Source organism: Geomicrobium sp. JCM 19037, assembly GCF_000698105.1.
Taxonomy (GTDB): Bacteria; Bacillota; Bacilli; order Bacillales; family Marinococcaceae; genus Geomicrobium_A.
On sequence record NZ_BAWZ01000027.1, the window covers coordinates 1 to 57,671 of the forward strand.

47 protein-coding genes and 15 pseudogenes (1 of these 62 running past the window's edge) are annotated in these 57,671 nt (G+C 43.9%); 40 read left to right on the forward strand and 22 right to left on the reverse strand.

Translation table 11 applies throughout. The features are described 5' to 3' along the window. The first annotated feature begins 829 nt into the window (after nt 1-829). The 10 genes and pseudogenes from JCM19037_RS14730 (at nt 830) to JCM19037_RS14775 (ending at nt 11,175) form a co-directional block, all read left to right on the forward strand. On the forward strand, nt 830-1,189 hold the full coding sequence (locus tag JCM19037_RS14730) for an FGGY-family carbohydrate kinase (protein WP_255357918.1): 360 nt from the start codon (nt 830-832) through the stop codon (nt 1,187-1,189). A 17-nt stretch (nt 1,190-1,206) separates the two neighbouring features. Further along, nucleotides 1,207-2,558: pseudogene (locus tag JCM19037_RS14735) on the forward strand (GntP family permease). A gap of 266 nt (nt 2,559-2,824) precedes the next feature. Further along, the gene (locus JCM19037_RS14740; protein ID WP_042402465.1) at nt 2,825-3,478 is read left to right on the forward strand and encodes a GntR family transcriptional regulator; all 654 of its coding nucleotides are present in this window, start codon (nt 2,825-2,827) and stop codon (nt 3,476-3,478) included. A 69-nt stretch (nt 3,479-3,547) separates the two neighbouring features. Then, the gene (locus JCM19037_RS14745; protein WP_042402468.1) at nt 3,548-5,497 is read left to right on the forward strand and encodes a TRAP transporter permease; all 1,950 of its coding nucleotides are present in this window, start codon (nt 3,548-3,550) and stop codon (nt 5,495-5,497) included. A 20-nt stretch (nt 5,498-5,517) separates the two neighbouring features. Then, nucleotides 5,518-6,695, forward strand: a pseudogene (locus JCM19037_RS14750) (CaiB/BaiF CoA transferase family protein). Nucleotides 6,696-6,747: 52 nt separating this feature from the next. Beyond that, nucleotides 6,748-7,785 carry a TAXI family TRAP transporter solute-binding subunit gene (locus tag JCM19037_RS14755; protein WP_042402471.1) on the forward strand — a complete coding sequence of 346 codons (1,038 nt, stop codon included), beginning with the start codon at nt 6,748-6,750 and terminating at the stop codon, nt 7,783-7,785. 57 nt (nt 7,786-7,842) lie between these two features. Next, nucleotides 7,843-9,204 (forward strand): MmgE/PrpD family protein, encoded by a 1,362-nt coding sequence (locus JCM19037_RS14760; protein ID WP_042402474.1) that lies wholly within the window; start codon nt 7,843-7,845, stop codon nt 9,202-9,204. Nucleotides 9,205-9,210: 6 nt separating this feature from the next. Then, a complete protein-coding gene (locus JCM19037_RS14765) occupies nt 9,211-10,053 on the forward strand; it encodes a fumarate hydratase (RefSeq protein ID WP_042402476.1) in 843 nt (280 codons plus the stop codon). Between the two features lie 14 nt (nt 10,054-10,067). Then, nucleotides 10,068-10,619 carry a Fe-S-containing hydro-lyase gene (locus tag JCM19037_RS14770; protein WP_042402478.1) on the forward strand — a complete coding sequence of 184 codons (552 nt, stop codon included), beginning with the start codon at nt 10,068-10,070 and terminating at the stop codon, nt 10,617-10,619. 187 nt (nt 10,620-10,806) lie between these two features. After that, complete coding sequence (locus JCM19037_RS14775; RefSeq protein WP_307189830.1) at nt 10,807-11,175, forward strand: VOC family protein; 369 nt, start codon at nt 10,807-10,809, stop codon at nt 11,173-11,175. A 48-nt stretch (nt 11,176-11,223) separates the two neighbouring features. Here JCM19037_RS14775 and JCM19037_RS14780 read toward each other — a convergent pair. Further along, a pseudogene (locus JCM19037_RS14780) lies at nt 11,224-13,394 on the reverse strand (malate synthase G). Between the two features lie 222 nt (nt 13,395-13,616). On the opposite strand from JCM19037_RS14780, the pseudogene JCM19037_RS14785 reads away from it, so the two are divergent. Both JCM19037_RS14785 and JCM19037_RS28620 read left to right on the forward strand, forming a co-directional pair. Next, nucleotides 13,617-15,283 (forward strand): annotated as a pseudogene (locus tag JCM19037_RS14785) (L-lactate permease). Continuing rightward, nucleotides 15,271-15,405, forward strand: coding sequence for a hypothetical protein (locus JCM19037_RS28620; protein WP_255357919.1), 135 nt, complete (start codon nt 15,271-15,273; stop codon nt 15,403-15,405). Before JCM19037_RS14785 ends, JCM19037_RS28620 begins: the two are co-directional and overlap by 13 nt. Nucleotides 15,406-15,949: 544 nt before the next feature. Here JCM19037_RS28620 and JCM19037_RS30185 read toward each other — a convergent pair. The 6 genes and pseudogenes from JCM19037_RS30185 to JCM19037_RS30195 all read right to left on the reverse strand — a co-directional run. Continuing rightward, nucleotides 15,950-16,887 (reverse strand): annotated as a pseudogene (locus tag JCM19037_RS30185) (FAD-linked oxidase C-terminal domain-containing protein). 44 nt (nt 16,888-16,931) lie between these two features. Continuing rightward, a complete protein-coding gene (locus tag JCM19037_RS30190; protein ID WP_373901000.1) occupies nt 16,932-17,408 on the reverse strand; it encodes an FAD-binding oxidoreductase in 477 nt (158 codons plus the stop codon). Beyond that, nucleotides 17,405-18,736, reverse strand: coding sequence for a (Fe-S)-binding protein (locus tag JCM19037_RS14795; RefSeq protein ID WP_042402482.1), 1,332 nt, complete (start codon nt 18,734-18,736; stop codon nt 17,405-17,407). The genes JCM19037_RS30190 and JCM19037_RS14795 overlap by 4 nt, the downstream gene beginning before the upstream one ends. A 46-nt stretch (nt 18,737-18,782) precedes the next feature. Continuing rightward, entirely contained in the window at nt 18,783-19,910 is a 1,128-nt protein-coding gene (locus JCM19037_RS14800) for an FAD-binding oxidoreductase (protein WP_052363922.1), read from the reverse strand. Beyond that, nucleotides 19,897-20,304: a FadR/GntR family transcriptional regulator gene (locus JCM19037_RS27445; protein WP_052363923.1), complete on the reverse strand. Its 408-nt coding sequence runs from the start codon at nt 20,302-20,304 to the stop codon at nt 19,897-19,899. Before JCM19037_RS27445 ends, JCM19037_RS14800 begins: the two co-directional genes overlap by 14 nt. An 83-nt stretch (nt 20,305-20,387) precedes the next feature. Further along, nucleotides 20,388-20,570: pseudogene (locus JCM19037_RS30195) on the reverse strand (FadR/GntR family transcriptional regulator); the annotation flags it as partial. Between the two features lie 419 nt (nt 20,571-20,989). Between JCM19037_RS30195 and JCM19037_RS14810 the strand changes: the two are divergent. From JCM19037_RS14810 to JCM19037_RS14855, 13 genes and pseudogenes are all read left to right on the forward strand, one after another. Continuing rightward, nucleotides 20,990-21,655, forward strand: coding sequence for a transcriptional regulator (locus tag JCM19037_RS14810; RefSeq protein ID WP_042402484.1), 666 nt, complete (start codon nt 20,990-20,992; stop codon nt 21,653-21,655). After that, the gene (locus JCM19037_RS14815; RefSeq protein WP_042402486.1) at nt 21,648-22,031 is read left to right on the forward strand and encodes a RidA family protein; all 384 of its coding nucleotides are present in this window, start codon (nt 21,648-21,650) and stop codon (nt 22,029-22,031) included. The genes JCM19037_RS14810 and JCM19037_RS14815 overlap by 8 nt, the downstream gene beginning before the upstream one ends. Nucleotides 22,032-22,055: 24 nt before the next feature. Further along, nucleotides 22,056-22,571: an ABC transporter substrate-binding protein gene (locus JCM19037_RS28625; protein ID WP_052363924.1), complete on the forward strand. Its 516-nt coding sequence runs from the start codon at nt 22,056-22,058 to the stop codon at nt 22,569-22,571. Beyond that, nucleotides 22,571-23,281, forward strand: a complete 711-nt coding sequence (locus JCM19037_RS23110; RefSeq protein ID WP_052363925.1) for an ABC transporter substrate-binding protein — start codon at nt 22,571-22,573, stop codon at nt 23,279-23,281. Before JCM19037_RS28625 ends, JCM19037_RS23110 begins: the two co-directional genes overlap by 1 nt. Then, the gene (locus JCM19037_RS23115) at nt 23,278-23,652 is read left to right on the forward strand and encodes a hypothetical protein (protein ID WP_052363926.1); all 375 of its coding nucleotides are present in this window, start codon (nt 23,278-23,280) and stop codon (nt 23,650-23,652) included. The genes JCM19037_RS23110 and JCM19037_RS23115 overlap by 4 nt, the downstream gene beginning before the upstream one ends. Nucleotides 23,653-23,733: 81 nt before the next feature. Next, entirely contained in the window at nt 23,734-24,684 is a 951-nt protein-coding gene (locus JCM19037_RS14825) for an ABC transporter permease (RefSeq protein WP_042402488.1), read from the forward strand. 26 nt (nt 24,685-24,710) lie between these two features. Then, nucleotides 24,711-25,598, forward strand: a pseudogene (locus tag JCM19037_RS30200) (ABC transporter permease). Nucleotides 25,599-25,606: 8 nt separating this feature from the next. Next, nucleotides 25,607-26,615: pseudogene (locus JCM19037_RS14835) on the forward strand (ABC transporter ATP-binding protein). Next, nucleotides 26,599-27,585 carry an ABC transporter ATP-binding protein gene (locus JCM19037_RS14840; protein ID WP_042402490.1) on the forward strand — a complete coding sequence of 329 codons (987 nt, stop codon included), beginning with the start codon at nt 26,599-26,601 and terminating at the stop codon, nt 27,583-27,585. Before JCM19037_RS14835 ends, JCM19037_RS14840 begins: the two are co-directional and overlap by 17 nt. Before the next feature lie 15 nt (nt 27,586-27,600). Then, on the forward strand, nt 27,601-28,248 hold the full coding sequence (locus JCM19037_RS29445; protein WP_307189823.1) for a M20 family metallopeptidase: 648 nt from the start codon (nt 27,601-27,603) through the stop codon (nt 28,246-28,248). Continuing rightward, nucleotides 28,176-28,724 (forward strand): M20 family metallopeptidase, encoded by a 549-nt coding sequence (locus tag JCM19037_RS29450; RefSeq protein ID WP_307189831.1) that lies wholly within the window; start codon nt 28,176-28,178, stop codon nt 28,722-28,724. Before JCM19037_RS29445 ends, JCM19037_RS29450 begins: the two co-directional genes overlap by 73 nt. 54 nt (nt 28,725-28,778) lie before the next feature. Next, a complete protein-coding gene (locus JCM19037_RS14850; protein ID WP_042402491.1) occupies nt 28,779-29,537 on the forward strand; it encodes an SDR family NAD(P)-dependent oxidoreductase in 759 nt (252 codons plus the stop codon). Nucleotides 29,538-29,552: 15 nt separating this feature from the next. Continuing rightward, on the forward strand, nt 29,553-30,401 hold the full coding sequence (locus JCM19037_RS14855; RefSeq protein WP_042402493.1) for a polysaccharide deacetylase: 849 nt from the start codon (nt 29,553-29,555) through the stop codon (nt 30,399-30,401). Between the two features lie 834 nt (nt 30,402-31,235). Here JCM19037_RS14855 and JCM19037_RS27450 read toward each other — a convergent pair. Further along, nucleotides 31,236-31,760 (reverse strand): MATE family efflux transporter, encoded by a 525-nt coding sequence (locus JCM19037_RS27450; protein ID WP_238544740.1) that lies wholly within the window; start codon nt 31,758-31,760, stop codon nt 31,236-31,238. Beyond that, complete coding sequence (locus tag JCM19037_RS27455; RefSeq protein WP_238544741.1) at nt 31,757-32,611, reverse strand: oligosaccharide flippase family protein; 855 nt, start codon at nt 32,609-32,611, stop codon at nt 31,757-31,759. The genes JCM19037_RS27450 and JCM19037_RS27455 overlap by 4 nt, the downstream gene beginning before the upstream one ends. 328 nt (nt 32,612-32,939) lie before the next feature. On the opposite strand from JCM19037_RS27455, the gene JCM19037_RS23120 reads away from it, so the two are divergent. The 3 genes from JCM19037_RS23120 (at nt 32,940) to JCM19037_RS14870 (ending at nt 35,293) form a co-directional block, all read left to right on the forward strand. Next, complete coding sequence (locus JCM19037_RS23120) at nt 32,940-33,341, forward strand: HAD hydrolase-like protein (RefSeq protein ID WP_052363927.1); 402 nt, start codon at nt 32,940-32,942, stop codon at nt 33,339-33,341. Further along, the gene (locus tag JCM19037_RS23125; protein WP_052363928.1) at nt 33,326-33,619 is read left to right on the forward strand and encodes an HAD hydrolase-like protein; all 294 of its coding nucleotides are present in this window, start codon (nt 33,326-33,328) and stop codon (nt 33,617-33,619) included. The genes JCM19037_RS23120 and JCM19037_RS23125 overlap by 16 nt, the downstream gene beginning before the upstream one ends. Before the next feature lie 387 nt (nt 33,620-34,006). Beyond that, entirely contained in the window at nt 34,007-35,293 is a 1,287-nt protein-coding gene (locus JCM19037_RS14870) for a GntP family permease (RefSeq protein WP_042402494.1), read from the forward strand. Nucleotides 35,294-35,321: 28 nt separating this feature from the next. Here JCM19037_RS14870 and JCM19037_RS29455 read toward each other — a convergent pair whose 3' ends face one another. Both JCM19037_RS29455 and JCM19037_RS29460 read right to left on the reverse strand, forming a co-directional pair. Continuing rightward, the gene (locus tag JCM19037_RS29455; RefSeq protein ID WP_307189824.1) at nt 35,322-36,050 is read right to left on the reverse strand and encodes an FAD-dependent oxidoreductase; all 729 of its coding nucleotides are present in this window, start codon (nt 36,048-36,050) and stop codon (nt 35,322-35,324) included. Between the two features lie 58 nt (nt 36,051-36,108). Beyond that, complete coding sequence (locus tag JCM19037_RS29460) at nt 36,109-36,462, reverse strand: FAD-dependent oxidoreductase (RefSeq protein WP_307189825.1); 354 nt, start codon at nt 36,460-36,462, stop codon at nt 36,109-36,111. A 126-nt stretch (nt 36,463-36,588) separates the two neighbouring features. On the opposite strand from JCM19037_RS29460, the pseudogene JCM19037_RS14880 reads away from it, so the two are divergent. Continuing rightward, nucleotides 36,589-36,941 (forward strand): annotated as a pseudogene (locus JCM19037_RS14880) (DUF2200 domain-containing protein). Between the two features lie 44 nt (nt 36,942-36,985). On the opposite strand, the gene JCM19037_RS14885 reads toward JCM19037_RS14880, so the two are convergent. The 3 genes and pseudogenes from JCM19037_RS14885 to JCM19037_RS14895 all read right to left on the reverse strand — a co-directional run bounded on the left by JCM19037_RS14885 (nt 36,986) and on the right by JCM19037_RS14895 (nt 39,521). Beyond that, nucleotides 36,986-37,969 carry an ABC transporter substrate-binding protein gene (locus JCM19037_RS14885; RefSeq protein WP_052363929.1) on the reverse strand — a complete coding sequence of 328 codons (984 nt, stop codon included), beginning with the start codon at nt 37,967-37,969 and terminating at the stop codon, nt 36,986-36,988. After that, nucleotides 37,905-38,746: pseudogene (locus JCM19037_RS14890) on the reverse strand (ABC transporter permease). The gene JCM19037_RS14885 and the pseudogene JCM19037_RS14890 overlap by 65 nt, the downstream one beginning before the upstream one ends. Continuing rightward, nucleotides 38,679-39,521: an ABC transporter ATP-binding protein gene (locus JCM19037_RS14895; protein ID WP_042402498.1), complete on the reverse strand. Its 843-nt coding sequence runs from the start codon at nt 39,519-39,521 to the stop codon at nt 38,679-38,681. The pseudogene JCM19037_RS14890 and the gene JCM19037_RS14895 overlap by 68 nt, the downstream one beginning before the upstream one ends. Before the next feature lie 225 nt (nt 39,522-39,746). Here JCM19037_RS14895 and JCM19037_RS14900 point away from each other — a divergent pair. The 7 genes and pseudogenes from JCM19037_RS14900 to JCM19037_RS14930 all read left to right on the forward strand — a co-directional run bounded on the left by JCM19037_RS14900 (nt 39,747) and on the right by JCM19037_RS14930 (nt 46,593). After that, a pseudogene (locus JCM19037_RS14900) lies at nt 39,747-40,891 on the forward strand (ABC transporter ATP-binding protein). Beyond that, nucleotides 40,891-41,544 (forward strand): ABC transporter permease, encoded by a 654-nt coding sequence (locus JCM19037_RS14905; protein ID WP_042402501.1) that lies wholly within the window; start codon nt 40,891-40,893, stop codon nt 41,542-41,544. Before JCM19037_RS14900 ends, JCM19037_RS14905 begins: the two are co-directional and overlap by 1 nt. Before the next feature lie 12 nt (nt 41,545-41,556). Next, complete coding sequence (locus JCM19037_RS14910) at nt 41,557-42,435, forward strand: glycine betaine ABC transporter substrate-binding protein (protein ID WP_042402504.1); 879 nt, start codon at nt 41,557-41,559, stop codon at nt 42,433-42,435. A gap of 27 nt (nt 42,436-42,462) precedes the next feature. Next, nucleotides 42,463-43,113 carry an ABC transporter permease gene (locus JCM19037_RS14915; protein WP_042402507.1) on the forward strand — a complete coding sequence of 217 codons (651 nt, stop codon included), beginning with the start codon at nt 42,463-42,465 and terminating at the stop codon, nt 43,111-43,113. 224 nt (nt 43,114-43,337) lie between these two features. Continuing rightward, nucleotides 43,338-43,775, forward strand: a complete 438-nt coding sequence (locus JCM19037_RS28630; protein WP_042402510.1) for a CpsB/CapC family capsule biosynthesis tyrosine phosphatase — start codon at nt 43,338-43,340, stop codon at nt 43,773-43,775. Beyond that, nucleotides 43,699-44,097, forward strand: a complete 399-nt coding sequence (locus tag JCM19037_RS28635; RefSeq protein WP_373901009.1) for a CpsB/CapC family capsule biosynthesis tyrosine phosphatase — start codon at nt 43,699-43,701, stop codon at nt 44,095-44,097. Before JCM19037_RS28630 ends, JCM19037_RS28635 begins: the two co-directional genes overlap by 77 nt. Nucleotides 44,098-45,412: 1,315 nt before the next feature. Next, a pseudogene (locus JCM19037_RS14930) lies at nt 45,413-46,593 on the forward strand (acetyl-CoA C-acyltransferase). 38 nt (nt 46,594-46,631) lie between these two features. Here the strand turns inward: JCM19037_RS14930 and JCM19037_RS14935 are convergent. Then, entirely contained in the window at nt 46,632-47,429 is a 798-nt protein-coding gene (locus JCM19037_RS14935) for a sulfite exporter TauE/SafE family protein (protein WP_042402516.1), read from the reverse strand. Between the two features lie 53 nt (nt 47,430-47,482). After that, nucleotides 47,483-47,977 carry a hypothetical protein gene (locus tag JCM19037_RS14940; RefSeq protein WP_042402518.1) on the reverse strand — a complete coding sequence of 165 codons (495 nt, stop codon included), beginning with the start codon at nt 47,975-47,977 and terminating at the stop codon, nt 47,483-47,485. 192 nt (nt 47,978-48,169) lie between these two features. On the opposite strand from JCM19037_RS14940, the gene JCM19037_RS14945 reads away from it, so the two are divergent. Further along, nucleotides 48,170-48,397, forward strand: coding sequence for a hypothetical protein (locus JCM19037_RS14945; RefSeq protein WP_042402521.1), 228 nt, complete (start codon nt 48,170-48,172; stop codon nt 48,395-48,397). A gap of 39 nt (nt 48,398-48,436) precedes the next feature. Here the strand turns inward: JCM19037_RS14945 and JCM19037_RS14955 are convergent. The 4 genes and pseudogenes from JCM19037_RS14955 to manA form a co-directional block, all read right to left on the reverse strand. After that, a pseudogene (locus tag JCM19037_RS14955) lies at nt 48,437-50,365 on the reverse strand (fructose-specific PTS transporter subunit EIIC). A gap of 215 nt (nt 50,366-50,580) precedes the next feature. Beyond that, entirely contained in the window at nt 50,581-51,108 is a 528-nt protein-coding gene (locus JCM19037_RS14960; RefSeq protein ID WP_042402524.1) for a PTS sugar transporter subunit IIA, read from the reverse strand. Beyond that, the gene (locus tag JCM19037_RS14965) at nt 51,093-52,325 is read right to left on the reverse strand and encodes a transcription antiterminator (RefSeq protein ID WP_042402527.1); all 1,233 of its coding nucleotides are present in this window, start codon (nt 52,323-52,325) and stop codon (nt 51,093-51,095) included. The genes JCM19037_RS14960 and JCM19037_RS14965 overlap by 16 nt, the downstream gene beginning before the upstream one ends. An 11-nt stretch (nt 52,326-52,336) precedes the next feature. Continuing rightward, the gene (gene manA, locus JCM19037_RS14970; protein ID WP_042402531.1) at nt 52,337-53,296 is read right to left on the reverse strand and encodes a mannose-6-phosphate isomerase, class I; all 960 of its coding nucleotides are present in this window, start codon (nt 53,294-53,296) and stop codon (nt 52,337-52,339) included. A gap of 146 nt (nt 53,297-53,442) precedes the next feature. On the opposite strand from manA, the pseudogene JCM19037_RS14975 reads away from it, so the two are divergent. From JCM19037_RS14975 to JCM19037_RS14985, 3 genes and pseudogenes are all read left to right on the forward strand, one after another. After that, nucleotides 53,443-54,302, forward strand: a pseudogene (locus JCM19037_RS14975) (ROK family protein). Between the two features lie 15 nt (nt 54,303-54,317). Further along, nucleotides 54,318-55,076 carry an SDR family NAD(P)-dependent oxidoreductase gene (locus JCM19037_RS14980; protein WP_042402533.1) on the forward strand — a complete coding sequence of 253 codons (759 nt, stop codon included), beginning with the start codon at nt 54,318-54,320 and terminating at the stop codon, nt 55,074-55,076. A 133-nt stretch (nt 55,077-55,209) separates the two neighbouring features. After that, nucleotides 55,210-56,399, forward strand: a pseudogene (locus JCM19037_RS14985) (iron-containing alcohol dehydrogenase). A gap of 25 nt (nt 56,400-56,424) precedes the next feature. Here JCM19037_RS14985 and JCM19037_RS14990 read toward each other — a convergent pair. Then, nucleotides 56,425-57,192: a C40 family peptidase gene (locus JCM19037_RS14990; RefSeq protein ID WP_042402536.1), complete on the reverse strand. Its 768-nt coding sequence runs from the start codon at nt 57,190-57,192 to the stop codon at nt 56,425-56,427. Nucleotides 57,193-57,345: 153 nt separating this feature from the next. Beyond that, on the reverse strand, nt 57,346-57,671 hold the 3' end of the coding sequence (gene rbsK / locus JCM19037_RS14995) for a ribokinase (protein WP_042402539.1). Its footprint extends 550 nt past the window's final position; the window shows 326 of its 876 coding nt (coding positions 551-876); the start codon falls outside the window, past its right edge — the gene reads right to left on this strand; its stop codon occupies nt 57,346-57,348.

A 57,671-nucleotide genomic window follows, 5' to 3' on the forward strand; every position in this document is an offset into this window, starting at 1 on the left:
TATACCATTCGTTTGTGAAGAAATTCTTTAGTTCAACTTATATAGATCGCTTCAGAACACCCCAGCTCACCTAATAAACGGTGCTCTATGAATACTCGTTTATACACCGAAATTCAACCCTGTGTATTCATATAAACCTGAAGAGCTAGCAACCATCGGCACCGGAGGTGCCGAACATAAACCGAACGGTCTTTAGCCATGAATCGTGCTGACGATTTGTTGGTTTTTGTGAGCGAAGAGAGTAATCAAATTTTTTAAGCTGAGCATAAGGTAAAGAGGTTAATACAGCTACTAACTTCAGGAACGAGTTATATAGTTGCCTCGCAGAATCTCTCTGAGGTTACTGAAAAAATAGCGCCTCATGCTCTAACTTACTTGTTAACGATAACAATCGGGTCCGTTCTATTTGGGAATTTCAGTAACATGGAGCGTTGTGAATGTAAATTATCCCATCGTAGACATGGTCTATGCGGGCAAACGATACGAGAGCTTCACTCTCTAAACAAAGAAATGCGACCAGCACTTTTCAGTTGGTCGCATTTCTTTTATATTCGTTCCCGGTTTAATTACTTCATACAAATTTTCCCGATTGGATCTTCAAAGTCTACCAATTTTAAAGGTTGGAAGATGGTGAAACCCTGGCAAAAACGAACTGCAAACGCTCAGTTAAGGCAGCATTATCCATAAGCTTGTTAAGAGTGTGGACGAGCCGGTATTGATTGTTCACTTACTATTATTACTACGTTATAATGAATGAAAATTCTAACTAGGTGGTCATCATGAACGAATACATTGCGGCCTTCGATATTGTTCGACATCTGTTAAAGGTGTGCTAGAAGGTGTAGTCATGTCACTTCGCCAAACGATGGAGCAACTTATTGGGCCCGTTGATCGAGATGCTCCAATTGTTCTTATCGGTGGTGGGACGAGTTCTGGCGCGTGGTGTCAAATGGCGGCGGATGTATGGGGAGTGAGTGTGCATGTGCCAGAACAGGCAGAGTATTTACCTGCAATGGGCGCGGCATCATTAGGATTTGTCCATTTAGGCTGGTGTGAGAACCTCGAAACGTTCAACGAGCGTGTAATCAAACATAGACCGAAACATGTGTATGACCCGTGCTCCGCCGCTACCCAGATTTATGAACAACGTTATGGAAAATTTCTACAATTGTACGTAAAGGACGAATAAAGTAGGGAGGAGATTGCATGCTTTTTGCCATTATTGCACTGGGAGTACTTCTTATTATCGTTGCGACAACTGTGTTCAAGCTTCATCCATTTTTGTCTCTGTTACTCGGAACGTTATTCGTCGGTTTTGCATCAGGAATGTCATTTGATTTGGTCGTAGAGAGCATTAACGATGGGTTCGGGGGAGTCATTGCTAATATAGGATTAGTCATCGTATTTGGGACCATTATTGGTGTCATTTTAGAGAAAGCAGGGGCAGCGTATCGAATGGCCGAAGTCGTTCTCCGCATTGTTGGGCCGAAGCGCCCTCAACTAGCGATGAGCTTAATAGGTTTTATCGTATCCATACCCGTTTTCTGTGACTCCGGTTACATTATATTATCGAGCTTAAAGAAAGCGCTCGCAAAGCGGCTGAAAGTTGCCATCGCATCGATGGCCGTCGCCCTTGCAACAGGACTTTACGCTACACATACGCTCGTGCCACCTACACCCGGGCCCATTGCCGCAGCAGGAAATATTGGTGCGGAACAATACTTAGGGACAATCATTTTAATTGGCTTTCTTGTCGCCATTCCAGCCACGTTTGTCGGTTACTTATGGGCAGTAAAAGTAGCGTCAAAAATAGTTGTTGAAGAAGAGAAAGTAGATGGACAGCTTGATTATGATTATGATGAAGTTGTCCGTTCATTCGGCAAGATGCCAACCACATTTGCATCGTTCTTACCGATTCTGTTACCGATTATCCTTATCGGTTTTGGCTCTATTCTAGCAGTGTTGGAAGCTACGGGAAGTGTCGCCGCTTTCTTTAGTTTTCTCGGAGAGCCGATGATTGCCTTACTTGCTGGCGTTGTTGCGGCATTGCCGTTACTGCCACACTATAATGATGAAACACTCACAAAGTGGGTCGGGAAAGGGCTGGTTGATGCTGCCCCCATCCTTTTAATCACAGGAACTGGCGGTGCATTTGGTACAGTCATTGCCAATTCGGGAATAGAAGAGCTCATTCAGAATTGGGAATTTGGAACGGTATTTACGGGCGCTTTATTCTTGCTCATCCCATTCATCATTGCTGCATCACTAAAAACCGCCCAAGGCTCATCCACATCAGCCCTTGTCATTACATCATCTCTCGTCGCCCCGATTTTACCAGCAGCAGGAGTCGAAGGCGCCGTGCCATTAGCCTCGTCGTTATGGCCATCGGAGCCGGTGCCATGACCGTTAGCCATGTGAATGACAGCTACTTCTGGGTCGTCAAAGAATTCAGTGGCATGCATATTAAAGACGCATATAAAGCGCAAACAATGGCGACATTGCTACAAGGCATTGTTTCAATATGTGTCGCGATGTTGCTTTGGTTGTTGTTAGTGTAGAGGAAGTTGGGGAGTAGTTGGAGCTGACCAAGCTAATCACAATACGTTTTGCATGATAGATTGTGAGCGGGTAATAAATTGAATTCTTTTAGAAATCCCCCATGGTTAGCCCTATGGGGGATTTGCTATATTTGTTGGGGTCGTACAAAATGAAATCATTGTCGATTAAAAAGAGAAGTTGTGGAGATATCTCAAAAATAGATAGAAAATATATTGAATTTAGAAATTGGATACAGTATACTATCTTTTAAGTTAGGGGATGCGCAATGAAAAATTTACAGCTAGAAAATAAAGATTCAATTCAAGTAAAAGCGACGAATGCAATTCGTAAGTCAATACTAAGTGGCGACTTTCAACCAGGTGAGAAATTAGTTCAAGAACAACTAGCAGAATATTTAGGAATTAGCAGAATGCCAATTCGTGAGTCACTAAAGCAATTAGAGATTGAAGGGTTTGTGACCATAGAACCTTATCGTGGGGCTTTCGTTAATGACGTCGATGTGAGCGCAATTGAAGAGACTTATGCTTTGCGGTCAAACTTAGAAAAGATGGCGTTACAAAGAGCGGCGCCGCACCTCACACAAGGGGATCTTGAAGAATTGGAAGACTACATTAAGCTCATGGATGAAGAAAATAATCCAAATGATTTTGTTCAATTAAATGTTACATTTCATAAATTGTTGCTGAAACATTGTGATTGGGGCCGTTTAAATAAGTTTATCGAGTTGCTATGGAATGGATACGCTCAACAAACACCAGAATTCCTACTTGGTCAAATTGATCAATCAAACATCGATCATAAAGTAATTTTAGAACATTTAAAAAAGGGTAACTTTAGTGAAGCTTCTCTAGCATTGCAAGAACACATTTCAAAGACAGGAGCTCGCTTGGTTGACTATATTCAACGAATAAATTCATAGGAGGTTTCGTTCTTAAGTAAAAATGTAAGGGCTTACAAAAAAAGAGGAGAAGAGAAAGGAGATGAGAAATTGAGTAATAGTGAAGTGAAGAAGTTAAATACAAAAGTTGAAGATCCAATGGAATCTTCTTCATCAACAAGGAACCTAACAGGGTGGGCAAAATACTTATTTATGACCATCGCGATCCTAGGTGCTCTATACCATATTTATATTTTGAATTTTAATCCCATTGATCCATGGGTTTTTAGAACAACTCACGTCATGTTAGGCGTCATTTTAGGGATGATGTTGTATGTAGGAAGTAAAAAAGCAAAAGACAAAATTTCAGTCGTTGATTGGGTTCTGATTATTTCTGCAATCTTTGTTGGTTGGTATATCTATGCAAACTTAGAGCAGATCATCTTCAGATTTGGTGTGTCTCCAACGACAATGGATTTCGTTGTTTCTATGATTGGGTTGCTACTTATTTTAGAGTTAGCTAGGAGAACTAGCGGCTGGGTTTTGCCAATATTATGTTTAGTTTTTGTTTTCTATGTATTTGCAGGACCTTATCTACCGGGTATCTTGAATCATGGAGGATACAGCCTTGAACGTTTCGTAACGTATGTGTTTAGTTTAGATGGTGTTTTTGGAGTAACAACAGATGTTTCATCAAGGTATATTATATTGTTTATTATTTTTGGTGCATTTCTTCAGATGTCTGGCGTTGGACAGTATTTTATGGATGTAGCCTTTTCAGCGACAGGAAGTCGAAGAGGGGGGCCCGCTAAAGTCTCAGTTTTTGGGTCTGCTTTAATGGGGACGATTAATGGAACCTCTGCAGGGAATGTAGTGGCAACTGGTTCACTTACTATCCCACTTATGAAAAGGACTGGATATCATCCACGATTTGCAGCGGCTGTAGAAGCTACTGCTTCGTCTGGTGGTCAAATTTTACCGCCAATTATGGGGGCGGGAGCATTTTTGATGGCGGAAATTACAGGCATTCCATATTCAGAAATTATTATCGCCGCCATTATTCCAGCTGTCCTTTACTTTGTAAGCGTTTACTTTATGGTTGACTTTGAGGCAATTAAGCAAGGGTTGAGTGGTGTACCAAGAAATCAGCTACCACAATTTAAGAAACTCATGAAGAAGGCTTATCTGTTTCTACCCGTCATTATTTTAATCGTGTTATTAATGAGTGGCTATTCTATTATACGGGCAGGAACAATTGGTATTGTGTCTTGTTTTGTACTCAGTCTATTTTCTAAAGAAACTAGGATGGGCTTAAAGCATATTCTTCAAGCTTTAGAACTTGGGATGAAGAATGCCATTCAATTAATTGCCATTGTGGCTAGTGCAGGGATTATCGTTGGAACGATTGCGTTAACGGGTGTTGGTCAACGTTTCAGCTCCATGCTTTTATCTATTGCAGATAATAACTTACTAATCGCACTTGTATTTGCAATGTTAGTTTCAATTATTTTAGGAATGGGGATGCCTACGACGGCAGCTTATGCTGTAGCCGCATCAGTGATTGCGCCTGGCCTTGTAAATTTAGGTATTGAGCCGATTGTTGCTCATATGTTTGTGTTCTTCTATGCGGTTATGTCGGCAATTACACCTCCAATCGCACTTGCCGCATTTGCCGCGGCAGGAATAGCAGGGACAAATCCTATGAAAACAGGAGTTACATCTTTTAAGCTTGGTCTTGCAGCATTTATCATTCCATTTATGTTCTTCTTTAGTCCAGAGTTGCTGCTGCTTGAAGGAACGAGCGTTTCTATAGGTCTTGCCGTAATTACTTCAATCATTGGCGTGTACTTCTTAGCCGCATCTGTGGAAGGGTGGTTCTTCGGCAGAAGTGCAAATATTCTCGCCAGAGTCATGCTCATTGTAGCTGCGGTGTTGCTCATGCTTTCAGGATGGGCAACGGATCTATCAGCAATTGTTTTAATCGTAATCGTGTTATTTATTCAAAGGTCCAAGCCACCTGAAGCTCCTTTACGAAAGGACAATCTTGAAGTAAATATGTAGCGACGGAAGGAAGTACGATTATGAAACCTTTGGAAGGAATTACAGTGCTTTCAGTAGAGCAGGCGATTGCAGTACCTTTTACGACTAGACAATTAGCCGATTTAGGTGCTCGAGTCATTAAAGTTGAACGTCCAGAAACGGGGGATTTTGCTAGACATTATGATAAATCTGTAAACGGGATGTCCAGTCATTTTGTTTGGACGAACCGATCAAAGGAATCAATCACCTTAGATTTAAAAGCAGAAAAAAGTAAAGCAGTATTCGAGAGTTTACTAGAGGAAGCAGATATTTTCATTCAAAACCTTGCACCTGGTGCTATGGAGCGACTCGGTTATGGAACCGAAGATCTTCATCATAAATTCCCAGAGTTAATCATTTGTAACCTTTCAGGTTATGGAGATTATGGACCCTACAGGAACAAAAAAGCATATGACCTGCTTGTGCAATGTGAAGCAGGACTAGTTTCCATAACCGGTGGTGAAGATACACCATCGAAGGTAGGGGTGTCGATTGGAGATATTGCAGCTGGGATGTATATGTACTCGGGCATTCTTACTGCCCTTCTCCTGCGTTCGCATACAGGTAAAGGGCAAGTTATTGAAGTCTCCATGCTTGAAGCGTTAGGTGAGTGGATGGCTACCCCATGTATTACGCAGCCTACGGAGGAGAAGAACCTAGGCGGCTAGGTGCAAGCCATTCGACCATCTATCCATACGGCCCGTTTCGCTGTAGTGGGAGTGATACAGTATTCGTCGGCTTGCAAAATGAACGAGAATGGGTGAAATTTTGTGAGCAAGTGTTGCTTGACGATTCTTTGGCCACGGATAATCGTTTCGATTCAAACGCCAAGCGGTCTCAAAATCGAGGAGAATTGCGCGTTATCATTGAGTACGTGTTCAGTACACTGAGTTCAGAGGAGGTGTTGCAAAGATTAGATGGAGGAAAGATTGCGAATGCAAAATTAAATACGATGAGAGAGTTCTTTAATCATCCGCAATTACAAGCAAGAGATCGCTGGCGCGATGTAGAAACATCTGCGGGTGTCGTTCAAGCATTACTTCCCCCTGTAAACATAAAGGGAGTTGAAAGTGTAATGGGCAGCGTCCCTGACCTAGGAGAGCATACAGATCAAATTCTAAGAGACCTAGGCTATAGTAAAGAAGAAATAGACGGGTTTAGAAGTGAAAATTTAATTTGACGATGAAATATGAAGTTCCATAATTCAATAAATAATCAATGAGGTGAGAATAATGAAAAAACTAAAGATGTTCACGTTAGCTAGCGTATTACCCTTACTTTTACTCTCTGCATGCGGAGAAGAGTCTTCAGGTGGAGATGCAGAAGGTGAGTTTCAAGAGCTAGATTATCCGAGCACAGTTACGATTGGAACAGCTTCCCAAGGAGGTACGTATTACATTTGGGGAGGTGCATTTTCTTCTTTACTTGAAGATCATTTAGATATTACGTCGAATGTCGAAGTGACAGGTGGGCCGGTTCACAACATTCAACTATTAGGTGCAGGGGATGCCCACCTTGGGATGACTACAGTAGGTCCATTATTTGAGGGGTATTATGGAGAAGGTGCATGGGTCGGGGATGAACCATACGAGGATATTCGAGTGATTTTCCCAATGTACACAACACCATTCCATTGGTGGTCCTTGGAGAATACAGGCGTAGATAACATTCAAGAACATGCTGGGCAAAGAGTAGGGGTTGGTCCATCTGGAGGAACTCCTGGTGAGTACAATCCGCAAATCTATGATGCACTAGGTATTGAAACAGGTGATCAAGTACAAGCAGGCGCAAGTGATATGACGTCTCAAATGCTAGATGGACAATTAAGCCATATTGGATTCTCAGCAGGAATACCAATCTCTGCAGTTACCGAAGTTGAAGCGCAAGCAAGCATAAATATTTATGGTATTGATGGTGAAGACCGGGAGACGGTAATGGAAGCACTTCCTTACTTCACGGAGTATGTGATTCCAGGGGACACATACGGACAACTTGATGGAGATTTAGAAACGATCGGAATGTACAACTTTGGAGTCGTACAACGGGAGGCGAATGCAGATTTCGTTTATGACCTCGTCAAAGCATACCATGAAAACATTGACCAAATCATTTCCGTGCATCAGTCTGCAGAAGAGGCTCAAGATCCTGAGGCAATCCTTATGAATGAAGAGTATCCGATGCATGTTGGTGCGATCCGTTATTATGAAGAAATTGGTATTGATTTGCCAGATGAAGTATATCCAGAAGAGTATGAGAGTTCTGAGGAATAATCGATGTGGTCGTTGTGCACACATCCTTAGTGGATAATTAGGGAGGAGTAGATTGGGATGTTGTCAAAACAGCTAGCTGAATACACGGTCGAGAAAACGTATGATCATCTAACGAGTGATACGATTGAATTCACGAAACAATGCATTCTTGATTGGTTAGGATCTGCTTTAGCGGGTGCCTCACAACCACCTGTTCAAATTCTTCACGAATTCATTGATGAAATGGGTGGAAAAGAACATTCTAGTTTAGTCACAGGTGGGAAAACCTCAGTATATCAAGCTGCGTTCGTAAATGGGGCCAGCTCCCACATTGTTGAGCTAGATGATATTCACCGGGAATCAATTGTTCATGCGGGAACTGTTGTTATCCCTGCGGCCGTTGCAGTTGCAGAATATTTAGGTAAAACAGGAAAGGATTTAATTACAGCTGTTGTCGTTGGCTACGAAATTGCATACCGAATTGGTGAAGCTGTGAGCCCTTCCCACTATGAGAAATGGCATAACACAGCTACTTGTGGAACTTTCGGTGCAGCTGCAGCTGCAGCAAAGTTATTTAACTTGAGTGTTAATGAGACGATACATGCAATTGGCAGTGCAGGAACCCAAGCGGCTGGTTTATGGGAATTTATTGAAGATGGAGCAATGAGTAAACAACTTCATCCTGCAAAATCTGCAATGGAAGGTGTATTATCAGCATTAATTTCTCAAAAAGGATTCACGGCTGCAAATAAAATACTTGAAGGTGATCGCGGTTTCATGTATAGCATGAGTGCGCACCCAGACGAAACGAAAATCACTGAAGGATTAGGCGAAACGGAAAAGATAAAAGAAAATTCATTTAAAATACATGCATCATGTAGACATACGCATCAACCGATCGATATTGCACTTTCTCTTTTGGATGAAGAAGGGATTACTCACGATCAAATCGATAAAATTAAAGTACGAACATATCAAGCTGCTCAAAAAGTAGCAGGTAATCCCAACCCCAAAAGCGTTTATGGAGCGAAGTTTAGCATTTCTTATTGTACGTCATTAGCGTTTGTATATGGGAATGCTGGGTTAACCGATTTTAACGAGGATCGTCTTCATGAACCTGCGATCCGGAATCTGATGGATAAGGTCGAAGTAATTGTAGATGAAGAGGTTGAAAAAGAGTATCCAAAAGAGTGGGGCACGAAGATGGAAGTGTATACGAATGATGGAATGAGTTACGAGAGAGCCGTTAAATTTCCTAAAGGTGATCCAGAAAACCCAGTTAGTCTAAAGGACATTCAATTGAAATTCAAAAAAATGCTAGAGGAGTCAGGTATTGGAGCACTCATTATTGATGGACATATTGATCGTGTGGCAGCGCTTGAGAAAGAAGAATTAATCGCAGATTGGTTTGTACAATCTACACGGAATATAAAGGTGTGATCTGCATTGAAAGAAATTAGTGTGGAGCAAATTACTGAGCAAGTTGCAAACCTTTGTAAATTGGCAAGTTATGATTTAAATGACGATATGTTACAAGCATTTGAAGCAAGTATTGGAAAAGAGAAATCACCTGTTGGTAAAGATGTTCTTCAACAATTATTAGACAATGCAGAGATAGCTAAAAGAGAGCGTATGCCGATGTGTCAAGATACCGGACTCTCAGTATTTTATATCGAGTTAGGATACGATTGTCGCATCATTGGAGGAAGCTTATATGATGCGATCCATGAAGGAGTTCGCATCGGATCAGATGAAGGTCTGCTCAGACACTCTGTTGTTACAGACCCGTTAGAGCGTAAAAACAGTGGCGACAATGCACCTGCAGTGATTCATGTGGAAATGACGGATGGAGATTCACTCAGAATACGCCTTTCAGCTAAAGGAGGCGGTAGTGAAAATATGAGCAGAATGGCGATGCTCAAACCATCAGATGGATTCGAAGGTGTGGAGAAATTTGTGCTAGACACCGTCGAATTAGCTGGACCCAATGCATGCCCACCGATGATTGTTGGTGTAGGTATTGGAGGCAATTTCGAGCAAGTGGCATACATTGCTAAGAAGTCACTCTTTCGGCATGTCGGAGAAAGGAATTTGAATGAAAGAATTGCCAACATTGAACGAGATTGGTTGGATAAGTGCAATCGACTTGGCATTGGACCACAAGGAATGGGAGGCACGACGACAGCATTTGATGTAAAAGTAGAAGTGAAACCGTGTCATATTGCATCCTTACCCGTTGCGGTAAATATTCAATGTCATGCAAGTCGCCATAAAGAAGTGACCATTTAAGAAGGTGAACCATAATGGAAGCCAAAAAATTATCTTTACCACTCACTGATGAAGATATTATTAACTTATCCGCAGGAGATCGCGTCTTACTATATGGGAATGTTTTAGCAGCGAGAGATGCGGCCCATAAACGATTGATAGAATGTATCGAGAACGATGAACCACTGCCGATAAACATTACCGGGTCTATCATTTACTATGTGGGCCCAACACCAGCAAGAAAAGGAGCAGTCATAGGCGCAGCTGGCCCTACGACAAGCGGCAGAATGGACAAGTATACGCCTCAACTTATCGAAAGAGGGCTAAAAGGCATGATCGGCAAAGGGTATCGAAATGAAGAAGTGAAGTCAGCCATTAAGGAACATACCGCTGTATACTTTGCTGCTGTTGGTGGTTCAGGCGCACTCTTGTCTCAATCAATCGTTGAGGAGAAAATCGTTGCTTACGAAGAGCTAGGTCCGGAAGCAATTAGAGAACTAACCTTAGATGGATTTCCGGTTACAGTAATTAATGATTCGGAAGGGCTTGACTTATACGAGATTGGGAAAGAAGAGTACAAGAAATAATAAACAGTAACACCATGAAGATATGTCTACACATAACTTCATGGTGTTACCTTACTTTTTAGCAAATAGTAGTTATACATACCACTTTCAAATGAGCTCATTTAATGGAACTATGTAGAGTACAGAGATGTTATGTTTTATGAAGATTTCTAGTTAATTGGGGTGATGTGGCATTAACATAAAACGGATAGACCATTTCGTTTTAACAATCGAAGATATCAATAAATCAAAATGGTTTTACGGTGAAGTTTTAGGCATGGAAATAATTACATTTAATAACGACAGAGTTGCTGCTAAGTTTGGTGATCAAAAAATTAATTTTCATGAAACTGGTTGTGAAATTAAACCTCACGCTTATTCTCCGGTAAGAGGCTCCTCAGATTTTTGTCTTGTATCGGATGATACGGTAGAGAATCTACGAACACACCTGAAAGATAATGGGATAGTCGTTGAATTAGGTCCTGTCAAACGTACAGGCTCTCTTGGCCCAATCTTTTCCATCTATATAAGAGACCCGGATAAGAATTTAATAGAAATCTCTACTTATAATCATTAAATAGTCAAAAAGCGAGCGCCGTTATCACAACGTCGCTCGCTTTACTTGTTATCTCACCGCCAACTTCTTCTTCGCCTCTTTACGCTTGGCGTGCAAGATGGGTTCGGTGTAGCCGCTTGGTTGCTCACGTCCTTTAAATACGAGGTCGCAGGCAGCTTGGAAGGCGACGGAGTCGCCGAAGTTTGGTGCCATGTTGCGGTATTCTGGATCGCCTGCATTTTGTTCGTCAACGACCTTTGCCATTCGTTTCATCGTGTCCATAACTTGTTGTTCGTTCGTGATGCCGTGGTGTAGCCAGTTAGTCATATGTTGGCTCGAGATGCGCAACGTAGCCCGGTCTTCCATGAGTCCAACATCGTTAATGTCGGGGACGTTGAACAACCGACACCTTGTTCAACCCAACGTACGACGTATCCAAGAACGCCTTGCGCATTGTTGTCCAGTTCTTTTTGGATGTCTTTGGCAGAAAACGTTTCAGTCGTTGTTGGAATTTGAAGAATGTCTTGCACGTAATCTTCGGTGTCCGTTTTCCGTTCGTCTTGAATGGTGCCGACATTAATCTGATGATAATGCATGGCGTGTAAGCTAGCGGCTGTTGGGGAAGGAACCCAGGCAGTGTTTGCACCGGCCTTTAACTGTCCGCCTTTTTGTTCCATCATTGCGTTCATTAAGTTTGGCATCGCCCACATGCCTTTACCGATTTGAGCTTTGCCTTGAAATCCGCTTTGTAGTCCAGCTTTCACATTCGCTTTTTCATACGCGGCGAGCCACGATGTTTGCTTCATGTCATTTTTGCGGATCACATAGCCGGCTTCCATCGACGTATGAATTTCATCACCGGTTCTGTCGAGAAATCCAGTATTAATAAAGACGATCCGCTCTTTGGCCGCGTTAATACATGCTTTCAGATTCAGTGTTGTCCGGCGCTCTTCGTCCATTACACCAACTTTTAGCGTGTTTCGTTCAAGGCTGAGCACATCTTCAATCCGGTCAAACAATTCGTTAGTGAACGCGACTTCGCGGGACCCGTGCATCTTCGGCTTCACGATGTACACCGAGCCGGTTCGTGAGTTTTGCAACGGCCCGTTTTTCAACAAGTCATGTTTCGCGATCAGACTCGTCATCATCCCGTCCATAATGCCTTCTGGTGTTTCATTGCCGTTTGCGTCAAGCACAGCATCGGTCGTCATCAGATGCCCGACATTGCGGATGAAAAGAAGAGAACGGCCATGCAGTTCTAAGCTTTGACCACCACGCGATGTGTACGTGCGGTTTCCATTTAGCGTCCGGGTAACATCCTTACCGCCTTTCGAGAATGTTGTCTCCAGTGTGCCTTTCATAAGACCGAGCCAGTTGCGATACACGAGGATTTTATCCTCAGCATCGACCGCAGTGACCGAGTCTTCACAATCAATAATGGTCGTGATCGCCGATTCGATCACAATGTCTTTAACGCCTGCGGAGTCATCTTTACCGATCGGATGATTGCGATCAATTTGCACGTCAAGATGACTGCCATTATTCACAAGCAACAGCGACTCCGGCTTAGATTCGCTACCTGTATAGCCGACAAATTGATCGGCATCTTTTAATGAGAGCAACTTGCCATCAGCTGTTTCAAGGACGAGTGCCCCGTTCTCAACCCAATAGGACACCACATCTTTGTGACTCGTGCCATCCACCGGGACCGCCTCATCCAGAAACGACTTCGCATAATCAACGACTTTATTTCCACGAACAGCATTATACGATGTGCCCTGTTCCGCCCCTGCCTCCTCAGAAATAATGTCGCTTCCATATAACGCATCATACAAACTACCCCAGCGTGCATTCGCCGCATTCAGCGCATAACGAGCATTATTCACCGGGACGACAAGCTGCGGCCCCGCCTGGGAACTCACTTCAGAATCCACATTCGCCGTCGTAACCGTCACATCTCCAGGGTCTTCCTCGAGATACCCAATTTCTTTTAAATATTGAAAATAGGCAGTTGACTTCTCTTCGCCAGGGTGGGAGACATGCCACTCATCTAACTTCTTTTGCAACGTCTCGCGTACCTCTAAAAGCTCAGCATTCCTCACACTAAAGTCATCGAGTATTTTACTGTAATCTGTCCAAAATTTTTGTTCATCGAGGCCCGTGCCTGGGATTACCTCTTCGTTCACAAATGTGTATAAGTCTTCCGAGACTTGAATATTAGCGATTTTTTTATAGGACATGTGTGTACGCTCCTTTATCATTTTCTAGTTAAATTTTATAATAGTTTATCAAATAACGGAAATACATGTATCGAATGAGTATTATGCTTTTTAGTTATGGACTTTCGTTTGGCGATTCTGTATGGGTCTTTGACAAGTATATAAGAATAAGAGAATATGAAAGCGTTATCATTATTTCCTAGGGGGGAAGGAACTATGGAACTGGGTATTGGTGTGTTATCGATGTTGGCACTTTTACCAATTATTGTTGTTTTTGTGTTAATCGTTGCCTTGAATTGGTCGGCAAAGAAGGCAATGCCTGTCGCACTTATTTTAACCATCTTGCTTGCCATTTTCGTTTGGGGAGCAGAAACTGCCCAAGTAGGCGCAGCTGTAATCAACGGGATTGTTTCCGCTTTAGAAATTCTATTTATTGTTTTTGGGGCGATTCTTTTACTTAACACGCTCAAAGAAACAGGGGCATTGCAGACGATACGTTCTGGATTTACGAGCATCTCTCCAGACCGTAGAATTCAAGCCATAATTATTGCTTGGCTGTTCGGATCATTTATTGAAGGTTCTGCAGGGTTTGGAACGCCATCAGCGGTCGTTGCGCCACTTCTTGTTGCGATTGGATTCCCGGCAATGGCAGCGGTGTGTGCTGCACTCGTCATTCAAAGTACGCCGGTTTCTTTCGGGGCAGCAGGGACCCCAATTCTTACAGGGGTAGGGTCTGGGCTTGGCGGGCAAGACAACGTCATGACCGCACTTGGTTCGATACCTTACGATGATTACGTATTCTCCATTGGAGCCCAAGTTTCAGTCATTCATGCGCTTGCAGGTATTCTTGTTCCATTACTAATGGCTGGATTAATTACGCGATTTTTCGGTAAGAATCGCTCTTTCTTAGAAGGATTCAAAGTATGGAAATTCGCAATATTCTCAAGTTTAGCCTTTACTGTTCCTTACGTCATTATTGCGCATACGTTAGGGCCAGAATTCCCATCGATGCTTGGTGGACTGATCGGCTTGTTGATTGTCATCCCAGCAGCGAAAAAAGGGTTTCTCCAGCCGAAAGAGGAAGACGTATTCCAATTCGAAGATCGAAAATATTGGCAACCTGAATGGATTGGTTCATTGCAGGATGCTTCTCTTAAAGAAATTACAGGGAAGCGGATGAGCTTGATGCGGGCCTGGTCACCGTACGTCGTCGTTGCGCTACTACTCATCCTATCTCGAACCATTGATCCGATTAAACAATTTTTACAACAACCCGCATTAACACTAGAATGGGAAAATATATTCGGCTCTTCAATCACAGCCGATGCATCGCCGTTATTTATTCCGGGCACGATCTTTATTGTCGCGTCAGTATTTGCATATTTTGCTCACTCGTTAAGTAAACGAAGAGGAGCATACAAACAAGCGTGGGTGGACACTTCCAAAACGTGGGTGCAAGCCGCCGTTCCGCTACTGCTAGCGGTCCCGATGGCACAAGTGTTTATCAACTCAGGATCCGAAGTGTACGAGAGCATGCCCCTCGTCCTTGCCGAAGCGGCCAATGCCGCAGTAGGCGACGTCTGGCCACTGTTCGCGCCCGTCATCGGTGCCTCGGCGCATTCTTTGCAGGAAGTAATACGGTGAGCAACATGATGTTTGCCCTCTTCCAATTTGGAGCTGCTGAACAAATGGCCCTTGATGCGAGGGGAGCAGGAATCGTCGTTTCCTTGCAAGCTGTAGGAGGAGCGGCAGGCAACATGATCGCCGTGCACAACGTCGTTGCCGCAGCAGCTACGGTGGGTCTCATCGGAAAAGAAGGATTAGTCATAAGAAAAACCCTCATCCCGATGTTCTATTATGTTGGCGTTTCTGGCTCATCGGCCTGGGACTCGTTGCGATGCATAGTGTAGGTGGTTTTAGCTTCTGGCTCATTGCCGCACCGCTCTTTGCCATCATTTACGTGATCGTTTTAAGCCGATTAAAAGGCAATCGACCGCCAAGTGTAGGTAGTGGGAAGTCACTCGATACGTAATGAATGAAAGAACCGCTTGCATTGCGCAAGCGGTTCTTTCATGTGAATGGCGATCGTAGTGGAGAGGGTAATAGGCACAAGTCTACTAAGCCGGAATTTGCGCTCAAGTTGGAACAAACTGCGCCCAAGTTTAGCGAAATGAGCGCTAAAATCGGTTAGAAGAGCAAACTAGAGCGCAGAAGGGTGAAACTAGAGCGCAGAACGGCCGTTCGTCTTGCCCGCAAGTGCCGGCATCCTCTGCGGCAACGGGTTCAGAGACCCATTCTTTACATTTCCAAGCCAAAAACTAGCAACGTATCGGCGCGAGCCGCGCCGAACGGAGACCGGTTTCGTTTCGGCTCCGCCGGGGCCGACGAGTTGCTAGGTCTTCAGGTTGGAATTTGCGCTCAAGTTGAGACAAACTGCGCCCAAGTTTATTGAAATCAGCGCTAAAATTGTTTGAAAATGCAAACTTGAGCGTAGAAGGACGAAACTAGAGCGCAGAATTGACGTCCCCACACCGAGACTGGCGTGGGGACGTAGTTTTATGCGGGCGACATCAACCTTATGAATGACTAGCCACGCTCCACGCCTCACCGCTGCCGACGGCGCGCTTGACTTCGCCGCAACGGGCAGGTTTAGGGAACTGTTTGTCGGGGTTCAGACGGTTGTTCGGGTTAAAGACGGAGCGCACCCGCAATTGGCGTTCAATTTCTTCGTCCGTGAAGACGAGACGCATGTCTTCTTTCTTCTCAATGCCGACACCGTGTTCACCGGTAATGGAGCCGCCGACGGCTGTACAAGCGGCGAGTGTGCGGGAACCAACGTCAATGGCAAGTTCGGTCTCGCCTTCGTTCCTCGCATCAAATAAAATGAGTGGGTGCAAATTCCCGTCGCCAGCGTGGAATACGTTGGCGATTCTGAGGCCGGATTCGTCGCTAATTTTTTGGATGTCTTGCAATACTTCCATGAGTCGCTCCTTGGGATGACCCCGTCTTGCACGAGATAATCCGGGGAGATCGCGCCCATTGCGCCAAATGCCGTTTTTCGATTCGCCCACCATTTGCCCCGTTCCACATTATTTTTTGCAACCTTAATTTCGGTAACGTGGTTCTGTTTGCACACCGCAACCATTTCTTCGATCTGGCTCGTGATTCCTGCCCCGATGCCATCGACCTCCATGATAAGCACAGCTTTTAAACCTTCAGGATGACCGACAGGTTTGGTGGCCGCCTCGACACCAACAATTGCAATTTCATCCATCATTTCAATCGCGGCTGGCACAATTCCGGCACTAATAATGTCCGATACCGCCTGACATGCATCGTCGACCGTATCAAAATAAGCGAGGGCGGTTTCTTTTGCTTCAGGGTTTTTCAAGATGCGCACGGTGATGCTCGTGACGATGGCAAGTGTTCCTTCAGAGCCGGTCAGAAGACCGAGCAAATCATACCCAGGCATATCCGGAGCACCATCAAGTTCCAGTACTTCACCGTCATGCATGACAACCTCAAGACCGAGAATATGATTCGTTGTCACTCCGTATTTTAAACAGTGGCACCGCCGGCATTCTCTGCAACATTCCCACCGATTGTACAACACGCTTGGCTTGAGGGATCAGGCGCATAATAATACCCTCGATGGGAAATCGAATTCGATAGCTTCAAGTTGATATAACCCGGTTGCACGACCGCCTCACGATTCTCGTAATCAACCGACAGCAACCCCTTCATCCGAACGAGACTAATGATCACTTCCCCGCCATAAGGCGTCGCGCCGCCACTCAACCCCGTGCCAGCTCCCCTTGGAATAAATGGAATCTCATGCTTGTGAAGCAGCTTCACAACCTCAGAAACCTCTTCAGTCGAATGGGGGAAGACGACAGCGAGCGGCATACCCCGATAGACGGTTAGGCCATCACATTCGTACGTACGCAAGTCTTCATCACGATAAAGGATGGCATCTTCTGGCAACACGTCGCTTAACCATTTCACTAGCTCAGACTTTTCTATGACTGTGCTCATGTCGACTCCTCCTTCTCATATGCCCAATCGAGCAACTGCATTGTGTGTACAACGTTTTCGCTCCGACCGTATTTCTTTACGCCTAAGGCAATTTGCAGCATACAGCCAGGGTTACCCATCGAGATCATTTCAACGTTTTCTGGCACATCGTCAATTTTACGTTTTAGTAATCTGCCGGCCATATCAGGGTTCGTCAAGTTATAAATTCCTGCACTGCCACAGCAGCGATCCGCATCTGGAAGATGTACCATTTCTACACCTGGAATTTGTTCGAGAAGTTCACGAGGTTCATCCCATACTTGTTGACCGTGCGCGAGGTGGCAAGCGTCATGATAGGTGATTCTTTTGTTTATTTCTGCTTTTGGCGGCTCATAGCCATAATCGTATAAATATTTGGACACATCAATGACGCGTTCGGAGAATGCTTCTGCTTTCTCTCGGTATTCTTCGTCATTTTGGAGAAGTTCAGGGTATTCTTTAAGGGCGCAGCCACAACCGGCGGCATTGACGACGATGTGATCTTCATTCATAAATGCATCGATGTTATCTCGTGCAAGCTTTTTGCCCATCGCTCGGTCTCCGGCGTGTACATGGAGCGCACCACAACATTTCTGGTTCTTTGGAATGTGTACGTCATGCCCGTTTTTTTGCAGGACACGGACGGTTGCTTCATTCACATCGCTAAACATGACATCCATAATACAGCCCGTAAACATAGCGGCGGATTGCTTGGCAGTTCCTTTCGCAGGCAATTGGTCTGGGTAGGTTTTAAGGACAGGCTTTCCAATTGGCGGCATAATGGCTTCCATATCACTCAAATGTTCGGGCAGTATACGAATGGCCCTTGTTTTGCGGACGGCAAATTGGACACCGCTTTTTTGGTACAGTTTCGTTAATGACCCGAGTGTATGCATTCGCTTTGTATGGGGAAAGATGCCGCGTAAGAAGAGTTTATTCAACAGTGCAGGAACCCCTGTAAGTGGAACAGCCTGGCGTACTTGGCCTCTCGCTTCTTCAATGAGAGCGCCGACTTGAACACCGGCAGGGCATGCGGTTTCGCACGCACGACAGTCCAGGCAAGTGAATACCGGGTCAGCAAAGGCTTCGTTCAGCTCGATTTCACCTTTGGCAACAGCGACAATAGAATGAACACGTCCTCGAGGAGATTGGTGTTCGTGACCGAGCTCTTGGTACGTAGGACAAGCTTCAAGACACATGCCACAATGAACACACGCAGAAAATTTGTCTTCATCAGGGGCGTCTTCCCACAAGTAATTTCCTTTCGGATTATCTGCTTTTTTCACGACTAATTCTGCTAGCTTTGCCATTTACATTCCTCCTACAACACGTGTTGGGCTAAGAATGGTGTCTGGGTCAAGTTGATGTTTGATACCTTCGAGCAGTCTCATATAGCAGGGGGCTCTCCCCATGGGGCGACCGTTTTGCGAACGTCCAGCGGTGCATCGACGATCGTCGCATGGCCCCCAATTTGCTCAGCATGGGTACGCACGTTTTGGATCGCCCGGATGACGTCGCGGTGTCTCCGCTCAAGTAGATTCGACTCAGTCCGTGTGCGACACCGCCGTGAGCATACACGTCAACATCGGTTAAGCGCTTACAATTTCGCAACACATCTAGGACGTGCATGTTTTTCGTTCCGACTTTTAGAATGATCGGGTCGTTGTGCGTAAAGGACAAGTCGTTGAAAGATCGCCAATAGGTGTGCACGTCTGTGCCGGTTCGTGTATCCACCGTGGCGCTGTTTGGAACGTGTGTATTGACCCATTCAATTTGCGCATGAACGGCTTCCTCAACATCCTCAAACGTAATCAACACGTCGCGAAGGTTGACCACTTCTAGTGTGACCGGCTCCATGTAGCTATTCAGAAGCTCGACGAGAAAAGGTCTCAACGCATCTGGATCGCTAAACGTCACGACACATAAAGCAGTAAACTTAGGTATAGGTCGGAGTTTAAACGTACATTCGGTCATAACCCCGAGTGTGCCCATTGAGCCGATAAAGAGTTTGTTCATATCATAACCGGCAACATTCTTCACGACTTTCCCTCCAGAACGAAGCACTTCTCCACTCGGATGCGCGACTCGAAGGCCGATCACGTGGTCGCGCGCCGAGCCGTATAGTGCACGTTTGGGTCCGCTATCATTACTCGCGATCACGCCGCCGATGGTTGCATCGGCAGGTCGGTAAGGGTCAATCGGTATCATTTGTTTATACTCCGCAAGTTGGTCTTGCACGTCTTGAAAGTTCGCACCCGGTTGAACGGTCACCGTCATGTCCCCCGCAGAGTGTTCGAGAATGCGATTCATATTTTTGAGAGACAGTTCAATGTCAGCATCTTCGGTGACGCCGCCAAACCCTCGTTTTGAACCATTCCCCGTTGGGATCACCGTCTGCTTTTTGGTTTGCGCTTCTTGCAATAGATGAACCACTTCTTCTTCAGATAGCGGTTCATAGCGTTTCTTCCCTTTATTGCCTTTCATTCGTTCGTCCTCCTTCCTGAATCGCCTCTTTTAGTAACGTTTCAACATAGGTGAGGTGCATGTGCATGGCTTCTCTTGACCGTGTCGCGTCTCCTGCCTGAATACATGCATACAGCTCGGTGTGCTGATCGTGAATGGCGTTCATAAGTACCGGGTCATTAGCAATCACTTGGTGACAATCTTGCAATGCTTTCTTTAAGCTCGTTGAGATTGATTCCAATAGTTGGACGAGCATGAGGTTGCCTGTGCAGTTGGCGAGGGCGAGGTGAAAAGCATAATCCGCTTCCCAGCCATCAGCGAGTAAAGAGTCGAGCTCCTTAAGCTGTGCTTCTGTTCGCATTTGTGCCGCTTCAAAAGCGATGCCGGCCTCAACAATCTTTCGGACAGCAAACAATTCGTGTACCGTTTGTTCGTTTGAAAGATTGAATTGAAAAGAGGGAAGCGGCTTGGTATCTGCGACAAATATCCCTCGCCTTGAACAATCGTAATGAGTCCTTTCCCTTTTAGACTCGTCAGCGCATCGCGAACGGAAGAGCGGCTAACAGAAAACTGCTCACACAGCTCGCGCGTCGAAGGAAGTTTTTCCAGGGGTTCATACGCTTTCGACGTAATCCAATTTTCAATTTGCTCAGATACTTGCTCTGAAATTCTTTTTGTCATTATTTTCTGAACTTGAATGTGTGTCACCTCCAAGAGGTCAGATGTATGATATGTGATTACATCATATACGAATGTGAGTCATTAAAGAAGGTGTTTGGCTAGACCTAATTGGAATAGGGGGTATGTATTTTAGTTATATGCCGAAAAACTCTATTGTAAAAAAATATATACTGTAGAAATTTACTATTTCGCACAGATCTATTGTTACAATTTTTTTGTAATTCATTAGTTCTTGAGCAAATAATCTGACAAATAATGTTGACAAATTTCAGATAAATAACTATTATGTTGCTTAAGATAGAACAAAAAGAATAAATTTTTGAAAAAGAAACCTGTTAAATACAAAAAATTGTAATCATCGAACAAAATTTAAATTTTGTTGTGAGGTGAACTGGATTAATTTAATTTGAGGTGAAAATATGAATAGTGTAATTTTTGATCAAGCCATTCGCTCCGCAGAGATCATTCATAAGATGTTAGGCTCTAACTGCGAAGTTGTCGTCCATGATTTCAGTAACTTGGATGAGTCATTAATTCATTCATCAGGGACACTCACGCAAAGAGATATCGGGTCGCCGGCAACTGATTTGGTATTAAAAGAGTTACAAAAACCGCCGGAAGAAGTAAAAGACCTAGCCAATTACTCGACGACGTATGATGGAATTATAATGAAATCCTCGACCATTTTTTTAAGAGATATTGGGGGTCGGGTCGTTGGGGCGCTCTGCATTAATCTAAATATTAGCAAGTTATCTTCATTGCAAGAAGAATTACAGCAATTTCTCTCTATTGAAGACGGAACAGAAGCAAACGAATCATTCTACTCAACAGTACATGATGTGATTGAAGAGATGGTAGAGAACGTTGTGAGCGAATTCAACAAAGGAATTGATCATTTAAGTATGGATGAGAAAGTGGATATCGTTCGAAGGCTCGATTACAAGGGAGCGTTTTTAATTAAAGGAGCCGTTGAATATTTAGCCCAATACTTAAACGTTTCTAAATTCACAATATACAATTATTTACAAAAAATAAAAACAGAAAAAGAGTATCATATCGGAAAAGGTGGATTGAATAATGGTTGAAGAAATTGTAACAGACGATGCACCAGCAGCAATCGGACCCTATGCTCAAGCGGTTAAAGCAGGGAATTTCTTATTTTTATCAGGTCAATTACCTATTGATCCAAACGATCAACAACTTGTACATAGAGAGGTTCGAACTCAAACCCGTCAAGTTTTAGCGAATATTAATTCAATCTTGAAATCACAACAATTGGAAATAACCAATCTCGTAAAAACAACAATTTTTATTAATGATATGAACCACTTTCAAGAAATCAATGAAGAGTACAGTCAGTTTATGCAGGAACATCGTCCGGCAAGGTCTGCGGTAGAGGTAAGTCGTTTACCCAAGGACGTTCTTGTGGAAATAGAAGCAATTGCTGTTTTTGAAGATTAAACCATTTTGAGAGGAGCATTTCAAATGAATAAACGATTCATGATGTCTTCTTTTCTTATCTTATCAGCAATGACTGTCGCTGCATGTGCAGATCCAGAGCCTGAGAATGCAGTAACAGGAACAAATGAACAAGGTGATGAAGAGACGCCTGTGACAACTGAAGAAACGGAAAACTCTGTTAGCCTCGCCTGGAATTCACAGCCTCCAACTCTCGATCCACATGTCACAAACACGAATGTAGTAAGAGACTTAGCTCGACCAGTTTTTGAGCAACTCGTAACCTTTGACGAAAGCTATGAGCCAATTCCAATGCTAGCGGACTCTTTTGAGGAGAATGAAGACGGAAGTGAAATTACCTTTTATTTAAGAGAAGGTGTTCTTTTTCATAATGATGAAGAAATGACCGCCGATGATGTTGTTGCATCAATGGAGAAGTGGCAGTCAGGTGGTGCACCGGCTGCTGCAATGGGCGATTCAACATGGCAAGAAGTTGATGAGTATACCGTCAAACTTCACGTAGACGAGCTTCCATCTCCGTAATGTACACACTTGCAGATGTGACTCAAGCTGCTGCGATCATGCCAAAAGAGATTATAGACAGCGCCGGCTCTACTGGTGTTGAACAATACATCGGGACAGGCCCGTTTCAGTTGGAGGACTGGGTGTACGATTCTTATATTCAATTCTCTAAGTTTGATGATTATCAATCGTTAGATGGAGAACCTAATGGGTTAGGTGGAAAAAAAGAAGCCCTTGTTGATGATCTGTTTGTCTACTTCGTTGCAGATGATTCTACGAGAACAAATGGCATTATTACTGGAGAATATGACTATGCTTTTCAATTGCCGCAAGATAGCTACGATCAATTGGAAGGAGCAGATGGTATTGTCAATGATGTTTGGCCGTTTGGATTTCAAACATTAGTGTTTAATAAAGAAGGAATTTTCGGTGATCAGTCGTTAAGGTCAGCTGTGAATTATGGCTTGAATAATGAAGACCTTTTAGCATTAGCATTCACTGATGAAACATTTTATGAAATGGAGCCTGCGTATATGAGACCAGAGCAGACAAGCTGGTATACGCAAGCTGGTGAAGAACATTATGATGTGTATGATCTCGAGCAAGCTGAGCAGTTGCTAGATGAAGCGGGTTACAGCGGAGAAGAAATAACAATTCTAACAAGTGAGGATTATAGCTACCACTATAACTCCGCTATTATTACCCAGCAAGCATTGGAAGACTTTGGATGAATGCAACCTTGGATGCAACAGACTGGGCGACGCTTTTAGAAAGAAGAGATCAAAAAGAAGGTTGGGACATATTCTTTACGCAATTTACAACTGTAGCTACACCGTTATCGTATCCGTTTTTGCATTCTGAAAATGAATACGCAGGCTGGACAAATAATGAAGAGATTGATCGGCATCTCAATGGTATTCGATATGCTGATTCACAAGATGAAGCAACCGAACTGTTCGAAGATCTCCAACAAATCATTTGGGAAGACTTACCTGTTGTTAACGTCGGTATGGTGAACTTTATCTCGAGTTATTCAGATGATATTGATGGATATTCAGAATTTATGGGTCCGATCTTTTGGAATATGAGCATAGAAGAGTAATGAAAACAGAGATTTACGATATCTGAATGTTTATCGTAAATCTCCTTTCTTTTCGAGGACAGTTAAGGATGTGAGTACATAATGAAAGCATACATTCTCAAAAGAATTTTATCAGTCATACCTGTTTTACTTGTTGTGGCAGTTGTTGTCTTTTTTATTATCCACTTAACACCTGGCGATCCAGCGGCTGTCATACTCGGTCCAGAAGCAACTCAACAGGACGTGGAACAGTTAAGAGAGAATTTGGGGTTGAATCTCCCAATCTATGAACAATTCGTTACGTGGTTTTTCAATGTTCTAAGAGGAGATTTAGGTTGGTCGATTTATATGAATAAGCCAGTATTGAACGCATTTTTTGACCAATTAGGCCCTACATTCTCATTAGCTATTTTATCCCAAGCTATCGCTATTCTTATCGCTATCCCAATGGGGATTATCGCAGCGAGTAGAAGAGGAACTTATCTTGATCGCTTAGTAATGAGTTTTTCGTTATTCGGCGTTTCGGTACCTAACTTTTTGTTGGCTCTACTATTAGTATTAATCTTTGCTGTACATTTCTCTCTATTGCCTGTTGCAGGGTACCAACCTCTTTCCACCGGCGTTTTTGAGCATGTGCGTTACTTAATCTTGCCTGCAATTGCACTCGGTGCAATTCAAGCAGCCTTAATCTCAAGAGTAACAAGGTCATCCATGCTAGAAGTTCTCCATTCCAACTATGTAAAAACAGCTGTTGCAAAGGGAGCGAAAGAATGGGTCGTCGTCATTAAACATGCGCTAAAAAATGCTTTTATTCCAATTCTCACCGTTATTGGGCAAACGTTTGGTCAATTGATTGCAGGTGCAGTTGTCATTGAAACGGTATTTAATATTCCTGGCATTGGACAATTGATAATTAATGCTATTACGAGACGGGACTTCGAAGTGGTGCAAGGCTCTATTTTACTAATTGCAACGTTTTATGTCGTCATTAATCTAGTTGTTGATTTAATGTACGGATTAATTGATCCAAGAGTGCGCCTTAATCGAAAGTAACTGCTAACGAAAAGAGAGGAAATGCTATGCAGGTTAATCAACTTGAAGTGAATACACCACAGCTGAATAAACAAGCACTGAAGCGAAAACAAAGAAAGCTATTCATTCGCCGTTTTCTAACCAACCTTTCAGTAACCTTTGGTTCCATTATTCTGATTGTTATTGTTGTTGTCGGTTTGTTTGCACCGATTATTGCAACCCATGACCCGTATGATATTCACCCAACAGAACGTCTGAGCGCGCCGAGTTCAGAGTTTTTCATGGGTACAGATAATCTAGGAAGAGATTTGTTTAGCCGCGTCGTTTACGGTACACAAGTTTCGATGTATGTAGGCCTGTCGGTAGCAGCCATTTCTGCATTCTTTGGTTTACTTATCGGGTTGTATTCCGCGTATTATCGACCACTTGACCACGTGTTAATGAGGTTTGCTGATGGGTTAATGGCGTTCCCACCAATACTTCTAGCGATTGCCATTATGGCTGCGATGGTCCGAACCCAACAAATGTTATTTTAGCGCTTAGTGTTGTCATGATCCCTACTGTTGCTCGTGTCATTCGTTCTGCCGCGCTCGTTATAAAGGAACAAACGTATATTGAAGTATTAAAAGCCCAAGGAGCAAAGTCATTTCGAGTCATCTGGCGACATATTGCTCCAAACACGCTCTCTCATTTAATTGTCCAGTTAACTTATGTATTTGCGATATCCATTATTATTGAGGCAAGTCTAAGTTTTTAGGCGCAGGGATCCCTGCGCCAACACCAAGCTGGGGAAACATTATCTATGAAGGAAAAAGCGTGTTACATTCCGCATGGTGGATGACCATATTCCCTGGTGCATTTATCGTTATGGCGGTGTTGGCCTTAATTTATTTGGAGATGGGTTACGAGATTTATTAGATCCACATAGAAAATAGGTGATCAAATGGGAGTATTATTAGAAGTCCACGAGCTTAAAACAACGTTTACGACGGAAAATGGAAAAATGACAGCAGTTGATGATGTTTCATTTCATGTAGAAAAAGGTGAAATGATCGGAATTGTAGGGGAATCAGGTTGTGGGAAAAGTGTTACATCAGAATCGATTATGCAGTTGTTAAACCGGAGAACGACGGACTACTCTGGGGAAATTCTTTTTAAGGGCAGAAACTTGCTTCATCTAAAGGAAAAACAGCTCAGAAAAGTAAGAGGGAATGAAATCTCTATGATCTTTCAAGATCCGATGAGTTCTCTAAATCCTGTGTATACGATAGGAAATCAAATTGCTGAGGCAATCATGATTCACCAGAATAAGAGTAAGAAAGACGCTTATACTCAGGCCGTTGAATTACTTCGACTTACTGAGATTCCTTCTCCTGAAAAGCGAGTCCATGAATTTCCTCATGAACTATCAGGGGGAATGAGGCAAAGAGCAATGATTGCGCTCGCTTTAGCTTGTGAACCAGAATTATTGATTGCTGATGAACCTACGACTGCGCTTGATGTAACCATTCAAGCTCAGATTCTTGATCTTATCAAAGATTTAAAAGAGAAGCAGGGCATGGGTGTTGTTCTCATTACACATGACCTTGGCGTTGTTGCAGAAACATGTTCAAGAGTGGTCGTCATGTATCTCGGACAAGTGATTGAAGAGGCAAATGTTCATGATCTATTTGAGTCACCATTACATCCATATACGGGGGCTATTGCAGTCTGTGCCAAAAATTGATGGTGATCGCTCCAAACGATTGAACGTTATTCAAGGAACCGTTCCTTCATTAAATAACATACCTCCTGGCTGCCGGTTTTATGAACGTTGCAGCTTCCGGACAGAGAAATGCAAATCAGAGGCGCCATCTCTTGATTCTGCCAGCGGGACCCAAAAGGTGCGGTGCTGGAATTATAAAGAAATCAAAAGTAGAGAGGAGGTAGGAACGAATGTCGGTTCCACATGAAGAACAAGTGCAAGATGAACTTTTGGTCGTTGATCAATTACAAAAACACTTTCCCATAACAAATGCGCTAGGGAAAACGATTAATAACGTACGTGCAGTTGATTCTGTGAGCTTCACATTAAAGAGGAAGCAAACACTAGGTATTGTTGGTGAATCTGGTTGTGGGAAGAGCACGACAGGTCGGACGCTTCTAAGGCTCATTGAGCCGACAGGAGGGAAGGCAGTATATAAAGGGCAAGACCTCTTTTCTCTAGAAGGAAAAGAGCTCATGAAGATGAGAAGAGAAATGCAAATGATCTTTCAAGATCCCCATAGTTCAATCAATCCAAAGCAGCGTGTCGGAAATGCGGTAGAGGAGCCGATGGTAATCCACCGACTGTATAGTGGAAAGGATCGAATGACGAGAGCGATGGATCTACTCGCCAAAGTTGGCCTTAGAGAAGACCAATACTTTCGGTTCCCGCATGAATTCTCTGGAGGTCAGAGGCAACGAATAGGCATCGCTCGAGCGTTAGCAGTTAATCCAGAAATTATTGTATGTGATGAACCTGTGTCTGCACTCGATGTGTCCATTCAATCGCAAGTCATTAATCTTATGCAAGACATTCAAGATGAATTTGACTTGGCGTATATTTTTATCGCGCATGACCTAAGTGTCGTTCGCCATATTGCTGATGAAGTGGGAGTAATGTACCTAGGCAACCTCGTAGAAAAGGCAGAAACAGATGAACTATATAAACACCCGCTACATCCGTATACACAGGCGCTGCTATCATCAATTCCAAGTTCAAGTCCAAGTATCATAAAAGAACGAATTACGTTAAAAGGAGATTTACCTTCTCCTATCGATCCACCGAATGGCTGTAAGTTTCACACGAGATGCCCTCACGTGATGAATGTATGTAAGGAGATAGCTCCAGAATTTAAACATGTTAGCAGTGAGCATGGGGTTGCTTGTCATTTATATTAGAAAGGGTGAGCGGTCATGACCGAAAAATTATTTGAAGATTTGCAAGCGATATATCCCGAGATGGTCGAATTTCGACGTGAGATGCACATGAATCCGGAATTATCATTTCAAGAAGTGCACACCCCCAAAAAAATAGCAAACTATTTACGTGATTTAGGCTTAGAAGTGAGAACAGAAGTTGGAGGCAGAGGTGTTGTAGGGAAGCTTCAAGGAGAAAAACCGGGAAAAACGATTGCATTTCGAGCAGATTTTGATGCTTTGCCGATTCAAGATCAGAAGAACGTGGATTATAAATCAACTGTGGACGGTGCGATGCATGCGTGTGGGCACGATATCCATACAGCGAGCTTGCTAGGTGCGGCGAAAGTGCTGAGTCAACATAAAGATAAAATTAGCGGGTCCATTGTATTCATTCATCAATTTGCTGAGGAACAAATTCCAGGTGGTGCCATTTCGATGATTGAGGATGGTTGTCTTGATGGGGTCGATGAGATATACGGAGCACATGTTTGGACGTCCATTCCTCTAGGAACAATTGGTATCATTGGTGATTATGCGATGCTGCTGGTGATCAGTTCGATATTGAAATCATTGGAAAAGGGGGACATGGGGCAAAACCACATGTCACCGTGGATTCAATCTATATTGCGTCTCAAGTATTGAATCAATTGCATCAAATCGTCGGAAGACAAGTTGACCCATTAAAGACAGGTGTAATTACGGTTGGTAAGATAAATGGGGGACAAGCGTTTAATATTATTGCGGAAAACACGAATATGTCGGGTACGGTTCGAACATTTGATGCTGAAGTTCGAGATACTATTGAAGAGAAAATAAAACAAGTAACAAAAGCTGTTGCTGAAGGGTTAGGTGGGACTGCGAACATTTCCTATACTCGTGGCTATCCCGCACTATACAATCACCCTGAACCTTTAAAGAACGTTGATGATCTTGCGCAAAATGTAGTAGGAAAGCCATACGTGAAATATCTATTGCCATCGCCAGGAATGGAGGATTTCGCCTATTATGTAAAAGAAATTCCCGGTGCATTTTTCTTTATCGGTGGTGCAAATAAAGAGATCGATGCAGTATATCCGAACCACCATCCAAATTTGATGTGGATGAACGTTGTATGTTAAATGCGGCTAAAATGTTTATTTCACTCGCGCTACAAGAAAATCAGGGTGCAGACCATGAAGGATAAAACGATTGTTGTCACTGGTGGTGGCAATGGGATTGGGAAAGCAGTGGCTAAGATGCTACTCTTTGAATCAGCAAATGTCATCATTACTGATAAGAATGAAGATGCCGGTCATCGTACATTTGCTGAATTGCATGAAGAGTATCCGGGTAAAGTTGACTTTCTCCCCCATGATATATCTTCTCAGGAAAGCTGGGAACAAGTGAAAAGCGAAGTACTAAACAGATACGGGCGAGTGAACGGTCTGTTTAACAATGCAGGTGTATTCCTAATTAAGCCATTAGTCGATACTTCGGTAGACGATTTTCATAAGATTATGAATGTAAATGTGCTAGGAACATTTCTAGGAATGAAGACGTTCATCCCTCATTTAGTTGAAAACGGCGGAGGATCAATTGTGAATAACAGTTCAACAGCCGGGCTAGTTGGAGCTAAAAATGTGTCATTATATGGAATGAGTAAAGGTGCAATTCGGACACTTACCAAACACGGAGCATTAGAATATGCAGACAAGCAAGTGCGCATAAATGCAGTGTTCCCAGGATTTGTAGACACAGAAATGATGAAGCATCGTGAAGATAAAGAAAAGAATGAAAAGATTGATTATCAGAAAGGCGTTCCGCTTGGTCGTATTGGCAACAGTGAAGAGATTGCTCGCACTGTGCTGTTTTTATTGTCAGACCAGTCTTTATATACAACCGGTGCGGAATTTATTATTGACGGAGGCAGAACAATTAGTGCTTCTTACTAAAATGGAGTGTGGTCGATGAGTGGGAATATATGTTTGACATTTGATTTTGATGCTATATCGTTATGGTTGCAAAAAGATATGACGTCAATGAGTTCAATTTCAAGAGGTGAATTTGGAGCGGAAGCAGTTCCTCGCTTCCTTCATACACTCAAAAAGAGAAATCTAAAGTCAACGTGGTTTATACCAGGACATACGATGGAAACCTACCCAAAAATATGTCTAGATATTCATGACGACGGTCATGAAATTGGATTGCATGGATATGATCATGAGAATTTTAATCTGCTTGACGAACAGGAAGAACTTGATATCTTGGACCGGTCTTTTCATGTGGCGTCTGCTTTAATTGGTAAGTCACCTAAAGGATTTCGTTCTCCCTCTTGGGATGTCTCATCAAGAACAATCAAAAACATCGAATCGTTAGGACTAATCTATGATAGTAGTCAGATGGGCAAAGACTACTCCCCCTATTATTCAAGAAGTCAGGATCAATTTCCAAAACAGAAGCCACCTATTTTCGGGGATCAAACAACCATTATTGAAATTCCAGTTTCCTGGTCTTTAGATGATTATCCGTATCTTGAGTTTTCGAAGGGAGCATCAGGTTTTATCCCAGGTTTAAAAAAGCCAGAGTACATGTATGATAATTGGCTTGACGATGCGTCTTACATGTCAAGAGATTTTAAAAACGGCAATATGGTTATCACTCTTCATCCGCAAGTATCTGGTCGAGGTCACCGCTTATTAGCATTTGAGCGATGGTTAGACACACTCATCGAACGAGGATTTACGTTTACAACGATGGAAGAAATTGCGCTTCGGTTTAGCCAAGGTGAGAAATTTGGGAGTTATGAACCAGAATAAATAATCAATAAAACCCTTCGTTAACGAAGGGAATTTAGTAGAACGACTTTTAAACCGCAGTGTGGTTAATTATGGAAAACTGCGATCATGATCGCGCCAAACACCTTTTTATTCCAGTATCTGGGTGATCTATATAAGTTGCGTTTAATCTGCCCTATTGATGCTTGCTTTCTGCTACAGGCGGGTGTGTTAACTCCAGAGCATAAGGGGTTACTTTGGCTCACTCGTCTGTCTACCGATGTGCCTAAAAATAGGATCTCGTTCTTTCTTATTTTAATGAATACTACTTTAGAAGATGTTCACTTTACTCGTTAGCATGAACGAGGGGGCGATTTATGTGGTGGTTTCAATGGGCTGGTTACCCATTATGAGCAGATTTTCTAAAAATTGACCGCACATTAGACTGAAATTGTACAATTGGCCTGTTTATGGGAGAATCTATCGTTTCTATCGTACGATTTTCAACCATAGACCTTGTAAAACAAGAAGAATCTTACCATAAACGATTCTATGGTAAGATTTCCACCCCGCTAGATGTTTAAAGAGAGGGATCCAATCGTCACTGAAACTGATTTTTGTTACATGTGGGCAAGCGAAAGTCACTATTCTTCTTCGGAATGCGCACATAAACGTTGCCAACTGTCACAATAAGAAATATATGAGGCATTTGGTGCCTTAAAAGAACCCGTTTGAAGCGCGGATTGTCACTTAAAAGAGTCAGAGAGGATGCCGGTCTTTGCCCTTTTAGATGACCACATAAGCCTGGGCAAAAGTGTTACGAATGCCCATAACAATCTCGGGACTAGCAATGTTAGGCAGCGAAGATGTTGGCGCTTAATCGTATAGAGCGATTGTTACCCTGTGAAGTCTATAGGTTTCGTTATGAAGCAAAGCCCCGTTCTTCCTCCCAAGCATCACATTTAATCCGAGTTTTTCGCAAATGGTGACATAATGCATAAGTGTTAATAATACCGCACCCATGTTCATTCCGAGAATAATGCCATCCATCTGTAGACTTGGCAGTGAACCTAAATACAGCATGAGGATAAAAGAGATAATCGTTGAATACAACGAGTGAATAAACGCGTCCCTTACAAGTCCTATGCCAATTAAGTAGGCTTGGAGCGGAATGGCAAAGTAGTGGAACAAGAAATACGGCACGAGAATCGTTAAATAAGCGGAAGCTGTCGATTCTTCGAAAAAGAGATTCGTAATTGTATCAGAAAAAGCATAAAATGCGAGAATCACAGGTGCCCCGTACACGATGGTCACAAGGATGGATAGTTTCAAATAATGGTGGAGTGTGCGGAAATCTTTCTTTTCATAGCTGTCCGCAACGATTGGGATTAGAACAATCAACAGGGCATGGGCAATAAATGCTGGAAAGAATCCAATCGTGAACGCAATACCAGCGAGCTTTCCGTATTCAACGAGGCAATGCTTTCAATCATGCCAGCGTTTCCGAGTGCCCACGTAATGAGGAACGGTTTAATGGCAAATGTTGCGGAATGAAAGACCCGTAAACCAGTTGTAGGTACCGATACAGCTAATAGTTTCTTCCGCGCTTCTGCCCACGGCATCGTGGAACTTTTTGCTTTTTTGATGCGTCGCATATTAATAATAAATACAGTGACTAAGTAAGTTAACACGAGCAATTCACTTAATTTCAAGGCGAGTAAGGCCATAAAAATTGCGGTGTCAGACTCCCATGAAAAGAAACTGAACACAAACAAAAGACCAAGTAGCTGGCATGTCCGCTTCAACACATTGGCAATGGCAATCATGCCTGTTTTTTGTGCGCCAATGAGATAGCCTTTTACGACAGCAGAGAAGGAGATAACAGGTACAAGGAGGATCATTAGCCATTGAATTCCCGTGTGGTAATCGTCAAATACGGGAAGCATTGGCAAAATCCATACGGCAAGTAACATAACGGTTGCTGCACAAACTGTTGCGAGTTTTAACGCATGAATGAGAACGCTCCAATGATAATTTGGTTCTTGTTCAGCAATCAGTTTGGAGATCGATACGGGCAACTCCATGTTGGCGAGCACAACGACAAATAGCATCGTCGGCAAGATCGCCATGTACATGCCAAATGCTTCATCCCCTAGCTCTCTTGCGAGCACGACATTAATAAACAGCTCCAAGCATTCCCCGACGAATGCCGCTAAGGAAAGAACAAGTAGACCTCGAAAAAATGAATTCATTCAACCACCCTCTTCTCTGTCTGTACATGAATATGAGACAAGGGTCTAAAATATGGGTGAAAATTATTTGGTAGAAAACGGGTATGGTTTATAATATTGTGAATCACTTTTGGAATTGTTCTTTACACTCAAATGTTTTATAGGGCGGAAGGGATGATCTCGATACTTAAGGAATACGATACAGAATGGAGTGTAAATGGCCGAACAGCCCGTGCTATTCTAATTTTTTGTGAGGTGATATAGATGAAACAATACATTACATTTGATTTAGACGGCACCTTGATGCAAAATCCCTTTGTCTCCTATGTGTTCCCGGAGATTGAACAAATTGCGAAAGAAAAAGTTGAGTGATGAAATTTCAATGAAAAATCTGCTTGTAGAAGAGCACAACGCTCGAATGAGTAAAGGGCAAATTGTTGAAGCATATGATTGGGATCAGATTGTGTCTAGTCTGTTTTCTTCCCAGCAGCTCACTTGGGACCAAGAGATTGAGGAATTGGTGAAGAAACATTCTACGAAAGGTAAAGTTTATTTACTGAATGATGAGATTATCGCCACACTTCAGCAATTACGATCAAAAGGATACACACTTGTTGCTGCTACAAATGGTTTTGCTAAATATCAATTACCAGTGATGGAGTTTCTGGGTATTGCTTCACATTTTGATGTTATTCTAACCCTGATCAAACGGGGTACGCCAAGCCTGATTCAAGAATGCTCGAGAGTTTAGTGAGCGATGGGAACATTGTAGCTCATGTTGGTGATCGGATTGATCATGATGTGTATATGGCGAATGAGTCAGGGTGGACATCAGTATTTATTACACGATCTTTACCTGAGTCACTAACGGGGGTCAATCCTTATTCACGTCCTTCATTTATGGGGAAGGCATTTCAAGAAAAGTGGGTAGCTGAACATCATGCTGCCGATGACTTTGATATCAAACTTGGCATACCGAACATGGTGATTGGTTCAGTATCTGAGCTAATTGGCGGGTTAAATACGTAAAGTAGGAGTAATTAGAAGAACGAGGGCGGAGTACAACAAGCCATCCACAATTGCACGTCGAGGGCTAGTAAGTATCCAAGCACAGCGGATGAAAGATTTATCTGCTGTGCTTTTTGCGTACATACTGCGCCGTATCTCTGTCGAAAAATGACGGAAATCATTTTTGCGACAGAGAAGCGACATAGAAACGCTAAAAGTTACGGTCGCAACTTGGAAAAGAGGTAAAGTGAATCGGCTTTTCCCCCTACGTTTGTCGGCTTACCAGTCTGATAGAAGAATTGACTCAGGCTTTCTTCTTGATGATGGATGAGAGTCATGCTCGTTCCTTTTCGTGCATACTTTTATGATAAAATGTAAGCGTTAACAAAAGTCAGGGGAGGTCTACATATGTTAGGGATTTTTATCGGTTTGATCCTATTAATGGTACTCGCATATCGTGGCTGGTCCATTATCTGGATTGCACCTATTTGTGCAGGGGTCGTGGCTCTTACAGGTGGGTTGGATTTATTAGATGCATATACGGATACGTACATGGGTGGGTTTGTGAATTTTGCAAAAAGTTGGTTCCCGGTCTTTATGCTCGGTGCGATATTTGGGAAGTTGATGGAGTATACGGGCATGGCAAAATCGATTGCGAGTGGCATTATCCGAGTGCTCGGAGCCAAACGGGCGATTATGGGTGTGGCACTATCGTGTGCGGTTCTTGCGTACGGGGGCGTCAGTGTATTCGTTGTTGTTTTTGCGGTGTATCCGTTAGCGCTTGATATGTTTCGTCAGGCGAACTTACCTCGTCGGTTGATGCCTGCCACGCTTGCTTTTGGCACGCTCACGTTTGCGATGACGGCTTTGCCGGGCACACCACAAATCCAAAACCTCATTCCAACAGATTATTACAATACGACGGCTGCTGCCGCTCCGATCATGGGACTTGTCGCAGCAGCGTTTATGGCTGTAACCGGTTATGTGTACTTGAAGTGGCGAGAGAACAAGATGCGTGCCAATGAAGAAGTATTCACAGAACCGAAAGAAAAGGAAGAAGACAATCGCGTGTTTGGTGATCCGCCGCCGATTTACTTAGCAGTATTACCGTTACTGACGGTTATCATTGCACTCAACATCGTCCAACTAGATATTATTGTGTCGTTACTACTTGGAATCATTTTGAATTTGCTCATTTCTATTACGAAAGTAAAAATGTTTGTAAAAGCAATGAACGAAGGAGCTAGCGGCTCAGTTTTAGCGATTATTAATACGAGTGCAGCGGTCGGCTTCGGGACAGTTGTACAAAGTGTTCCCGGATTTGCTAGATTATCCGAAGCGCTGTTAAGTGCACCGGGCAGTCCGCTTATTTCCCAAGCAATTGCCGCCAATGTACTCGCTGGAGCGACGGGGTCAGCTTCAGGTGGTCTCGGTATTGCGCTTGAAGCGTTAGGGGATACGTATTATCAAATCGCTCAGTCTGTCGGACCGTCACCGGAGGCATTTCACCGCGTAGCGTCATTAGCTTCAGGTGGATTAGACTCATTACCACATAACGGTGCCATCTTAACCTTGCTCATTGTGACGGGAATGACGCATAAACAATCGTACAAAGATATTGCGGTTGTATCGGTTATTATTCCGATTTTATCCGTCATTCCTGCGATTATGCTTGCGACATTTGGAATCTACTAAAATGAAAAACTAGCTGCTGAATAAGCAGCTAGTTTTTCAAGCTTTCCCGCTCGATTGAGAAGGGGTCAATATTGTGAGTAGTCTGGCCATCAATGATAAGTTCAGATAAAATCTCGCCAACGACCGGCGCATATTTAAAACCGTGTCCTGAAAAACCGCCTGCTAGCAAGAGGTGAGGGTGTTTCGGGTGACGGTCAATGATAAAGTCATTATCGGGTGTGCGCGTATATATGCAAGCTCGACCATCAACGAGTGCGCCTGCAGCTTTAGGTAAAAATCGTTCAAGAAATTGCCTTGGAGCTTGTTCATCTTCTCGGTAAGCTCCGAATGTACGATCCATTGAGGAAGGATTCACATGCGGTCCATCATCGTGACGTCCAGACTTGATGCCTTTATTGTCAATGGCAGGAAAACCGTAATATTCTCCGTCAGGAAGATCCGCAAAGAAAATGGGAAATGGATGATCAATTGAGAACAGTTCTTCGTCCGCATCAAACCATACATTGGTTTGCCTCGTTGGCTGTAAAGAGACATCGAGCCCGAGATCATTGAAAAGATGCTCATTCCACGCACCACCACTAACGATGATCTGAGAGGCAGTATAATTTCCATCTGGCGTATACACCGTTGATTGATCCGGTGAGATGTTCGTTACTGGAGTGTTGACGAGAAGTTCAGCCCTGCTTGTAAGGCCATCTCTCGAAAAGCGCGTACACAAGCTGCGCTGTACAACATCCCGGCTTGTTCTTCCAAACAACCTTCATATCCAGAAGGGGCTTCAATACCTGGCCAGCGCTTTTGGATGTCTTCGTGACTCAATCGTTGATAAGGAATCCCATATTCATCGGCACTTGAGATCGTTTTTTGAATAAACGGGGCGCCTTCGGACCGAAGGAAAGCACACCGGTTTGGCGAAAGAGATCATATCCGGATACCTGTTGCAGTTCTTCCCAAAGCTGCTGTGAACGCAGCGCCAGCGGGGTGTACGCTTTTCCCTCTCCTAATGCGTGACGAATAATACGGGTCTCACCGTGATGGCTCCCCATTTCATGAGGAGGGTCAAATTGGTCGATCAGCAATACTTTTTTGCTTCGCTTGGCGAGATAATAGCCGGCAGCCATTCCCATTGTTCCCGCCCCAACGATGATCACATCAAAGTTTTGTTTCATATTTGCACTCCTATCCAGTAATCAAGTTGGAAACCTTTTCCCTTTCGTGTTGAGAGAAAAACATCGTGAGCGGTACGGCGATTTGCTATAATAGCGATAAAGACTGGATGAAATGAGGGTAAAAAGATGAGTCACAAGATATATAAAATGAGCTTTTCGAGTGTGTACCCCCATTATGTTAAGAAAGCAGATAGAAAGGGTCGTACAGAGCAAGAAGTGATTGAGATTATTCATTGGCTCACAGGCTATAGTGAGCAGGAGCTAAGAGATGAGTTGGATAAAGAAACGACGGTAGAAGATTTTTCAATGAAGCACCGCAGATGAATTCGGCACGTACAAACATTACAGGTGTCATATGCGGTGTGAGGGTCGAAGACATTGAGGAACCGTTAATGCAGGAAATTCGTTATTTGGATAAACTTATTGATGAATTGGCGAAAGGTAAGGCAATGCCCAAAATCCTGCGAACGAACGTCTAAAAAGAAAAATTGCCACGGCTAAGCTCGGCCGTGGCAGCCGCACATTATTCTAAAACAGCGTCCAAATACGTATAATCAACAAGTCCGTCAATCTCATCAGAATTTGCATATTCGGCTTCAACACTAATTGTAGCCATTTGCTGCAGCACATCTTCATTGATTTCATACGTAGGGTTTAAGCGATTGCTTGCTTCTAATGTTTCGTCGTAGTCTAAGCCACTTCCGGTGATTTCCTCTATATGATCAACGAAAACACTCACAGCTTCCTCTTGATTTTCCTCAATAAACTCGACGGCGCGAATATGGGCGCGAAGGTAGCCTTCGACAATTTCTGGGTTTGCTTCTGAGAAGGCGTTTCTTACGGTGACGACGGTTGTTGTTGATTCTCTTCCCCAAGCAAATTCTTCTTCATCGAGAAGAATCGTGGCATCCGCTTGATTCTCCAAAAACACTCCCCACGGCTCTTGTGTGGCTGCTGCATCAACATCTCCTTGTAAGAATAATGTGGACGTATCCGCAGGTGCTTGAGGCATAAGATTAACCGTTCCACCGTCGGCGACAGGTGTAAGCCCAACCTCATTTAACTCATGGCGAAGCATAATGTCTTGTGTAGAACCGATCGTTGGGATTGCGACATTTGCACCGTCCAAGTCTTCGACACTCTCAATTCCTGACCCGTCTCGAACCGCGAGAACAGCGCCACCATTTACAGCGCCAGCGATGATTGAGTGTTCAGGGTTTGTGATATACGTCTGGGTTGCAGGGGAGGGGCCGACTGTACCGATGTCCAAGTCTCGTGTTGACATCGCCTCCATAAAAGCACCGCCGTCAGGGAATGTATTCGTGTTGATCGTAATGTCATCCCCTAATTCTTCTTCCATAAAGCCATTTTCTAAAGCAATGACCGTTGTAATATGTGTGAAGTTTGGAAAATACCCAATCATCACTTCATCTGCTTCCTCTTCAGAACCGCAAGCGGCTAAGCCGAGTAATAGTATACTGCCTAATGCTAACATTGTTCGTTTCATGATGCGCCATCCCCCATTTTCTAGAAATTGATCGTTCCATACGCAGGAACACTTGATTGTCCATAATCGTTCCGATCACAGCAATAATAATCATGATCGCTAGCACTAGGTCCATCGATTGAATGGAGCGTCCCATATTTAAGAGGTAACCTAAACCACCACTTCCCCCGAGAAGTTCAGCTGCCATTACCGCTCGCCATGCAAATGCCCAGGCAACGCGTAGACCTGAAATAATGTGAGGCAAGGAGGCAGGCAGAATGACCGTTCGAAACAAGTGACCCCCTGATGAGCCATCGTACGTGCTGCGTTTAAATAAATCGGCGGTACATTTTTAAAGCCGGTACTTGAATTTACCGTCATCGTCCACGTTGCACCAATTGTGATAATAAACAAAATTGAGGCAAATCCAAGTCCAAACCACACGATTGCCAAAGGGAACCAAACGATACTCGGAATCGATTGAAGTGCGGTAACAAAAAAACCGAGTGTATCATCCACCCATTTATAGCGAGAAATTAAATATCCAAGTGTGAGCCCAAGTACGATCGCAATAAGAAAACCAAGTAACATTCTTCCGAGTGTTACGCCTGTTGCCGTTAGAATTTGCCCAGATACGAGCCCGCTAAATAGTGTCCCAAAGACGGTAGGGCCATCTGGCGTGTTCGGTATAAATAATGGGGGCCACATGAATGTCGGGAAGATGCCCGACTTAGATATGATCTCCCATGTGGTCACGATTACGATCACGAAAAGCACTCGTCTTAAAACGGTAGTCATCCCCGAGCTCCTCCTTCAACACTTTTTCCATTTCCTCTTCCAATTCTTTCATCACTTGTTTTTCAATATGAACGAGTACACTGTCAGAAGGATCTCGAGGACGTCCTGCTTGCACGGTAAAGGTCTTCTTAATTTGTCCAGGACGAGTGCTCATGAGTAGCACCCGATCAGAAAGCGTTAATGCCTCGCGGATGTTATGCGTAATAAAAAGAATCGTCTTGCCTGTTTTTTGCCATATTTCTTGCAATTCTTGGTGCATAATCATGCGTGTTTGTTCATCCAACGCCGCAAAAGGTTCATCCATAAGCAAGATTTCGGGATCCATAATGAGTGCTCTGGCAATGGCGACACGTTGTTGCATCCCCCCCGATAACTCATTTGGAAAATGCCCCTTAAATTTACTTAAGTGCACCATCTTCAAAACGTCATCAGCTCGTTCATCAACTTCTTTGGCACTAATTTTTTTTAGGCGCAAACCGTATTTCACGTTATCAACGACACTCATCCAAGGAAATAACCCACCTTGTTGAAACACAACGACCCGGTCAGTCCCTGGACCGTTCACTTGTTTTCCATCCACAGTAATTGATCCTTCAGACGGTGAGTCTAAACCAGCGACCAAGTTTAAGATGGTCGATTTTCCGCAACCTGACGGACCGAGCAACGATACAAATTCTCCATCCTTAATCTGGATGGAGACGTCGCGAAGCACTTCAAGTTGTTGGTGTTTATCTTTTCGAAACGATTTATGAACACCATCTATACGTACTTTCATTAACGACCACCTCATTTATATCATAGTAAATTTATATGAATTGTATATTATATGCGGATGGTCCGTCAACAATGATTTCAATTCCGCCATTTTTTTGTCTACTTGTTTGATTAAGGAACAAATGGGTAGAAATGAATGACCGAAAAGTGCATAAAGGCTTATTTTTTTGAAAATATATGGTAGACTTAGATTTACTATTACTAAATAGTGAATAGGGGTGATGGAATGATTCAATTGAAGGCAGTGGAGAAGAAGTATGATGACGGATTTGTTGCACTTAAAGATATTAATTTAGAACTGCACTCCGGTCATATTAATGTCTTGATTGGGCCAAGTGGTTGTGGAAAAACGACAACGATGAAGATGCTGAATCGACTGATTAATCCTACTCGTGGTGAAATTTATATTAAGGATAAAGAAATCTCAACGATGAATCCAGTTGAACTTCGTAGACAAATCGGTTATGTGATTCAACACATCGGTTTATTTCCTCACATGACGATCGCTCAAAATGTTTCAGTTGTGCCTAAGCTTTTGAAATGGGAGAAAGGGAAAACAAAGGAGAGAGTAGACGAGCTACTCGAGATGGTAGGGTTAGATCCGAGCGTATATCGTGACCGGTATCCATCAGAGCTTTCAGGTGGACAACAACAGCGCATCGGCGTCATTCGTGCACTTGCGGCTGAACCGGATATCATTCTCATGGACGAGCCATTCAGCGCTCTAGACCCAATCAGCCGTGAACAATTGCAAAATGAACTTGTTGATTTACAGAAGAAAGTGAAGAAGACGATTGTGTTTGTGACACACGACATGGATGAGGCCTTAAAGATTGCGGATCGAATTATCATTATGCAAGAAGGGACAATCGTTCAAAACGACACCCTGAAGAAGTGCTCCGCCGTCCCAAAAATGATTTTGTTCGGGACTTCATCGGGACGAACCGACTGCACAAATCAGATGAGCTTCCGCCTTTACAAGAATTGCTCAACGAGAAAATGGTAACGGCAGATATGAATATGGGATTTGCTCGGGCAGTAAGCGTGATGCGACGTCAAAAAGTGGACTCACTCTTAGTGGTTAGTGAAGAAAAACGTCTCGAAGGGTACGTGAGCATATTTGATGTGATCGACAACTATGAAGAAGAAGCGATGTCACTCGCGGATATTTTAAAACCAGTGGAACATGTACTTACGCGTGATCAGACAGTCGAAGAAGGGTTAACGTTAATGACCGAACATCAGTTGTCTTACGTGCCAGTAATTGGTGACAACGAGACGTTGCTCGGGGTCATCACAAGAGGCACGATTGTTGGCTTGATGAACGACATGTACACCCGAACTCCTGAAGCAAGTGGAGTGGTGTCCTAATGGCCTATCTAGAATTTTTGCAATCGCGCTACCAAGATATTTTTGTTCTGCTGGGACAACATATGACAATTGCCGGTTTAGCTGTGCTATTTGGCGCTTGTGTCGCGATTCCAACAGCAATCATCTTAAGCCGATTGCAACATGTAAAAGTGTTACAGACGATTACGTTTACAATTGCGAATATTTTCCAAACGATCCCGACAATCGCACTATTAGCACTGTTGTTGCCGTTATTTGGGATCGGTATGCGTCCGGCGATCTTTGCCCTCTTCCTCTATTCGTTGTTGCCTCTTCTTCGAAATACTTATGCCGGCATTCAGTCTGTTGACGAGCACGTCGTAACTGCAGCTAAGGGAATGGGCTTTAATACCTTTCAGCGGCTCTACAAAATCGAGCTACCGATAGCATTTCCGTACATTATGTCAGGAATTCGCCTAACAACTGTTTATATTATTAGTTGGACAACGTTAGCTGCGTTGATTGGTGCGGGAGGGCTAGGTGATTTTATCGTTTCTGGTATCGGAATTAATAACACGTACTTAATTGTTACAGGAGCTATAGCTGCCATTATTTTAGCACTTATTACTGATCTCATTTTAGGAAAACTTGAAAACCGCACATACAAAAAATCGAAAGCGATTAATGAAAATTAGGAGGGATTCATCATGAAGAAGTCAATATTGCCACTCGGTGCTGTCGTTGTTTTTGCTGCTGGATGTGGAGGTGGAGACACGATTGAAATTGGCGCACAAACGTATACAGAAACAAAACTTATAGCTTACATGAATGAGGCGCTAATTGAAGCTCATACTGACTTAAGTGCAGATGTAACACCGGACATCTCAGCCAGTCCAATGGTTATTAGTGCGCTAGAGGAAGAAGAGCTCGACATTGGTTTACTCTACAGTGGAGAAGTGTTTAACAATCATTTTGAGGTTGAAGAGACGAATGATCCTGAGGCTGTGTTGCAAATGGCACAAGAAGGATTTGATGAGCATTTTAATTTCAAGTGGTTTGATCCGCTAGGCTTTGAGAATACGTACATTATGACGGTGCGTGCAGACCTTGCTGACGAGTACGGCTTAGAGACGGTATCTGACGTTGAGGCTGTGGCAGACGAACTGAGTCTTGGAGTAGATACAACGTGGCTTGAGCGTGATGTGGACGGATACCAATCGTTTGTTGACCATTACGGATTTAGCTTTGCGGATACAAACTCAATGGACATTAACCTCGTCTATTCGGCAGTCGCCAATGAAGAAGTGGATATCGTTTTGGCCTATTCAACGGACCCGAGACTCATTGAGTATGATCTTGTCACGCTAGAAGATGATCAACAATTCTTCCCGCCTTTTGATGCTTCTATCGTTGCAAAAAATGAAACGTTAGAAGAATACCCAGAACTTGAAGAAGTGCTCAACACACTCACTGGCATGTTTGATGAACAAGCAATTACAGAACTAAGTTATGAGGTAGATATTAACAACCGAAGTGAGCGCGACGTTGCTCGCGAGTATTTAGAGGAACAAGGGCTGCTTGACTAATCATATCGCACCGTCCGGAGGGGTCCGATGGAGTTTATAACAGAACTTTTTCAGTATATGACACGAAACTGGGACTTGTTGCTAGACTTAGCGATTGAGCATCTCATCATGGTGCTCATCGGTGTAGGGATGGCACTCGTCGTTGGCGTTATATTAGGGGTCATTTGTGCCCGTTTCCAAAAAGTCGCCGGAGTCATTTTATCGATTGCTAACATCATTCAGATCATACCGAGTTTAGCTTTGTTAGCCATTCTCATGGTCTATTTCGGCCTTGGGTTTTACACCGTCGTTGTCGGGTTGTTTCTCTACTCATTAATGCCAATCATTCGCAATACGTATGTTGGCCTAAAAGAAGTTGACAAAAGTATCTCTGAAGCGGGACGAGGCTTGGGGATGACGAGTATGCAGCTTTTAAGCAAAGTGCAACTTCCCCTTGCTTTACCGTTTCTTATGGCTGGCTTACGTGTCGCAGCCGTCATTGCTGTAGGCGTCGCTGCACTTGCGCCAATGATTGGTGGAGATGGTTTAGGGCGTGAGATTTTTGCAGGTATTAATACGATGAATGACATTCGCATCTATGCAGGGGCTATACCAGCAGCATTGCTCGCAATTTTTGCCGATGTGATTCTAGGCTTCTTTGAAAAATATACGAAAAGAAAAACGAGCCCAGCTACGTAGATGGAATAGCAGAAAGATCAGAATGATGATCTTTCTGCTTTTTTTATATTTTGTCACGATTAATATCCTTCAATAATCGCCCCATACAATTTTAGCATTCGTACTAACGGTGTAGGTCTTTAAACATACCAACAATAAAAAAACAGTGTAAATAATCAAAAAGGTTATGTATAATAGGATTAAAGTTCTAGTTAATTGCTCGATTGTGGAAAAGGGAGAGTCATTTGATTGACATTCATAGTCATATTCTACCGCATATTGATGATGGATCGCGTTACATTTTAAAGAGTGTCGAAGATGCGAAAAAGGCGGCTCGCGAAGGAATTACTCATATGGTACTCACACCTCATCACGGGGTGGGGTCGTATCGGAATACGAGAGGGAAGATTCTTGATGCGACCCGTCGTTTGCATATGCGGCTGCATAGTGAACGTGTACCCGTGAAAGTGTTAGCAGGTCAGCAGCCGCTTATTTTTGAAAATATGATCCAAGGGCTCGAGAATGGAGAGTTGTGTACTCTTGCTGATCGGGGACAATACTTGCTTATTGACTTACCGAAGAATAGTATCCCTACGTTTGCTGCAGATGAGTTGCTCACATTACAACAACATGGCATCATCGGTGCTTGCTCAACCAGAAAAGAACAAGGCGATTCAAAGTGATCCTGACTGGTTGTTCGACCTCGTACAAAGTGGGATCGCTGTTCAACTAGCAGCTGGGAGCCTGCTTGGTGATTATGGAGGCGGCACGAAGAAGTTCGCTTACCAATTGGCTAAATGCGGCTTAACGCATTTTATTGGCTCTGATACCCATGGCGGTCGAAAGCATCGACTACAGAAATCCTATCAAGAAATCGCTCGAAAATTCGGTAGCCAGAAAGTTGATTATTACAAAGACAATGCTGACTTGCTCATCCACAGTCAACACATAGAGCGTGAGGACAGTGCGCCTCTCTGGGAAACGGGTGTTTTTATGGACGGCTAACAATAAGTACAGGGTGCAATGACGGACAGGTTTTGCGCGTGCAAGTAAGTGTTCACGCTCACATTTTAGGTAGGTTGTGTTGACTATAAGTGCAGTACCAACTTTGTTCGCTTAGTCTACTATACAGCGGAGGACTGATGTGTTGAGGCGATTGGTTAGTCACTCTTTATTCTAATAGTTTCATCCCACGTCTCACTTCTTTTTACGTGTAAAGCCATTCAGCTCACCGAAAGAGGGAAATAGAAATACGTATAACCGTGTTTCGCTTGTTATCAATAAATAATCCCACATAGACTCTGCCTATGATGGGATTTTCTTGAATGGGGAACCATTTTCAGCAAGGAATCCCCACATAGAAAGTCTATATTCCCACATACACGGTTCTATGGTGGGATTCTTAACGATCACAACGCGCCATGTAGCTGAAATCCCCACCTAGATTGAGTTCGGTGGTTCGCGTTCACGCGTAACTTTCAGTGAGCTGACATCATCGCTTTGATGGGACGGCTATCCGTGTGAAAGGTGACGAGTATCCATATAGAATGAACTTAAGATTTCCTGAATGTACTCCAAAGCATAAGGGCGGCATCGGCGCTGTGTCTACTTTGGATGGAAGCTTAACGTTGGTAATTTCTAGGAAATCGGTGATCTAGATCACGTCCAAAATGGTCTAGATCATGGTAAAAGGACTGTTTTTCTCATATATAGGGCGATCTAGATCATTTTCATGGTGATCTAGATCATTTTTCACTGCTTTCAACACCAGCGGTGCTAATGAATGCTCAATATTGGTAATTACTAGGAGGTTGGTGATCTAGACCACGCCCAAAAGGTCGATTTCCACAAATACTTGACGATCTTTATAGAATGAACTTAACGCTTTTTCTTGATTTGCACTGTTGGGTGGAGGGATAGCGGGGTGCTGGGTGCCATTCTGCGCGCACGTTTGCGCTTTTCACCGACTTTAGCGCTGAATCTAGGCTGTAGTGCCAACGACACGTCGGCCCCCTCGGGGCCGAAACGAAACCGTACTCGGTTCGGCGCGGCTAGCGCCGACGTCTTGTTGGTACTTCAGGGCGAGGATGTACAAGTACCTTTTAATCTGTTCCCTAGTTTATGAGAATATATCGCTTACCCTACGATTTCCCCCAACTCGAGCACAGTTTCCACTTTTCTAAGCATACCATTAGTTCTTGAAGAATTTCTTTCGTTCAACGTATCTAGAAAACAATGCTACGTACATTTTTGAACTGATCTTTTTATATTATGATAAAATTATATCAATTCCGATATCTTCATTAGTAAATAAGGAGTGATGATCATGAATGATGTGTATATCGTAGATGCAAAAAGAACAGCTATTGCCACATTTTTGGGGACGTTAAAAGGACAATCAGCGATTGATATTGCTGTGCCTGTTGCAGAATCGATATTAGAATCAACAGGGATCCCTTATGATGCAGTAGATGAAGTGATTGTTGGCAATGTGTTTAAAGCAGGTCTAAAGGGCAACCCTGCAAGGCAAATCGGTGTGCGCTCTGGCTAAGTGTGGAAACGCCAGCAATGACCATTGATAAACAATGTGCTTCTGGGCTGAGAGCGCTGACGCTCGGTGCGACGCAAATTGCTGTTGGAGAAGCGGGACTCGTGTTAGCCGGCGGAACGGAGAGCATGACTCGTGTTCCAAGACTGTTATTTGGTTCAAGAGACGGCCAGAAAATGGGCGACACGAAGCTCGTCGATGCGCTTACATACGACGGCTTGCACTGTGCGATGGAAAACTATCATATGGGTGTGACTGCTGAGAATCTTGTCGACCAGTATCGGATTTCACGTGAAGAGCAAGACGAGTTTGCGCTAAACAGTCAGAATAAAGCGCTAGCTGCTATTCAAGCAGGCAAGTTTGAAAAAGAGATTGTTCCGCTCGCGGTCCAACAGAGAAAAGAAACCCGCACATTTCACGTAGATGAAGGCCCTCGGGATACGACGCTCGAAAAGCTATCGAGCTTATCGCCGGTTTTTAAACAGGGAGGGTCAGTTACTGCAGGTAACGCCTCAGGCTTAAATGATGGAGCGGCGCTGACACTGCTTGCGTCTAAAGAAGTTGTCGAGCGATACGGACTCACTCCGTTAGCGAAGATCACGTCGTTTGCCAGTGCGGCTGTCGACCCAGCAATTATGGGAATTGGACCTGTACCAGCGACAAAGCGAGCATTGGAAAAAACGAAATTAAGCTTAGAAGACATTGATCTGTTCGAACTGAACGAGGCGTTTGCGGCACAGGTGATCGCTGTGAACCGTGAGCTTAAAATTCCTGATGAGAAGATTAACGTCAACGGTGGAGCGGTTGCACTGGGCCACCCTGTAGGTTGTTCGGGCGCAAGAATTGTCGTCACTTTACTTCACGAGCTTCATCGGCAAAAGAAATCCCTTGGGTTAGCTAGCCTATGCGTCGGAGGTGGGCAAGGGGTTACCATCGTTGTGGAAGCGGTTTGATATAGAGCAGTGCCTGCAAAACAATGGCAGGCACGCTTTTATCCGAAAATCATCATCAAGACAACGAGCACTAACAGAAGTAAGTATATTTTGGAGAATAGTCCATCTGGAAGTTTTTGAGCGATGATTCTTCCTAAAGGAACTCCGGCAAATCCACCAAGCGTGAAGCCAAGGAGCGCAGGAAAGTAAATAAAGCCTACGGTACTGTCAGGCATGCCTTCAGCTTGTAATCCTGTAATGAGGTACGTAATTGAACCTACAATAGCAATGGGTAAACCGAGCGGGGTTGCGAGTGCAACGGCGTGTAGCATGCGTAGCCCCCGTTTTCGTAGGTAGGGAATGGTCATTAAGCTGCCACCAATTCCTAACAGTGTGGAAACAAAGCCGATAACGATGCCGCTAATGGCACCGGAGGATTTTTTCGGATAGGTGAAAGCATGTTCTGTAAAGGCATTTGTAAACGTCCGCTTTGCCACGTTTGAAATGATTACATAAATAAGAAATGCGATAAATACATAGCGTAACCCGTCACTCGGCACGTAACTGGCAATCACACCGCCAACGAATGCCCCCATCGAGATCGTCAACACGAAAAACCGAAAAATCGGCCATTTAACATTGTTTTGACGAGAATGATTAAGCGTTGAATTTAAGGAATTGATAATCATTACCGCGAGAGACGTTCCGATGGCTGTATGCATGAGGTAAGATGCAGGAATTGATTCAGGTAGTAATGCAAACAAAATCGGTACAACAATGAGTCCACCACCTAAACCAAACAGGCTAGAAAGTACCCCAATGAGTATGCCAATAATCGTAAAAATTAAAATGGACACCGTCCCCACTCCTTCCTACCCGAACGTTACAACACCCCTTAATTGTAACATGGCTATGATGGGTACCGGTGGAGAATGAGCGGCTCACCTTGTGCGCGAACGAAACAAAAGTCGCGAGACAAAAGGTGATTCATATGTTGAGAGTCGTATGACGTGTTGCGAAAAAAAACTTTTGCAGTCACGTATAAATGCTTCACGTTCATCCATTGAAAGTACTGGACGATCTTTTTTAGAAATAACTCTCTCATCGTTAAGCTGTCAAAGCTCGTTTCGATATACATTTCTTCTACAACTGCGAAGTTTCCCCATTCCTTCACCCCATCATCTATTTTTGACAATACCTTCAATACTGAGGAAACATCTTTAGAAATTCCTTTAGAAGGCAATTTAGACATGCTCGTTTCATTGAACAAATAATACTGACAAGAGCCAATGGCTATCATTTCTTCAGCTCCAACGTCAAAATATTGCAATGTCAAATAGCCAATCATGTAATTGTCTTGAGGGTGAAGTGACATGGATCCGCTAATTTCAATGTGATGGTCCATATTTGTCATCCTTCCCAATTTGGTAATGCCTGGACAGGCATAGATTACCTAGTTGTAAGAAAATACGATAAAACAATGTAAATGGATGCATCAATCGCACAAATTAAGCATTAAGACCTAATTTTCCAACAGTGATCGTCAGTACACTTCGGCGTGAGTTCGTGCATAGTTTAGCGTTGAGGGGGCGTTTATTTGAGACATTCCAATGACTTCTTCAATGATTTAAGACGCTCGTTAAAAACTTTTGAACGTGATTTTAATCATCGATTCTCGGGAATGAACAAGAGAATTGATGACGCAGACCGTCGCTTTCAACAAATCGATGAGCAGTTTGAAAAGGATACAGATGAGCGATTTAAGCGAATAAATCGAGGTTTCGAACGGGCAACGGATTCTTGGTCAGATGAGTATAGGAACTAAAAAGGAACAAGCCGAGGTGAGTCCTCGGCTTGTTCTTTTTTAGCGTATTTCATCTAAGCGCTCGTAGATGTCATCCATTGATGTTGCTTTGGACAAGTCTTCTCTGAATTCATCGTCCATTAGTTTTCGTGAGAGTAATTGCAGGATTTTAAGATGATCATCGCCTTCTCTTTCTTTTGGAACAGCAATCATAAAGATGAGTGTTGCATGCTCACCATCAAGGCTGTTCCAATCGACACCGTCACGTTGGATTCCAAAAGCAACAGCAGGTTCTTTTACGTGATCAGACTTTCCGTGCGGGATCGCAATCTGCATGCCTAACCCCGTTGAGCCTTCGGCTTCACGTTCAAGAATTACTTCTCTGAACGCTCGTACGTCAGTAATGACATCCTCTTCATGCAGTTTGTCGATGAGTTCATCAATGACCCCATCGCGTGTGTTGCTTTGAAGGTAGGTACAATTAAATCTTTGTTGATCAGGTCTGTGAGTTTTTCAAAAGAGACCGTCGAAGGCTGATAGGTGCAATTTGTTCCTTCGCTTGATCATTAGACGCACTCACAGCAGGGGCTGACCCGGTGTTCTCTGTTACGGTTTTCTTTATGAGGTTCACAAGTATAGCTGTAATGACAGAACCGACCAATATTGCGACAAAGAACATAATCACACCGTCGATTGCACCGAGCACACCAACAATCGGACCGCCGTGGGCAACGCTGCCGCCAACATTAGCGGCCATTGCAATCGCTGCTCCGGCCATCGAACCAATCATGATGGTAGGAATGACCCGGAATGGGTCTCTTGCAGCGAAAGGAATTGCACCTTCTGTAATTCCGAACAAGCCCATCGTAAATGAGGCTTTTCCAGTTTCTCTCTCGGACTGGTCGTATTTTTTGCGGTTGATAAATGTTGCGAGACCGAGTCCGATCGGTGGTATTGCAATCGCAGTTGCTACAGCGCCCATAATGGCCAAGTTTCCTTCGGTAATCATCGCAGCACCGAATAAAAAGGCAACCTTATTGACTGGCCCCCCCATGTCAAAGGAAATCATCGCTCCAAGAATTAAGGAGAGTAATATTGCATTCGTTCCTTCTAATCCTTCTAGCCATTGGGTCAAACTATCAAAGACGAAGGCAACAGGCTCTCCGATGACAAAGACGAAGAGAAGTCCGACGATGAGTGAGGACAGAACAGGGATAAATATAATCGGCATTACTGGCTGCACCGCTTTAGGTACAGGAATCTTCTTAATTAAGAGGCAACATAGCCGGCGAGAAAACCGGCAATTATGCCGCCGATAAACCCTGCTTCTGCTTCACTACCGTAGATGGAACCGTCAGCGGCGAGCAACCCGCCGATCATTCCTGGCGCGAGTCCAGGCCGGTCGGCGATGCTCATTGCGATGAAACCGGCAAGAATTGGAACCATGAATGTGAAGGCGCTTGCCCCGATGGCTTCAATAATGCTCCAGACGGAGTCTTCTGGAACAGCCATTCCATCTTCGGTAGGCACACCACCTAGTGAGATGGATATGGCAATGAGTAACCCGCCGACGACGATAAACGGAATCATAAATGAAACGCCGTTCATAAGGTGGCGGTAAATTGGATTCTGTTGCTTGTCTTCATTCTTTGTTTCTTGTCCATGACCGGTTTGGATTGTTTTGGCATCCCCTTGTAGAATTTGTTCGAGAAGTTCTTTCGGTCGATGCACACCGTCTTGTACACCGACTTCCACGTAGGGGAGGCCTTGAAAACGGTCTTTCTCAATCGTTTTATCCGCGGCGAAGATCACACCTTCTGCATCTTGAATGTCAGAAGACGTGAGCACGTTTTCCGCACCGACAGAGCCTTGGGTTTCAACTTTAATTTCTACGCCGAGCTCAGCGGCGGCTTTTTGTAAGTTCTCAGCCGCCATGTATGTGTGGGCGATGCCAGTGGGACATGCTGTTACAGCCACAATTTTCTTCATGTTTCTCCCTCCTCGTTCCAATCATACTACTTCGTAAGAGAGAGAATGTAAGCGTTTTTTTTACCGGAATGGTGTGCACTTACGGAAACGATTAAAGCAATTCAAAAATAGAAGAAGCATTTGTCATGACGGTAAATCGGTGAATACGGTCAGGGTGTTCACTCAATTGCGAGATTTCTCGGAATAACTGCTTCATGTCTTTACCGTGTTGAAGATCAGCGGCGATCAAGAGAACGATACGGACTTGGTTGCGTCCCAATCGATTGTTCGGGTAAGACGCCCATTTTCACAGTAGGTGTAAACACGTGATCGGGACTTCCGTGAGGGATAGCGATGCCGCCGCCGATATACGTAGACGACCGCTGTTCTCGAGCGAATGTACTCTCCATGTAAACGGTATTAACTCTGTCCGTGTCTATGAGTGGTTGTACAAGGTCTTCTATTACTTGAAAACGATGAGTGGAAGATAAAAAATGGATATTATCGGCACTGCCTAACAACGTTTTGAGTGCGGACACTTCGGGCTTTTGCGTGTTGACGATTGCCTGAGTAAGCAAGTCATGCTCATGAGCTTTTAGAAATGGAGATACGACAATGACAGGTTTTTCAGCAGAGTTTATCGGTACGGTTGAGACGATCAGGTCAACTTCCGCGTACCGGATGTGCTCGGGCTCTGAATTTGTTGCCACAATGGTGACGGAATGATTTAACTGTTTGATTTTCGCTTCTAAAAGTTTCCCCATGCTTCGACCCTCTGGACATACAATCGCGATGCGCACAGGTCTTCAACCCGGTCGTCCAAGTGCTCAAGCGCAACTTGGAAATGAATCGTTAAATACGCGACTTCATCATGATGCCAGTTAAGGGAAAGGTCTAATCGTTCTAGCGATTGCAAGATCATCTCAAATAGATAAGGGTATTGTTTACGCACATCAAACACGAGCGGATTGTGCATTCGGAAATTTTGCTGAATGCGGATTAAGCTTCCTTCTAAGTGAAGTGCAAGAGAACGAAATAGATTCTGGTCATTTCTGAATGGATACCCGGTTCGTTCGGTTACATCATCCATTAATTGGTTTGTAAATCGTAAGGTTGAATCACTCAAAGTGAGTGTTAGGAAGCTGTGCTCTGAAGAAGACTCATTCAATTCAATACGAGCACTTTGGAAATGGTAAAACAAATAGCGCTTCTCGGCACTTTTCCACCGAATGTTGAATAAAGATTCTAATTGCTGGATGAGTGTGTCCAAGTAACCGGGATAACGATCGTCAAGATCTCGCATGTTTATGAAAAAGTTCTGTTTCATTCGTTTCACGGATAATAGGATGTGAACAATGATCGAAGTTCTGGCTCGGTAAGTGAGCGTCCAATTGTGCTCTTTCTCAATCGACCGAATGACTCGTTCGACAGCAGCCCAGTCAAATGGGGAGAACCAGTCTCGAATCTGGCCCGAAGCCTGAAATGATCGATGGAACAGCTCGGCAAGAAAGGAGCGGCGATCTTTTTCTTCACCGGTGATGACAATGCCGACATTCGGTTTTCGTTCCAACCCGATGCCGAACTTCTGCATTTGAACGGCAACACCTGTTAAATCTTCACGAATAACGGAGCGGCTCACATAAAAATGGTCGGCAAGTTGTGTAACGGTCAGCGAGTCACGCGTTGATACTAACATTCTCGCAAGTTCATCGTGACGGTTTGTTTGCTTAGGGGCTCCTTCAGATGAGAGTAACTCTCGTAAGCGATCGGCTTCTTCATCGGTTTGATCAAGGTACACGCCCTTACTCTGTTTTCTAACGACGCGTCCGAGCTGATGCGATTGAAAATATTCATCGATAGCTGACCACTCATTACGGACGGTTTTATCCGAGCAATTGATCGTCTCGGCAATTGCCTGAATGGATACAGGGCCGTTCTGGACGAATAAATAGAGAACAATGGCCACTTGTCTTGAAGTCATAGTGTCGCTCCTTAGTTTGGATGGCTACAAATGATCGTCATATCCCCGTCCATCACAATATTTCTCAAATCATTCGGTAGAAGAAAGTGGTCACCAGCCGCAAGAGAAAATGCTTGTTGATTCGTGTGACACGTTCCTTCCCCCTGGACGACCGTTGCGAGCAGATAAGATCCTGGGCGTTCAAAGTGAAATTCTCCTCTGACCGATAATTCGTAAACGGAGAAGGATGGTGCTTGGACAAGTCGGTTGATAATGCCTCCAGCAGATGCAGAAATGGTCGTGTTCTCTCGGCCTATCTCTTGTTTATCGGGTGTGTTCGTTACTTGAATGGCTTTGTCTAAATGTAATTCGCGTTTCTTGCCATCGGATTCAACTCGGTCAAAGTCATACACACGGTACGTCGTGTCGGAACTTTGCTGTGTCTCGAGAATGATAATCCCCTTGCCGATGGCGTGAATTGTGCCGCTCGGAACGTAGACGAAGTCTCCTTTTTGAACAGGCACTTTTTTCAATAAACCATGCCAGTCTTCTTCAGCAACTTTCTTCTGAAATTCTTCCGTTGTTTCGGCGTGATGACCGAGGATAAGTTCTGAATTAGGACGAGCATCGACGACGTACCAGCATTCTGTTTTTCCGTAGGCTTCATCGTTTTCGAGTTGTTTTGCTTCCTCATCATTCGGGTGAACTTGCACAGACAGATCATCTGTAGCATCTAAGAGTTTAACGAGCAGTGGGAACTCCTCGCTCGTTAAGGATTCACCAAATAAGGCAGGTTCGTCTCGGTATAAATCGCGAAGTGTCACGTTGTCATACCGCCCCCCCTTGACGATGCTCTCTCCATTTCGGTGCGCGGAAATTCCCCAGCACTCCCCTGTGCGTTCATAAGGGAGCGTATACCCGAAAGACTGCAAGTTTTTTCCTCCCCAAACACGGTGTTTAAATACAGGTGTAAAAAATATTGGTTCATTCATGAGTTGGTCACTCCTCTGTGTAACAATCTATGTAGAAACTATCATATTTGTTTGGCACTTGCCTAATAGAAAACGTCCGAGTTGTTCTTGGAATCTCTGTTTGATATATTAAAACTCAAGGAACACGACGGCGGAGAGTGATGTGAATGGTTCGTATTGGTGGGTTAGAAGCAGGAGGAACGAAGATGGTCTGTGCGGTGGCAGACGCAAAAGGTCAGATTGTTGCACGGGAGACATATCCGACAAAAACACCAGAGGAGACACTTCCACAACTCGTTCAATTTTTCAAAGAGCAACAGATTGATGCGCTCGGAATTGGATCATTTGGGCCTGTCCATCTTCAAGACGACAATTACGGTGTGATCGGAAATACACCAAAAATTCCATGGATTGGAGTGTCGCTCTATCGAGTGTTTGCTGATGAGTTGAATATTCCGGTCAAAATCACTACAGATGTGAACGCAGCCGCCTACGCTGAGCATCAAGAAGGAGCAGCCAAAGGTTGGATAGTTGTCTATACATCACGGTAGGGACCGGAATTGGTGCAGGAGCGATTATGAACGGAAACGTCATGCAAGGGTTTTCTCACCCTGAAATGGGACATATTCAAGTGAAGAGAAACGTTGAAGATAATTTTGAGGGGATTTGTCCTTACCATAAAGATTGTCTTGAAGGTATGGCTTCTGGCCCTGCAATTGAAGCGAGATGGGGGAAAAAAGGGTCTGACTTGTCCGAAAGAGGAGATGTGTGGTCATTACAAAGTGATTACCTCGGACAAGCGCTCGCGCAATACACGTTCATGCTCATGCCAGAAAAGATTATCATCGGTGGCGGCGTGATGAACCAACCGGAAATTATGCCGAAGGTTCGTCGAGCGTTTCTTCGTCATTTAGGAGGGTATGTGGATATTCCTTCTGTGGCGTCGTTTATCGTTTCCCCTGGATTAAAAGGAGAGGCGGGGGCAAGAGGGGCAATTCTATTAGGAAACGAAGCGTATAACGAATAACGGAGGGATCCGAACATGTCGAGATTGGAAGGGCTAACCGCCATGGTTACGGGAGCAGCGAGCGGCATCGGGCTAGGGACTGCCAGATTGTTTGCAGAAGAAGGGGCAAATGTTGTTCTAGCCGATGTTAACGAGCAGCTACTGAAACAGGAAGTAGACAATTTGCAAAGCGAAGGATTGTCCGTCACAAGGTCCACGTTAGATGTGACAAAAAAAGAAGCGTGGGCACACACGGTGCAGTGTGCGCTTAATACGTATCACAAAATAGATATTTTGGTCAACAATGCCGGTATTCATCGCCCGGATAAGCTGTTGGACACAGAGCTAGACGTGTGGCATAACGTAATGGATGCGAATGCGACGAGTGTATTTCTCGGGATGCAGCAGACGATTCCACATATGCAACAATTAGGAAAAGGGTCAATCATTAACATCGTTTCAGTGGCGGCATTGACCGGCAGTGGTGCAGCTGCTGGAAACGGGACAGCGTACAGTGCTTCAAAAGGAGCTGTCCGTGCGCTAACGACACACGCCGCCAACCACTTTGCCAAAGATCAGATTCGTGTGAATGCCATTTTCCCAGGTCCTATTAAGACACCGATTATGGGAGAGCGCCAAAAAACAATCGCTGAACGGAATAAAGACGTTGTTCCTCTTCCACCTTACTACGGGGAAGCCCGAGATATTGCTTATGGTGCACTATATTTTGCTTCTGATGAGTCGAGGTTTGTGACCGGAGATGAACTTGTGATTGACGGTGGTTCTGTTCGTTAAAAAAGAAGTCACTTTGCTACAACACTAGCGAAGTGGCTTGATTTTATTTAGGGATATGCTACAATGTTAAAATATTGATTTTTCAAATTATTAATAATTGAAAGCGCTTTACAAAGTAGTGAGGAGGAAAAGTATGCACACGATGCAGTTTCCAAAGGAACTTGTGTATGGCCAGGACTCGTTACAACAAGTAGGGCTTTTATCTAAGAAACTAGGAAATCGCGCATTGATCATTAGTGATGAAGTCATGAGAGAGTTAGGTGTCGTCGCTGAAGTTTCAGAATTATTATACGATCAAAACATAGACTCGGTTGTGTATCTTGGGATTGCTGGTGAGCCTAAAGATACGTATGTGACAGATGCCTTACAACTTATTCGACAGCAACAGTGTGACCATATCGTTGCGGTTGGTGGGGGCAGTTGCATTGATACGGCGAAAGCTGCAGCTGTTGTGCATACGAACGGTGGTCAAATTCGTGACTATATGAATCAAGCGAAAATGGCTATAGAGCCGGGAATTCCTTTGATTGCTGTTCCTACGACTGGGGGAACAGGTTCGGAAGTGACCGATGCTACGGTCATTACCGATGTTTCCGATGAAATGAAAATGATGATTAAGCAACCGGCATTTATGCCAGAAGTTGCGATCGTCGATCCGCGCCTAACGCTCACGACCCCTCGAGAGATTACAGCAGCAGTGGGGATTGATTCAGTTACGCATGCACTTGAAGCCTATTTATCAAAAGATGCCCATCCGTTTACTGATCAACTAGCCGTAAATGCATTATCACTTTTGTTAGATAACCTTCGGGACGTCTATCACCACGGAGACCGTTATGAAGCGCGCCATCAGGTGATGTATGCAGCGATGCTTGCAGGTATGGCGTTCTCGAACGCTTCCCTTTGCCTTGTGCACGGCATGTCTAGACCAATTGGTGCGAAATTCCATGTTCCTCACGGCATTTCAAATGCGATGTTACTTCCAGTTGTATTAGAATATACTGTGCCAGCGTGCGAACAACGACTATATGAGCTTGCCTGTAAGGTTCGTCCAGAAAGAGAAAGCTATCCCAAGCAGACGGGGCGAAAGCACTCGTGGAAGATCTGTTGCGGTTATGCCAAGATTTAAATATCGGAAATTTCCAATCATACGGAATCACTGAAGAAGATTACATGAAATCTCGGGAGAAGATGGCAGAAGAAGCGCTATTGAGTGGCAGTCCAGGAAATAACCCGAGAGTTCCAGATAAGAAAGAAATCGTCACGCTCTACGAGCGAGCGTATGCTTATCAATACTTTGCATTGGACGAAATAAACCGCTGAAGCCATCTGGCTTCAGCGGTTTATTTTACATTGAGCGATAACCTAAGAAATGGTTTTGGTAGTAGTTACTACTTAAGTTGTCTACACGCACTCCGCTAGAGCTTGCGTGAATAAATTCGTTGCCGCCAATGTAGATACCGGCATGTGTTGCCGTGTTAGACGTGTTATACGTTCCTTGGAAAAACACGAGGTCTCCAACAGCTGGAGCGGACACTGGCGTGCCTGCGTCATAGATCGCTTGTGTTGTTCTAGGTAATGATTGACCGTTCTGCGCGAATACGTAGTTTAAAAACCCACTACAATCAAATCCAGCTGGCGTCGTTCCGCCCCAAGAGTATGGAGTTCCTATTAACCCTTGTGCCGTGCCAATGACACCTGATGTACTCGATTCGGTTGAAGTAGACGTTTCTGTTGACACACTTTTCACTTCTGAACGACCCGTCAACGCTTGGAATGTATTTGGCCCTGCAATGCCGTCGACAGAAAGCCCTTGTGCTTGTTGGAAGCTCCGAACCGCTTCTTCCGTAATCGGTCCAAAAATACCATCGGCGTTTACGTGAGAATGACCGGAGTCTTGTAGAGCAGACTGAAGGTCTACGACCGATTGTCCACGATCTCCACTTTGGACAATGCCTGTAGCGCTCGCTTCCACAGCTACAGTTTCAACGGCTGCTGTGTCTCCTGCAGGAGCAGAAGCAGAAGCAGTTTCAGTAAAAATAGAAGGTGAAAAAGCGAACAAACTAGCAGCAAAGCTAGTCGTAACGACAAATTTTGTTAGACGAGTATAACGCATGAATTCAACATCCTTTTTCTATGTATTTCCGTGACGAGGTAAATAAGCAACACCCTCATCATAAGGAAGATAGATTGCGAAAGAATGTCGGTTTCATGACATACTGATTACAATAATATTCCAATTTTAGTCAAAATATGACACAAAGTGACATTACTTTGTGCCTAGTCGCTCCCAAACTTGCGTGGCTGTTGGCATCCCCGCTTGGGCTCCGCTCTTTTCAATCGATAATGAGGCGGCAGCGTTCGCAAACGCGATACACTCTCGTAATGTCTGATCAGTGTTTAGCGCAACAGCAAAGGCACCATTAAACGTATCACCTGCACCCGTACTATCCACCCCATTTGTTCGGAAACTAGACACGATAATCCGTTCGTTTCCATCGTGAAACATTGCCCCATCTTTTCCCTTTGTGACGATAAGTTTATTCGGATACTTTTCAACAGCTTCCTCAGCCGCTAGATTAAACAACGCCTTGC

What these genes read in the sequence shown, in the direction of transcription:
- JCM19037_RS14740 (WP_042402465.1), top strand. Translation starts at nt 2,825, where the DNA reads ATGAAAAATTTACAGCTAGAAAATAAAGATTCAATTCAAGTAAAAGCG.
- JCM19037_RS14755 (WP_042402471.1), top strand. Translation starts at nt 6,748, where the DNA reads ATGAAAAAACTAAAGATGTTCACGTTAGCTAGCGTATTACCCTTACTT.
- JCM19037_RS14760 (WP_042402474.1), top strand. Translation starts at nt 7,843, where the DNA reads ATGTTGTCAAAACAGCTAGCTGAATACACGGTCGAGAAAACGTATGAT.
- JCM19037_RS14770 (WP_042402478.1), top strand. Translation starts at nt 10,068, where the DNA reads ATGGAAGCCAAAAAATTATCTTTACCACTCACTGATGAAGATATTATT.
- JCM19037_RS28620 (WP_255357919.1), top strand. Translation starts at nt 15,271, where the DNA reads ATGCATAGTGTAGGTGGTTTTAGCTTCTGGCTCATTGCCGCACCGCTC.
- JCM19037_RS30190 (WP_373901000.1), bottom strand. Translation starts at nt 17,408, where the DNA reads ATGAGCACAGTCATAGAAAAGTCTGAGCTAGTGAAATGGTTAAGCGAC.
- JCM19037_RS14795 (WP_042402482.1), bottom strand. Translation starts at nt 18,736, where the DNA reads ATGGCAAAGCTAGCAGAATTAGTCGTGAAAAAAGCAGATAATCCGAAA.
- JCM19037_RS14800 (WP_052363922.1), bottom strand. Translation starts at nt 19,910, where the DNA reads ATGAAAGGCAATAAAGGGAAGAAACGCTATGAACCGCTATCTGAAGAA.
- JCM19037_RS14810 (WP_042402484.1), top strand. Translation starts at nt 20,990, where the DNA reads ATGAATAGTGTAATTTTTGATCAAGCCATTCGCTCCGCAGAGATCATT.
- JCM19037_RS14815 (WP_042402486.1), top strand. Translation starts at nt 21,648, where the DNA reads ATGGTTGAAGAAATTGTAACAGACGATGCACCAGCAGCAATCGGACCC.
- JCM19037_RS28625 (WP_052363924.1), top strand. Translation starts at nt 22,056, where the DNA reads ATGAATAAACGATTCATGATGTCTTCTTTTCTTATCTTATCAGCAATG.
- JCM19037_RS23110 (WP_052363925.1), top strand. Translation starts at nt 22,571, where the DNA reads ATGTACACACTTGCAGATGTGACTCAAGCTGCTGCGATCATGCCAAAA.
- JCM19037_RS23115 (WP_052363926.1), top strand. Translation starts at nt 23,278, where the DNA reads ATGAATGCAACCTTGGATGCAACAGACTGGGCGACGCTTTTAGAAAGA.
- JCM19037_RS14825 (WP_042402488.1), top strand. Translation starts at nt 23,734, where the DNA reads ATGAAAGCATACATTCTCAAAAGAATTTTATCAGTCATACCTGTTTTA.
- JCM19037_RS14840 (WP_042402490.1), top strand. Translation starts at nt 26,599, where the DNA reads ATGTCGGTTCCACATGAAGAACAAGTGCAAGATGAACTTTTGGTCGTT.
- JCM19037_RS29445 (WP_307189823.1), top strand. Translation starts at nt 27,601, where the DNA reads ATGACCGAAAAATTATTTGAAGATTTGCAAGCGATATATCCCGAGATG.
- JCM19037_RS14850 (WP_042402491.1), top strand. Translation starts at nt 28,779, where the DNA reads ATGAAGGATAAAACGATTGTTGTCACTGGTGGTGGCAATGGGATTGGG.
- JCM19037_RS14855 (WP_042402493.1), top strand. Translation starts at nt 29,553, where the DNA reads ATGAGTGGGAATATATGTTTGACATTTGATTTTGATGCTATATCGTTA.
- JCM19037_RS27455 (WP_238544741.1), bottom strand. Translation starts at nt 32,611, where the DNA reads ATGAATTCATTTTTTCGAGGTCTACTTGTTCTTTCCTTAGCGGCATTC.
- JCM19037_RS23125 (WP_052363928.1), top strand. Translation starts at nt 33,326, where the DNA reads ATGCTCGAGAGTTTAGTGAGCGATGGGAACATTGTAGCTCATGTTGGT.
- JCM19037_RS14870 (WP_042402494.1), top strand. Translation starts at nt 34,007, where the DNA reads ATGTTAGGGATTTTTATCGGTTTGATCCTATTAATGGTACTCGCATAT.
- JCM19037_RS29460 (WP_307189825.1), bottom strand. Translation starts at nt 36,462, where the DNA reads ATGAAACAAAACTTTGATGTGATCATCGTTGGGGCGGGAACAATGGGA.
- JCM19037_RS14885 (WP_052363929.1), bottom strand. Translation starts at nt 37,969, where the DNA reads ATGAAACGAACAATGTTAGCATTAGGCAGTATACTATTACTCGGCTTA.
- JCM19037_RS14895 (WP_042402498.1), bottom strand. Translation starts at nt 39,521, where the DNA reads ATGAAAGTACGTATAGATGGTGTTCATAAATCGTTTCGAAAAGATAAA.
- JCM19037_RS14905 (WP_042402501.1), top strand. Translation starts at nt 40,891, where the DNA reads ATGGCCTATCTAGAATTTTTGCAATCGCGCTACCAAGATATTTTTGTT.
- JCM19037_RS14910 (WP_042402504.1), top strand. Translation starts at nt 41,557, where the DNA reads ATGAAGAAGTCAATATTGCCACTCGGTGCTGTCGTTGTTTTTGCTGCT.
- JCM19037_RS14915 (WP_042402507.1), top strand. Translation starts at nt 42,463, where the DNA reads ATGGAGTTTATAACAGAACTTTTTCAGTATATGACACGAAACTGGGAC.
- JCM19037_RS28635 (WP_373901009.1), top strand. Translation starts at nt 43,699, where the DNA reads ATGAGTTGCTCACATTACAACAACATGGCATCATCGGTGCTTGCTCAA.
- JCM19037_RS14940 (WP_042402518.1), bottom strand. Translation starts at nt 47,977, where the DNA reads ATGGACCATCACATTGAAATTAGCGGATCCATGTCACTTCACCCTCAA.
- JCM19037_RS14960 (WP_042402524.1), bottom strand. Translation starts at nt 51,108, where the DNA reads ATGGGGAAACTTTTAGAAGCGAAAATCAAACAGTTAAATCATTCCGTC.
- JCM19037_RS14965 (WP_042402527.1), bottom strand. Translation starts at nt 52,325, where the DNA reads ATGACTTCAAGACAAGTGGCCATTGTTCTCTATTTATTCGTCCAGAAC.
- manA (WP_042402531.1), bottom strand. Translation starts at nt 53,296, where the DNA reads ATGAATGAACCAATATTTTTTACACCTGTATTTAAACACCGTGTTTGG.
- JCM19037_RS14980 (WP_042402533.1), top strand. Translation starts at nt 54,318, where the DNA reads ATGTCGAGATTGGAAGGGCTAACCGCCATGGTTACGGGAGCAGCGAGC.
- JCM19037_RS14990 (WP_042402536.1), bottom strand. Translation starts at nt 57,192, where the DNA reads ATGCGTTATACTCGTCTAACAAAATTTGTCGTTACGACTAGCTTTGCT.